Source organism: Vibrio sp. B183, from assembly GCF_000740665.1.
Taxonomy (GTDB): Bacteria; Pseudomonadota; Gammaproteobacteria; order Enterobacterales; family Vibrionaceae; genus Vibrio; species Vibrio coralliilyticus.
Genome location: NZ_JPQB01000005.1, coordinates 402,863 through 460,533, shown reverse-complemented (window position 1 = coordinate 460,533; position 57,671 = coordinate 402,863). Strand labels below are relative to the sequence as shown.

Here is a 57,671-nt window from a genome sequence, read left to right as displayed (position 1 = left end):
AGACTGTGTATTCCAGTTGTGCAGGACGTTTTTCAGCAGATAAATATCGTAGCCGGAGGGGATAGAATCGAAGAAATCGCCGCAGCAGACCTCAACTCTGTCGTGAATGTCGCTGGGCAGGTACTGCCAACTTTGCTCGCACACTTCTTCTCGGTCAAAGATACACCCAGACAGATGTTCGTAGCGATGGAGTAACTCTGCCGTAATCACGCCGCTTCCGCCGCCAATGTCCATCAAGCTACCTGCAAAACTGAACATATCTGGAAAAACTCTGGTGAGCTCTGCGCCCACTGGTCTTGAAAAGTCACGCATAGCAAGATCATACACGGGGGAACGAGAAGGTGTGGATTCCAAATACTGGTAAAGCGTCTGATCATAGATGTGTTTGAATCCGGAGTCTCCAGTTTTACAGGTATGGAGTAGTCCCTCATAGCCGCGATAATATTCTTCGCCGAACAGTCGGCAGAAATGCCGCATAGATTGGGGGTGGTCGGAAAGAAGCAGCATGGAATGCGTGTTATTGCTGATCATTCGATCATCTTCAACATTAAAAAAACCAAACAGCTCGACGACCTTAAGCGTATTTAGCAGGACCGTCTTATCCGCATTACAAGCTAAAGCGAGTGCGTCGATGTCGAGCGAGCCCTCTTTTAATAAGTCGGCAAGCCCCAGTTCTGCGGCCACATTGAGTGCTTTGGCTGCCAGAGGCAGCATCATGATTTCAGATATCTTTTTAGTGGACTCTACATTACTCATAAACGACCTCATTAAACCGTTATTTATTGCGTATTTAGCAAGCTAGCTTTGAAAACTTAATATTTAATTAAGATTGAATGAGTACAGAATATTATTGGCGGCGTAGGCTACTAATGAAGGTTTTATCATTATTACTTGATGATTATATTTGAGTTATTCCTTTATTTATAAAAAGAGAATAAATTTAATTCTAAAGTGTTTTTTATGTCTGTTTATAGTCGATTTAAAGTCAGTTTATAATTGATAATGTTGAATTTAAAGTAAGTTTTATCTCCATAAGTTGTTGTTATTTGGTTTTTATTTCCTCCCTATCTCTGCCTTGAAAACTTTGATGCTTAAAACCAATTTGTTTCCTTAATTAAATCCTAAGTTTTCATGTCTAACTTTTATTTGTAGAAACCGGTCAGCAAGAAAATATTCTCGCATGACTTCAGGAATACCTTAACCAGCGAGGTAAATATTGTGAAAAATAACAATCCTGTATTTGAAACTATTTCAATGCAATCGTCGATTTCCCCTGAGGCAATAGCGGTTATCTACAAAGACAAGTCGCTGACCTATTCTGAGCTTGAGCTGCAATCAAACCAATTAGCGAGCTACTTAGTTAATCAATATCCTGATGGCAATAAAGGCAAAGTGGCGGTTTACCTTGAACCTAGCCTGATGTTGCCTGTGGTGATACTGGGGGTAATGAAAGCTGGGTTCAGTTATGTGCCTCTCTCTTCGTTCCAGCCGACAAAACGCATTCAGCAAATTTTGGATGATTCCGGTGCATTCCTCATCATTACCGATGAGCTACTGAGCAAGAAACCGAGCATGGCTGAGTGCGATACAGAGAAGCTGAATGTTGCAGCGCTTGATCTAGCTGGCACTCTACACTGCCAATCATTGCCGAAGGTAAGCCATTCTGATTTGGCTTATACCCTTTACACATCAGGCTCGACGGGTGTGCCAAAAGGGGTAGAAGTTGAACATGGTAGCATGGCGTATTATCTCGATTGGTTTAATCACGATTTATGGCCTGAAACTCAGGCAACTCTTCCGCTCGCCTCCTCTCTAAGCTTTGCGGCTGCGGTGACTCAATTGTTTGCTCCGTTGCTACGTGGCGACACCCTTCATATTCTTCCTGAAGGTACTTTGAACAACCCGCAACGGCTCTTTGATTGGTACCAGAATCGAACCAACACGGCGATCTACTGTGTCCCTACAATATGGAATGAGCTACTCAATTACCGCTGCTCAGTCGATAGCGCGCTATCTCTGCCTGAAACCGTTTTTCTATCCGGAGAACCTATCGGTGAAGACATTAAGCAACGTACGTTCGACAGCATCGAGAATGTGCGTTTGTTTAACCTATATGGCCCGACTGAAACCGTTGCAAACTGTGCGTTTACTGAGTTAGAGCCAGACCAGCCCGTGACTATAGGCAAAGCGTTGGCAGGAAGTGAGTTGTTTCTGCTCGATGAAAAGGGCGCATTAGTGACAGACGGCAGCGTGGGTGAAATCTGTATATGCGGCCCGGGCGTGGCTCGCGGATACAGTCATCGACCTGAATTGAGCGCAGAGCGTTTCTTCTCTCATCGCGGCCATAGCGCGCATCGCACCGGAGATTTGGGTCAGTTCAACGCAAACGGAGACATGGTGTGCCTAGGTCGCAAAGATCGTCAGGTGAAAATTCACGGAGTGCGAGTTGAGTTGGGCGAAATAGAAGCCAATCTTCGTCAGCATAGTGAAGTAGCCGACGCTGCGGTGAAAATGGTCAATGGTGGGCTGGTGGCTTACTTGCTGACGGACAAAAAACCAAGTGCCTGGGATCTACGTGCTTTCCTTAGCGAGCGCTGCCCGAGCGCGATGATGCCCGCTCAATTTGTTTACCTTGAAAGCTTTCCAAAACTACCGAATGGAAAACTAGATAGCGCTCGTCTGCCCGAGCCAGCGCCAGTAAGGCCAGAACTGAATTATGATTGCAGCGTACCCGCCAATGACCTTGAACGGGACCTTGTGGACATCTGGCAAGAAGTGCTCGGTTTTAGTGGCCTAGGGGTTGATGATGACTTCTTTGACTTAGGCGGGAACTCCTTGCAAGCGATGCGTGCCAGAACCCTGATTCGACGCCGCCTCTACAGCGAGATAGATTTCAAGCTCTTTTTCAGCAATGCGACGCCGCGTAAATTGGCTGCGGTCGTACCTTATTACCTAGCGGATGACTTGGATGACGCGACATCCACTCCAAATGAGAAGAATCAAGAAGCGCAATTCGAACCGCTCACATCGCAACAGGCTTACTTCCTGACGTTAGAACAAACCAGCGCTAACCCGAAAGCCTACCAGCCTGCGTTCTGTATTTACCTTGAAGGAAAGGCAAGTACGGAGAGTGTGGAATGGTGCCTCAATCGGGTGTTGGCCAGCAACCCAATCCTGACTACTCAATTTGATCTCGATAACTTTACCGCTAAAGAAGGTGGCTATGGTGCAGGTAAAGTAGAGATTCCGCACCGCAAGGTTGAGCATGTGTCGGGCAAACTCAGTGAAATGTCGCATTGTGATTTGCTGGATATGGCAGACATGCCGGACATCGACATTGACAGAGAGCCGCCGATTCGCCTTGCGTTATTGAGCAATAGTGACGATGAGCATGTGATCGTTGTTCGTGTCCACCACGCTGTGTTTGACCATGATTCCATTGGCATATTCTTTGAGCAATTTGTTCAGGCTTATCGCGCTTATATGGCAGGAGATTATGGTTTTGCGCAGCATCACCAACACCACTTGAGCTTGAAACAGCATCGCGGTGCGATGGTGGATGAAGAGAGCCAGATGCAATTTTGGTTGTCGGCATTGAATCGCTATCTGACGAAAGGTGCGGATAGTTCGTTGTACCCAAAAGCAGATTACCCGTCACCACAAGGCTACGCTGTGGAACTTTCCCTGCCTTTCAGCCAAGCGATAAAAGACTTTGCCCACGCACACAATACAACGGCTTATGTCATGTTACTCACGCTGTTTAACCTCGTGTTAAACCACGAAACTCGTTATCACAACATAACGATTGGCCTGCCTGTCTCCAATAGAGCCCTTTGTCAGCACGATGGTCAGATCGGCTGTTTCGTCAACATGGTCACCTACCACGAACAGGTTGATCAGGTTGATAGCGTTGTGAGTTTGATTAAAGCCAGCAGCAAAGCGATCTACTCGTTGATAGAAAATCAGTCCGTGTCCTACCTAGAACTTGCTGATGAAATGCGAAGCAAAGGCTGGCTCGAGAAACTACGTTTCCCTGTCACGTTTAATTATTTGTCTGCGATGCCGGAAGCTACAGAGGTGCAAGGCTGCCGCATGAAAGTTCAACACATCGCTGAGAAATCCGCTCGATGCGATTTGACTCTAACTGTCGATGACGGCGAGCAGTTGACCCTCAATTTCGATTATGAAAGTACGGCGTTTACCAAACAGCAGATCACCTTGTTGGCAGAACAATACTTGGCTCTGATTTCAGACACATTATCTCTGTAATGCGGAGTGTCTCCGGCTCGCAGGGAGCCGGAGATGAATAACGATTAAATATGGGGAGATGAATACAATGTCAAAATTGATCCACCGTCAGTTTGCTCATCAGTGCGCCAAAACACCGGATAATATCGCTCTGCGAAGTGACAGCGAAAACATCACATACCGCCAACTGGAACTGCGCGCCAATAATATTGCTCAGTCATTAATCCGCTCTGGCATTACATCAGGCGATGTTGTCGGCATCTACATGAATCGCTGCAATAACCTTGTTGCGACCATATTGGGTATATTGAAATCAGGGGCTTGTTACTTACCGCTCGATCCTTATTACCCAAGCGATCGCCTTGCTTACATGGCAGAGCACTCGGAAGCCAAACTGGTGATCACTGACAATTTGAATAGCATGGATTGGCTTAGCAATGATCTTCCAACGTTGGATGTGAATAGCATAGATTTTTCCAGCGTGACAACCCCAGACTTACCGCAGGTAGACGAACAGAGCTTGTGTTACATCATGTACACTTCGGGCTCAACCGGTAAGCCTAAGGGCGTGATGATCGCGCATCATACGGTGGTGAATTACCTCAACTGGATGCAAGATGCCTTTCAACTGACGACAAACAGTCGGGTATTGAATCAGACTACATTCAGCTTTGATATTTCAGTCTGGGAAATGTTCTGGCCTCTGATGACTGGAGCAAGCTGCGCACTGATTGCTGAAGATGCTAAGTATGATCCCGTGCTGTTGGCTGACTTCGTTGAGCAGCATCAGGTCACTGTCGCTCAGTTTGTGCCAACCGCACTACGTATCATTGTTGATGCGGATGTACTGAAACAATGTACCTCGCTAGAGCACATCTTCTCTGGTGGAGAAGCGCTGCCGCAACGCTTGGTGGACGACTTGTCGGCGCAGTATCTGGGTCATATCCACAACCTCTACGGGCCGACAGAAGCCACCATTTTTGCTTGTCATTGGTACTGCCAGCCACAGTGTGCAGAAAAAGTCGTGCCGATTGGCCGCCCGATTCCGCACGCAGAAGTGCTTGTCCTTGATGAAGCTCTGCTGCCAGTAAAGCAAGGGCAGTGCGGTGAATTGTATTTAGCCGGAGATATTCTGGCGAAAGGTTACCTCAAACGTGCCGACCTCACCCTAGAGCGCTTTGTTGATCATCCCTTTGCTAAGCAGAGTGGAGAGAAAATGTATCGCACAGGCGATTTGGTGAGTACCAGAGAAGACGGTGCGTTACTGTTCCACGGCCGAACCGATTCACAAATTAAACTGCGCGGTCACCGAATTGAGCTGGCCGAAATTGAAGCTCAGCTACAAGCGATGCCCAGCATTTCTCACGCTGCAGTGATTGTGGATAGCAGCGATGACGGTAAGGCATCTTACCTGACTGCCTTTTATGTGCCCTCTCAGCAGTCCAACGCTGATGTGCAAGTGATCAAAGAACAATTGGCAAAAGTATTGCCTTATTACATGCAACCCTCCCGATATTACTCCGTTGATAGCTTACCCACGCTCCCTAATGGGAAAGTTAGCAAGTCAGCTTTAAACGCTCACTAATTAGAAGGTTCTAGCACTATGTCGAATAACAAACCCAATATGACACCTGAAATTGAAAACCGTGTTCTCTCAATCTGGCAATCGGTTTTAGACGTTAAAAAAATTGCCCGAGATGAGAACTTCTTTGATGCAGGAGGCAACTCATTATTAATGAGTAAAGTACACAGGGAAATAAAAAGACAGCTTGGAATTCCGATTAATATTATCGAGCTATTTCAATGCCCTACAGTGGATTCGCTAAGTAAGAATATATCTAAAAAATACCCTCAGGTGTTATTAGAAAAATCGAATTAAAACTTCGCTAAATAGTTTTACCTAGAAGACAAGTTCATTTTATTCGCTGATTGAAACACTCCTTTCTTTTCAAAGGAGAGGGGCCGTTTTTCCCGAAATAAGTACAAATAAATACGACATACAACCCGTGAGGTAGCATATGAAAGACCAAGCAACACTGCGCGATAAAGATATAGCTATTATTGGCATGTCAGGCCGATTCCCTGGTGCAGAAGACATCACGACGTTCTGGAAGAACCTCGCTGAAGGGCTGGAAACCATCACAACATTTAGCGAACAAGAGCTTCGCGAGTCGGGTGTCGATGAAGAATTGATTGCCTCACCCAACTACATTCCTCGCCGAGGTATTCTCGGCAACGCGCAACATTTCGATGCGCACTTCTTTGATATTACTCCTCGTGACGCGGAAATCATGGATCCTCAACACCGTGCGTTTCTGGAAAGCAGTTGGCATGCTTTTGAAGATGCGGGGTACGTGCCTTCGAGTTATCCGGGCAAAGTGGGTGTTTTTGGCGGTACAGGCACAGCGTGGCATTTGAACAAAGTCCATTCCCATCCGGGCGTTAGCCAGTTTGCCAGTGGCGCATCCGTTGTGACCAATAACGATAAAGACTATGTCACAACGCGAGTCTCCTACAAGCTGGACTTAAAAGGGCCAAGCGTGAATGTGCAGACGGCCTGTTCAACCGCAATGGTGGCCGTGGTAATGGGGATTAACAGTCTATTAAGCCGTGAAAGTGACCTCGTGGTTGCTGGTGGTGTATCCATCGATACACCGGAGCGCCGCGGCTACAAATATATGCAAGGTGGTATGGAGTCAGCGGATGGACGCTGTTACGCGTTTGATTCTCGTGCCAATGGCACTGTGTTTAGCCGCGGTGTTGGTGCTGTGCTGCTTAAGCGTGTTAAAGACGCAGTCAAAGATGGTGACCACATCTACGCGGTGATCAAAGGCGGGGCAATCAACAATGATGGCAGTCTCAAAGCTGGATTCACGGCGCCGGGTATTGAAGGGCAGGTTGAAGTCGCGAAGCAGGCGATTTCTAACGCCGATATTGATGTAGAAAACATCCGCTTTGTTGAAGCGCATGGTACGGCGACAGCGTTGGGCGACCCGATTGAATTTTCGTCATTGTCGCAAACCTTCCGCCACTTCACAGATAAAGAGCAGTTCTGTCGTTTAGGTTCAGTCAAAACTAACATCGGCCATACCGATGCTGCCTCGGGCGTTGCCAGTCTGATTAAAGCCTCAATGGCATTGGAATCCGGACAGCTTCCAGCTTCACTGCATTATGCTGAGCCGAATCCAAACATTGAGTTTGAAACTAGCCCGTTCGTGATGAATACCGAACTGACGGCATTTAAACAGCAGGACAAGCCAAACAATGCGTTGGTCAACTCCTTTGGTGTCGGAGGTACCAATGCTTGTGTGATCCTCGAAACGGCGCCAGAAACCCTACCGGGTGATGCGCATAACTCGCCACTCATGATCCCGTTCTCAGCCCGCAGTCGTAACGCATTGAATGAGATGAAACAGCGTCTGGCGAGTTACCTGACAGATAACCCAGATGCAGATGTTGCAGACGTGGCGTACACCATGCAGGTAGGCCGCAAACAGTTCGAATTTTCCACCTCGGTGGTTGGCAATGATCGTCAGGCCATCATTGAAGCGCTGGCTAAGCCTTCTCAGATTGTGTCTGGAAACAAATCAAAGCGACCAATGGTGTTTATGTTCCCGGGGCAAGGCAACCAATATCCGAACATGTCTCGCGATCTTTACCAGACGTATCCGGTGTTTAAGCAGGCGATGGATCAGTGCTGCGAGTATCTGATGCCAATTCTAGAACAGGATCTGCGTGAGATTATCTTCCCGCAAGATGAGCAAACCGCGGCTCGTATTAACGAAACTCAATTCACACAGCCTGCGTTGTTCGTTGTTGAGTACAGCCTTGCTCAGCTATGGATGTCATGGGGCATTCAGCCCGATGTGATGATTGGTCACAGTGTCGGTGAGTACGTGGCAGCATGTTTGTCAGGCGTGTTCTCGCTAGAAGATGCGCTCAAAGCTGTTGCGATTCGTGGCAAGCTGGTTCAGGCTCTGCCAGCGGGCGCAATGCTAGCCGTTCTGATGGAAGAAGCTGAGCTCACAGAGCGCTTATCAAACAGTGAACTGGATATCGCGGCGGTCAACTACCCAGAGCTCTGTGTGGTGGCGGGTGAGCTTGAAGCGATAAAAGCATTCCAATATGAGCTGGAAGAAGAAGGCATCTTCTGCAAGCACTTGGATACGTCACACGGTTTCCACTCAAGCATGATGGATCCTATGTTGCCAGCGTTCAAAGACGTGATCGATGGCATTGAGCTGAATGCGCCGCAGATTCCGTTCGTCTCTTCGGTAAATGGTGAATGGATCAGTGACGAATTAGCACAGGATAGCGACTACTGGGTGCGCCACGTCAGAAACCCTGTGCTGTTCTCGCATGCATTCAAAACCTTGATGGCCGATCATCAGGATGGTTTTGTGGCGTTAGAAGTGGGGCCGGGCCGTTCTCTGGAGTCTGCGGCAAAGCAACACTTCCGTGAAGAAGATGGTTCGAATGCCGATATCTTCTCCTCTTTGCCTACGGCCAAAGAAGTAGAGATTTCCGGTGAGTATTTCATCTCAATGCTTGGTGCTTTATGGGCGCACGGCGTCGAGATTGACTGGTCATCTTACTATGGTGATGAGCGCCGACGTCGCCTGCCTCTGCCGGGCTACCCGTTCGAGCGAAATGAATTCAAACTGCCTGAGCTGAAAACAGGTAATGCTGAAAGCCTATCAAGCAGCAGTGCGGAAGCCAGTTTAAAACGCAAGAAAACCGATGTTGGTGACTGGTTCTATATGCCTGCGTGGAAGCGAACCATTCCTGCTGACTTCATGCCGAGCAAACAAACTCAAGATGAAAATGATTGTTGGGTGGTTTTCGCTGACGAATATGGTGTGGCTGATCAGCTGCATACTCAGCTTCTGGCATCAGGCCAACAAGTGGTGACTGTGTTCAAAGGCGTCTGCTATCAGGAGAATGTCGTCACCAGCGACAGCGCGAAGAGTTTTGTCATTGACCCTACCTCTCGTGAAGACTACATCCGAGTGCTTAAGGCAATCAAAGCTCAAGAGATGAATCCGGTTCGTATTGTTGATCTGTGGAACCTCTCTCCTGAGCAAGGTGATGTCGACCTTGAACTGTGCCGTGAACACCAGTTGGATTCTTTCTACAGCCCGCTGTACCTGCAACAGGCGTTAGTGAATGAAAACTTGCTGGATAATCTTCACCTGTTGTTGGTGACCAATAATATCTTCAGTGTATCTGGGGAGCGAGTTTACGCACCTGAGAAAGCACTGTTGGTCGGGCCTGCGCGTGTGTTCTACCACGAGTACCCAGATGTTCAGTGTCATTTAGTCGATATCGACTGGCCTGCGGACTTAGCGAATGAATCCGGCCATTGGACGGCAGAGCAAGCAGCACGTTGCCTGATTGCAGAGAGCAGTATTAACACTGACGGCCAACTGGTGGCGTATCGAGGTGGTTGCCGCTGGGAGGAAGACTATCAGGCGGTTAACTTAAAACAGCAAGAACCAGGCTTACCGGCGCAATTCAAAGATGATGGCGTTTATCTCATCACTGGTGGATTAGGCGGCCTTGGCATGCTGGTGGCTGGTCACATCTCAGAAATGAGTAATGCAACGCTTGTTCTGACCTATCGTAGTCGTCTGCCTGAACGCGAGCAATGGAATGACTGGATTCAGAATCACCCAGTCGATGACCCAATGAGTGAAAAATTGGCGGGCATCCTGCGTCTTGAGGAGCAAGGTAACACCATTGATTTAGTCAATGTGGACGTCTGTGATTATGTGGCGATGTCGGAAGTGTTTGAACGTTATGATCGCTTTGATGGCATTTTCCACACGGCTGGTATTGCGGGGGGCGGCATCATTCCGCTCAAGTCAGATGAAGATTGTGCCAGTGTTCTGGAGCCGAAAATCCTCGGCAGCCTGATTCTCGATGACCTGACCAGAGACAGCCAGCCTGATTTCATGGTGCTGTTCTCTTCCATCAGCTCGATTGTCGGTGATGAAGCTCGAATTGATTACTGTTCCGGTAATGCCTTTATGGATGTGTTTGCCAGCTACCGTAATCAGAATCGAAACGGTCGCACCATCGCAATCAACTGGGGCAAATGGGGCGATGTCGGTATGGCGGTTCAGTGGGCTCGTGAGTTGGATGAGAAAAACAAAGCCAACGAAGCGCCCTTAGAACAAACAGGGCTGCTTACGCTGCTCGGCCGTAAAGGTATGGAAGAAGAATATCGAGTCAATCTGGATGTGCGGAGTGACTGGGTACTCAACGAGCATAGCTTGTCGAATCAACCGACCTTGGTTGGTACTACCATACTGTCGATGCTGCATACCCTGATGAATCACTTCAAGCCTCAGGAAGCGCTTCAGGTTAAGAACTTGCTGTTGACCAAACCGGCGATTTACCACAACGCATGGCCGCGTGAAATGCGCCTGTATGTACGCAGTGAAGGCGCGGGCTACAGCTTTAGCCTTCGTAGCCGCGGCGTCCGTGACATCGAGTGGGACGAACACGCGCTGGGCAACCTTGGCCGTGGTGTCGAGAGTGAAGAGAGCCTTGCCGCTGTAGATTCACTTGAAGCGATTCAGTCTCGCTGCATTAACAAACTGCCTGATGACTTAACCGGCAAAGATTACGTCAATGCTGTAACGGATGAAACCTTCCTGTCGCTCAGTGAGCGTTGGAATGGTCCTAAGTGTGCATGGCAAGGTGAGGATGAGTGGCTGATTCATAAAGATCTCGATGCTCAGTTCCAGAGTGATTTTGAGCAGTATCCGTATCACCCAGCACTGATTGATTCGGTATCCATTCGCTGTATCAACCTGATCACGACAGACAACTACCTGCCAATCAGCTACGGCAAGATCAGCTATCTGGCACCGCTTGACGGAGATTGCTACGCGCACATCAAGCTCAAACAGCCGTATCAGGCGGAAGGCAGCACCATCATCTTGGATGTGGTCTTCCTATCCGCTGATAGCAAGCCGTTGATGGTTTTGGAGAACTACACGCTAGTACGTATGAAAGCCGAGAATCAGGTTGCTGCTTCTGCGCCAACGTCTGCTGTAGCTCAGGTTAACGTCGATGTCTCCGACAAGGACATTCTGTTCTACGAAGGGCTGGATGCACTGAAACGACAGCTTGCACACCTAGAGTTTGAGCAACTCGTCGTGGTGACCAGTGATCTGGGCCAGCTTATCTACGAAGCGATTCCTGAACAGGAAGATGAACAGCTGGCAGAGCTGGAAGCGGAAGTCAGCCAAGGGCACGCCCGTCCAGAACTCTCTGTTGAGTATGTGGCACCTGAAAACGATATCGAAAAAGAGATCATTGCAGTCTGGCAGTCGATTCTAGGCATTTCAGGTATTGGTGTTGATGACAATTTCGTCGAGCTTGGTGGTAACTCGCTGTTGGCGGTACAAATTGTGTCAAAAGTGTCAGCCAAGTTTGAAGTCGATATTCGAGTGGATCTCTTCTATCAGGATCAAACCGTAAGAGGGCTGTCCGGCCTGATCATCGAAGCGTTTGAATCTGTTCTTCAGAGCGAATAGCGCCCATTTCCCGGGCATTAGCCCGGGAAGTTCATCACCTTCAGGCTGTCGCAACGGCAGCCAAATCTTCCAAATGGTAAAAGGGCACGGCTATGACAACGAAAACGAATCAGATTTTGAACTCTATGGGACTCGAAGAGCTGAAAAGGCTCGCCAGAGAGAAAAAACAGAAAAAAGCGCAGCTCATGGAAGAGAGCCGTTCGTCAACAACGGAACCAAAACGCAAAATATTCCCTCTCACCAATGCGCAAAAGAGCATTTGGACACTGGATCAGTTCCTCGAAGACAATAAAGCCTATAACAACCCATTGGCGATCACTTGTCACATTGATCACGAGTTCGAGCCAGACAGAGTCGAACGCGCTCTGACGAAAATGGTCAATAATCACGACATATTCCGCACCACGATCCGAGTGGTCGATGGCGAGCCTTGCCAGTGCATCGACAACCAGCCCAGTTTTGATTTTGGTTTTGATGACATTACCGCCATGCCAGAAGCGGATAAAAATCAGTGGGTCATGCGAGTCGCTCGTGAAGAAGGCAGAAAGAATTTTGACCTGACGAACGGACCACTGTTTCGCTGGAGAATGGCAAAAACTCAACCAGGTGAATACATCATCATGTCGACCTTCCATCATATTATTTCAGATGGTTGGACCGTTAGCTTGTGCTTCAAAGAATTCATGAGCACCTATTTTGGCCAGTGGGTAGATCATGCAGCGCAATTCACCGATTACGCCTTAAAGGAAAGCCGCTGGCTTGAAGACGGTGAATACGAAGAGGGGCTGAATTATTGGCGCGATAAGCTCAGTGGCGTTCAAGGTGTGCTGGACCTGGCAACCGATCACCCTCGTCCGGATACGCTCAATTTTGAGGGAAGTTATGTCAGCCATCCACTTGATGCGGACTTCTGTCATCAGCTTCAGTCTTGCGCAGCAAAACAGGGGGCCACTACCTTTCACCTGATGCTGGCGGCCTACCAGTTACTCCTACATAAATACAGTAGTCAGAACGATATTGTAATTGGTGTGCCTTTTGCCAATCGTAGTGACGCCCAGACGCAGGAAATGATGGGGCTGTTCATGAACACGCTACCATTGCGCTTTAATCTCAATGATGATTTGCCTCTTTCGGCTGTGATAGAAGCAGCGAAAACCGAGAGCGAAGAGGCGATTGCCTATCAGAACGTGCCGTTTAATCGCATTCTTGATGTTGTCTACTATTCGCGAGATGCACGTGTTAACCCGCTTTATCAGGCTGTGCTGACTTACCAGGTTTATCCGCACTCGCGAACCAATACCTTGTTTAGCTATTCGCCACTCAAAGTGGATTACGGTGTGTCTAAGTTGGATCTCAACCTATGGATTGAGGAAGACGGCGACGGTTTGCTGTGCACATTCAACTACAGTACAGCACTGTTTGAAAGCGCCACCGTGCAGCGAATGCTGCGTGATTTACACACCATATTGACCGCATTGGTTGAGCGCCCACAGCAGTCGATTCAAGCCTTGTCATTGGTGACTGAAGATGAGCGCCAGTCTCTGCTTAAAACGTGTTTGCCGACAGAGGCAAGTCAAGCGTTGCCAGTTCATCACCAATTTGAGCAACAGGCGCTAGCTTGCCCTGAAGATGTGGCAGTGCGTTGTGAAGGCCGTGAAATAAGTTATGCCGCTCTCAATGAGCGCGCCAATCAGTTGGCAGCGCAACTGGTCTCGCAAGGTGTGAGTCACGGTGAGCCTGTCGCGATACTGATGGAAAAAAGTGAGCATAGCGTGGTAGCGATATTAGCCATTCTGAAAGCGGGTGGTTGCTATCTTCCTATCGACATCAATCTGCCGGAATCCAAAATCGGCTTCATCTTAAACGATGCTAAAGTTAAGCGTGTTTTACTCGTAGGTGAAGTACCCATTGCTTTAAAAGCACTGGCTACACAATCTTCACTAAATTGGGTAGATATTCTGAAGACAGAAACGAGTAACACCTCATCAACACGCACTAATCCGCCAGATGATTTTGGTGATGGGCCAGCGTACATCATTTACACCTCTGGCAGCACAGGGGCTCCAAAAGGTGTGTGTGTTCACCATTCCCAACTTAGCCACTATTGCCGAGCGATTGCTCCGGTACTCGAACAAACTCACAGAGCGCGATATGGCTTAATGTCGTCCTTCTCCACGGATCTGGCTCATACCATGCTATTCCCAGCATTGGTCGGGCAAGGCGAGCTGGAGATAGTGACCAATGCCCTGCTGGAAAGCCCTGAACAACTCGCCAATTATCTAAAAGATAAGCCTCTTGATTGTATGAAGATCACGCCGACACATTTGTCTGCGTTATTGAATGCCCCGAACGCGCAGCATCTGCTTCCGGAGCAAACATTGGTACTTGGCGGTGAGCGTTTGCCTGTTTCTCTGGTTGAGAAAGTCAAAGCGCTCAAACCAAGCTGCCAGATAGTCAATCACTATGGGCCAACCGAGTGCACGGTGGGCGTGACGACATTGACGATTCCCGACAACATCGCGGATTTGAGTTATCAGGTTGCGCCTATTGGTCAGGCCCTCGATGGGAGTCATGTATTGGTTCTCGATGCTCATCAACAACTGCTTCCTGCGGGCGTACCTGGTGAAATTTGTATTGGAGGAGCACAGCTCGCCTCTGGATACCTTGGCCTCGATGAGCAAACGCAGCGTCAATTTGTTCCCCACCCGTATTTACCGGGTGAGCGTTTGTACCGTACTGGTGACAAAGGCCGCCTGCTAGCCGATGGCAACCTTGAATATCTTGGTCGCTTGGATCGTCAGGTCAAAGTGCGTGGCTATCGAGTTGAGTTGGCAGAGATTGAGCAGGCTTTAGGCCAGATTGCTAATGTTGAACGTGCGGCGGTTGTTCAGCAGCAAACCGCGGACACCAACCGTTTGGTCGCTTATGTCGTCGCTGGTGAAACTGGCGATCAGGAAGGGATTAAGGCGGAGCTGAGACAGCAATTACCCGCTTACATGCAGCCAGAAGTGTGGATGTGGCTCGATGCTATGCCAATCACAGCAAGCGGAAAAATCAATTATCAGGCGTTACCTGCGGTTAAACGGAATCTACAGACATCAGCTTCTGCCCTTCCGAACAATCAAATGCAAGCTTGTTTGCTGACGTTGTTTCAGCAAGCCTTGAACACTCAACAGGTCGGTATTGATGACGAGTTCTTCAATCTTGGGGGAAATTCCATCAGTGCATTGAAACTGCTGATTGAAGTGAATAAAGCGTTCTCTACTACATTGACCCTAGGCCAGATACTGGAAAACAGCAGTGTTGCTCGACTTGGCAAACTGATCGAACAGGTATCCGATAGCGCTGAATATGGGTCTTCGATTGTGATGCTCAATCAGGGGAATCCTCAGCAGAAGCCGACCGTACTGCTGATTCACCCTGCGGGTGGTAATGTGCTTTGTTACGACGAGTTAGTGAAGGGGCTAAGCAAAGAGTATCCGGTCTACGGTGTTCAGGTGGCTGATTTTCAGGGGTTAGCTGAGTACAACCGCCAAGTGTCGGCGTTAGCCGAGCACTACGTGAAGCAGCTCGGCGAACTGACAGAACGTTCTGATTTGATCATCGGTGGTTGGTCACTGGGAGGAACCATCGCTTTTGAGATGGCGTGTCAGGTTCAGACCTTGACCGGAAATAAGCCGAAGGTTTTGGTTTTTGACCAACCAGCCCCTCAAGTGAACGTCGATAACAGTGCCACTATGGCTGAGCATGAGCGTCTTGCTTACTTTGCTCACAAGGTAGAGCTGTTTACCGGAACGTCTTTTGATACCTCGGGCCCACAACTGGCGAAGATGTCACAAGCGGAAAGAACACAGGTATTTCTGACGGGCTTTCGTAAAGCGAACTTGGTGCCGGATAATATCAGCGCCGAGGACTTCCAACACTTTCTCGCCATTCTTCAGGCTCACATGAATGCGACAGATGAATATCAGGGACAGCGATATTCTGGCCCGATTGTCGTGGCAGAAGCAGAAGAGATTTTAGCTGGCCGTACGCAACTGAAAGAATCAGGGCTGGGTTGGCAGGCATTCAGCGAGCAGCCTCTGACCGTATTGCCTGCTATGGGCGATCACATCTCCATGATGAATGCGCCTCACATTGGTGACTTGGCGAGTCGTCTACAGGAGGGGCTGCTTTGAGTACGATCGCACTTTCAAAACCGGAAAGCGAAGTCGTCGTTTCAAGGAAGGAGTGGTGGGCAATCATTGGTGGCCTCATCGGTGGCTTTATGGCAATTCTGGACATCCAGATCACTAACTCCTCGATGAAAGTCATTCAGGGGGCGCTGTCTGCGTCCCTGGATGACGCCTCTTGGCTGATGACGTCGTACTTTACGGCTGAGATTGTTGCGATCCCACTTTGTGGCTGGCTATCAAAAGCGCTGGGAACGGGCCGTTACGCTTTATGGTGTATCGGCGGTTTTCTCGGCTCATCCTTGCTTTGTTCGATGGCGTGGAATCTGGACTCGATGATTGTCTTCCGCGCTTTGCAGGGCTTTTGTGGTGGCGCATTGATCCCGCTGTCTTTCCGTTTGATCATTGAAATCCTGCCGCTAGAAAAACGCCCTATGGGGATGTCGTTATTCAGTATTATCGCCACTTTCGCTCCAGCGATAGGTCCGGCGATCGGCGGTTGGCTCACTGAACACTTTTCATGGCACGCGATCTTTTACGTCAATGTTTTGCCGTCAGTCGTGGCATGGGTACTGATTCAACGTTCAATGAAGCATCCCATCATTAACTGGCAAATCATTCGTCAGGGCGACTTTGTTGGCGTTGTGTCGGTGATGATGTTTCTCGGTACGCTGGAAGTCATTCTGGAAAAAGGTGGCGATGAAAGCTGGTTCGATTCGCGCATGATTTGCGTACTGGCGGTGCTCTCTGCCATCAGCTTTGTGATTTTTATCTATGACCAGATCGTACATCGTAACCCGCTGATTAACATTCGCCTGTTTAAGGAATATCAGTACTCCTATGCTTTGCTCATCTTTGCCATGTTGGGTTCGGCTATCTACGGCACGCTGTTTCTAGTGCCGTATTATCTGACGATGATTCACGATTACAACGCGACGGAAATTGGTCATGTTGTTATCTGGATGGGGCTACCGCAGTTGGTGATTCTGCCGATGATCCCATTTCTTATTCGTCGCTATAACCCCAAGTATCTTATTTTCATCGGTTTCGTTGGTTTGGCCATCAGTGCCTTTATGGACTGCCATATGAATGCTGATTTTGCTGGGCCGCAGATGATCGCCTCGATGTTGGTTCGTGCGCTGGGCCAACCGTTTATCATGGTACCACTCTCCATGTTGGCGACCCAGAATATTAAAGCAGAGGATGCGGCCTCATCGGCAGTGTTAATCAACGTATTTCGCAGTCTGGGTGGCTCAATGGGTACCGCGGTACTGTCGACCTATTTCACTACTCGGATCGATTTCCATCTCGACTCCATCAAATCCACCTTACTGACAGGTAGCCAGCAATTTTATCACTATCTGGGTGAGGTAAAGAATCTGCTGGTCAATCAGGGATTGCCGTCTGATAGCACCAATGTTCAACAAACTGCGGTGAGCATTCTTGGCGAAAGGATGGCAATTCAATCACAAATCATGGCCTTTAACGACCTGTTTATGATCATGGGGATCATGATGCTCGCCACCGCCATCATGGTGTTGTGTTCAAACCGTGATTTCCAGCTTCAACTGAAAAAGAGGAAACAGCATGAGTGATAAAACATCAATGAGTGTCTGGAGCTATCTGCTGTCTTCAGAAGCAAGAATGACCATCATAGTGCCCATTCTGATTTACAACCTGACATTCTGGGGAGTAGGAGCAGGAGCGGCGTTGATTGTCACCGCGTGTTACTCCGCATTGCTGGAGTTGTTCAGCAAACGAAGTGGTTCTCTGTCCATTATCGCTTTGATTTTGGTTTCGGGCATCATTCATTACCTTTACCTGCATGGTTACACCCTGTTTGGAATTGACCAAGAAAGTGTCTTTCTTTCGGTAGGCGGATCACTGTCTGTCATCGTCGTGTTCGGCTTCTACTCCATGATTGGCCGCCCAGTGGTTCGTACTCAGGCGGAAAATGCGCTCCCTCGTTTGATGCAGTTGCCTGTCTATAGCTCGCCAAAATACGCCCAAGTATGGCAGGAGATTTCTCTGGTTTGGATTCTCGCTTACGCAGTGAAAGCGCTACTCGTGATTAAGTTCTCCCGTGATATGCCGGATTACGCTGACTACTTCGTTTTCTTTGGCGCCTGGCCACTGACGCTGGCGATGATTGCTTTCAGTTTTTACTGGCCCGGCTTTCGTTGGTCCTCGGAGGCAAGCGCATAAATCCCCAGCTACTTGGCGTCAAGTGACTTGGTATCGAATTACAACACTATAAACTCAATGAGGTGCTTTATGAATCAACTAGTTAACCCATCAATTGTGCTTGATAACCACCCCCAAGGTGCCGCGACAACGGGCAATTTTCGTATCGCCAACCAGCCAATTGGCGAGTTAAAGCCGGGTGAGTTTTTAATTGAAAACACTTGGCTTTCGATGGACCCATATACGCGACCGCGCCTCAATGAAAACACTGCGTATGTCGAGCCGATCAAACTGGGTGAGGTGATTCAGGGAGAAACCATTGGCAAGGTTGTCGAAAGTAACAGCCCTAAATATCAGGTCGGCGATAGGGTGTTCACTTTTTCAGGTTGGCAAAAATATTGTGTCGGTAACGATGCGGATTTCATGACTTATCGATTGCCAGATACGGAACTATCGCCAACGATCTTTCTCAGTGTGGCGGGAACTCCGGGTCGAGCGGCGTACTTTGGATTGAACAAAATTGCCAAACCTAAAGCGGGTGAAACCATGGTGGTGTCAGCCGCTTCAGGTGCTGTGGGGTCGGTTGCCGGTCAACTTGGCAAAATGGCGGGGTGCCGAGTGGTCGGTATCGCGGGCAGTGAGGAAAAATGTCGTTATGTGGTCGATGAACTGGGTTTCGATACCTGCGTCAATTACAAGTCTGACAATTTGGGTGAGGAGATTGAAGCCGCCTGTCCGAACGGCGTGGACATCTATTTTGAAAATGTCGGAGGACGTATTTCTTCCTTGGTTGCACGTCATTTAAACGAAGGCGCCAGAGTGCCAATCTGTGGTAGCGCAGCATTATACAACAAGGGTAAAGATGTGGATGCCTCGACGTTATCCCGTTTCTACTCCTCATTGCCTAGTGCACCGGAAAATCGATTCTTTCTGGTGACCGAGTGGGTCAATGATTATGCCAGCTCTATCAGTTGGCTGACCGCCGCAGCGGAAAGTGGTCAGCTCAAATTTCGTGAAACGGTGACCGAAGGATTGGAAAACGCACCGCAGGCCTTTGTCGATCTATTGGAAGGGAAGCACTTCGGTAAACAACTGGTTCGAGTTTAATACTGTTCGCCTTTTTTGATTGGTTGGTCGTGCTATGAAAAAAATAATAAAGATTTTGATTCCACTGATGTTGTTAGTCCTGGCTGGCGGTGCCTATTGGTATTACTACGGGCGCTTTTTCCAGACCACCGACAATGCTTACGTTCAAACGGACATTACTAACGTCAGTTCGCGCATCAATGCGGAAGTGGTAAAAATTAATATTAAGGACAATCAGAAGGTCAAAAAAGGCGATTTACTGGCGCAGTTGGATGACCGCGAATTCGTGATTAAAGAGCAGCTCGCTGAAGCGACCTTGGCGCAAAGTCAGGCGGAACAGTCGAACGCGGACGCGGCGTACAAGATGCAGAAAAGTGCTATCGAAGAGTACCAGAGCAAAGTGACGTCGGCGAAGGCCAAATATCAATACTCACTTCAGCAATACAAGCGCTTGCAGGCTTTAGAGAAACAAAACTATGTGTCCAAAGGTGAACGTGACAATGGCGCCTCTGCCTATAAAGTTGATGAAGCGGCGTATCTTGAGGCTAAGGCCAGCCTGAAAACCCAGCAAGACAAGCTATCGGTACTGGAAAGTGAAATAGAGCAGGCTGACGCTATGGTCAAGCAAGCCACAGCCAGTTTGTCACAGGCGAAGCTTGAATTGGGATACACCCGAATTGTGGCGCCAATAGATGGCGTGATCAGCAATCGTAACCTGCAAGTCGGTATGATGGTGCAACCGGGGCAATCTGTGGTGAGCATAGTGTCTGATCGTACACCGTGGATTCTGGCGAACTTTAAAGAAACGCAAAAGTCTCGCATGCACAAAGGGCAGTCTGTTGATGTCACCATTGATGCCTATCCAGGGAAAACCTTCTCGGCACGAATCGACAGCGTATCGCCAGCTACAGGCGCCACCTTTGCTTTGCTACCACCAGATAACGCGACGGGCAACTTTACTAAAGTGGTGCAACGTGTACCGGTTAAGATTGTGTTCAATGATTCGGTTCAGGTCGACAATGGGTTATCTGCGGTTGTTACTGTGGATACGAGGCAGTAATTATGGCGACATTATTTCCTGACATTGACGTCATAATGGGAGCGCGTGATTTATCTGGACAAACAAGCGGTCGGTTTATCAACAAGGAGCAAAGGTTTCTAATCAATGGCGCGAGTGTCTTTGTGTGCCAGTTTAACCAAAGCCTTTATCACGATGCCTTATTCAAGCAGTTCAGGATTCGATGTCCTGATGGACTTGGCCGCGCGGTAAGCTCAAGACGAGCTGAGTTTCTAGCGGGTCGTTATGCGGCCAGACAGGCGATATCTGCTTGCGGTGGATTGGTTGCCAGCGGAGTCCAGATCGGGGTCGGGGCAAATCGCTGTCCAACATGGCCAGACGGAATTTTAGGTACCATTACCCATTGCGATGATATCGCTGCATGTGCAGTGCTTCCTGCTATTCAGAACATCAGGCGCTACATCGGAATGGATATTGAGAAAGTGCTAGCGACCAAAGTGGTGCGTGAGATATCCAGCTCCGTTTGTTCTGTATGGGAGTGGCAGCGTCTGGCGTCACTGCCATTTAGTAACGATATCATCACCACAATCATCTTCTCCGCCAAAGAGAGTCTGTTTAAAGCGCTTTATCCCTACATTGGTGAGTATTTCGGCTTTGAATGTGCTCAGGTTAAATGTGTTGACCCATACAAACAGCGCATATGGCTGGACTTATCGCCTTTGCTGGTGGCTAAGACGGGTTTTCGAGAGGTGGAGTGCCATTACTCCTTGCAGTCAAACTACCTCATTACTTTTCTCTCTCAATAGTCGGTCTCTGCGGTGAAATGGAACTATATGCATAAACTGATGTACTTAGCATGTTCAACAAGATTAATATAATCGGAGCCTTTCGAATGCCAAGCTAGCACTGGTAAGGCCAAAAATTGAAATGTTTTGCAGTTTATTAAATGTTTTTTAAGTCTGGCTTGCTAATTTGAACGAATTCTATGTTTGGCTTCTGCGCTCTCCAAAGCTCAAAAGGCCGACACAGATGGATTGAAAGCAGTGAGACTCAGTAAATAAAACCATCGCTTGTGACCTTCCTTTTATCACTGCTGAATGGGTCACGATACAGAACAGAGATAGATAACATGCGCGTATTATTAGTTGAAGATGACCCTATGCTTGGCAATGCGATTACCGCTTCCCTTGCCAGACATCACTATACCGCAGACTGGGTAACATCGGGTGAAAGTGCCCTTCATGCACTGCAAACTGACAGTTTCCTGCTGGTCATTCTTGATATTTCATTACCAGGTATTAGTGGTTTGAAAGTACTCAAAGAGCTCAGGAGCAAAGGAGACAAGACGCCCGTTTTGATTCTCAGCGCTCGAGATGAACTCAATGACCGTGTTTATGGGCTCAATCATGGCGCAGATGATTATCTGGTTAAGCCGTTCCAACTGGAAGAGCTGCTGGCGCGTATGGGCGCGTTGATTCGCCGATCGGCGGGTATGGCAGATGACACCATTGTGGTGGGAGATGTCTCTGTGTCGGTCAACTCACATAAAGTCGCGGTTGCTGGTGAGTGCATTAATCTGACGCCGAATGAATTTAAAATTCTCCTCTATCTGGTGACGAATGCTGGTAGGGTTCTAAGCAAAACTCAGATATTGCAAAACATGCACGGTTGGGATGAAAGTGCCGGACTTAATTCGATTGAAGTACACATCCATAATCTGCGCAAAAAGATGCCGAAAGGTACCATAGAAAACATTCGAGGAGTCGGATACATCATCCAACACTAGTATGAGACTGAATTCTGTTAAACGTCGTGTCGCATTGGCGAGCGTGCTACTTTGTCTCGCGGTTATTACTGCGTCTACCATCTGGGTCTATCTTGATACTCGTCAAGCTATTACGGACGTTGATGATGCACGGCTTCAGGATCTCAGTGAGAGTTTCTTGAAGGTGTTGTTATTGACCGACCCCTCTGTGATTGGCGAAGACCGAAACTCAGACCCAGAAACCGTTTTCGCTAACATCACCAGTAAAACGTCTCCCAAAGACAACCTAGAAAAATGGTCACGAGCCAAGCTGCTTGAAGATAATTTTGCCTACTTATTGCTCGATTCAAAGGGCGCTGTATTGGCAAGCTCTCCGAATGCGCCACCTGTTGACTTAAAGATGATGCGTCATCCTGGCCTGAACGACATTCATGATCAGCAGCAATCCAACATGTGGCGTGGCGTAACCATGCTATTAACGCAACCGAAAACGGGTGAGCCAATGTGGCTCTGGCTGGGTGAAGACAAGCACCTGCGCAGCGAAGTCGAAAACAAAATTGCGATCCCAGCTATTGTCCCCATGCTGGTGGCAACACCATTCCTATGCCTGCTATTGGTGCTGTTTACCTATCATTTGTTTGCACCAATAAGCCGTCTGGAAAAGGAAGTGTCGGAGAAGTCGATTGATAACCTCTCACCACTTAATATTACTGATGTCCCAACGGAGCTGGATAGCTTAGTAAAACGCTTAAACTACCTGTTTGATCAAGTCGATGCCGCTTGGCAAAGAGAAAAACGATTTAACCAAGATGCTGCCCATGAACTGCGCACACCTCTGGCCGTCATCAAGCTTAATGCGCAGAATGCTCTTGAAACGCAGAATGCTGAGGAAAAAGACCATGACCTCAAACAGATTGAAAAGAGCATCACGCGCTCAGAGCGGACTATTGAGCAGCTGCTGACATTGGCAAAAGTCGAGAGTGGACTGGTTGTGGATTTAAGCCAAACCGTCGATGTCGCTCAGATACTACGCAATGTGATTGCCGAGCTGGTGCCTCTTGCATTGAAGCAACAGCAAAAAATCACATTAGAAGCCGATGAGGAAACCTATGCGATTCAAGGCAATGAGATTTTCCTTAACTGTCTGTTTCGAAATCTGATGGATAATGCTATTCGCTACTCTGGAGAGGGAACTCGAATTTGGGCTGAAGTGACTGAGCATGAAGAACATGTACAGATCGTGATTGCCGATAGCGGTCGAGGAATGAGTCAAATTGATATTGACCGGATCTTTGAGCGCTTTTTCCGTGGTAAAGAAACTCAAAACAAAGCTCAAGGAGCAGGTTTAGGGATGGCGATAGTTGAGCGTGTTATTGCTCTTCATCAGGGAAAAATTGATGTGAGATCTCAAGAGCCGGGTTTGGCGTTCATCATCACCTTGCCAAAGTTCCGTTTAATTTAGCTTCAAATTAGGATGTGGATGTAAGCTCACAAAAACAGAATTCCTGTTAAATGATTTGTTTTAGGCAAAAAAGAGGCGCAAACAAGGAAGTGTCTAGCTTAACGCTCTGCTAATCTGCAACCCATGCTTAATGGGGCGCTTTGACAGTCTGAGATCCTTTTCTACGCTTAGAGTCGTGTATACGTAAGATGAAAAGGAGAAGAGAAAATGGCGACATTTAAACAGGACATTCCACATCGCGTTACTGTCTACCACGATGACATTGATCAGGAAAACGCGTTGAAAAATGCCATGCTGCCTGAAAAACCAAGATATTTTAACGGCTCACCCACCTATCAGGCTGACAGTATTGAAGAGTTCAAAACTCGAATTGGTCAGGTAGGAATGTCGCTCGAATGAAGATTTGAGTCAGTAGAAAAAGTTATTCAACATCAGCCCGCACTATCGCGGGCTTTTTGATTCCTGTACTTTAATCTGATTACGCCCACTTTCTTTCGCCAGATACAGGTGTTTATCTGCACTAGATAGTGCTTTGGCAAAGTCATCATCCAACCATTCCACCACACCGATGCTGACAGTTACTTTGGAGCAGACGACCGATCTCAAACTGGCGACCAGTTGAAGTTCTACTCGGCTGCGAATCCTCTCCGCTAAACTAGCGGCATCTTCCAGCTGAGTTTCCGGCAAGATTAACGCAAACTCTTCGCCACCCAGTCGACCAAAGATATCGGTATCACGAATCTCACTCGTAACAAGAGTACAAAAGGTTTTCAGCACCGAGTCACCAATCGCATGGCCGTAGTTATCGTTAATCTGTTTGAAGTGATCTAGGTCCATCATACATATGCATGAACTGGCGTTGAGCCGTCGAATGTCCTCGGCATGATTAACTAATGCTCGACGGTTGAGAATGCCTGTTAATGGGTCTTCGCGCACCAGCTTGACCAGTTGAGATTCTTTAGTCTTGATACTGTAAGCCATGTCAGAAAAGGCACTAAAGAGCTGGCCAATTTCATCATCTCTGACAGAGAAGTCGGTTTTAGCTCGGCCTGTCTTTGAGAGCACTGAGATTCGTCGACGCAGATCGACAATCGGTGAGGCGATGTAGTGGGAAAGATAAAGAGTCAAAGATGCAAATAAGAACAGAGCAATACATAGGTAGAGGAACACCTCGCGCATTAGTAGTAAGTTGCTCGATTTGAGTTCCTCCATTGATACATACACCACCAAGTTTATGCCTTTTTGATTATCGGGAATGGATGGGTGGGTGTTGTCCACAGAGATAAGATGATTTTGAATATTCAACTCTATAGGTTGATTGATCAGCATTCCGTTTAGATCGTCTCTCATCTGTGGCTTATTAGTCTTATTAAGGCCTGCTTTTGAGAGTTCATGCAGCGATAAATGATTGGCTGCGGACAATGAGTGAAGACCTTGGTTTCGTACCATTAAAACATCTACGTGTTGGAGGTTACTCTGAATCAAGGTGTTTTTTATTTGGTAAAGGTGGTCTTCAACAATGGTGCGATCCAATACGGCCGTGTAAAAGCCGACTATTTGCTTATCGCATCCAATAAGAGGTCGCGAATATAGATAAGTTTCGGTGTCGAATATCAGGCCTAGCTTTGAAATAGTTTCTGCGCTGGCAAGGCTGATGACTTGGCGAGGGAGTCGTCTCCCCTCACGAATCTTGACCAGTAAGTTACTCAAATCTCTACTCGCTTGAGAGTTCACCTCGCCACGCTGGTTAAGTTCGAGTAACTGACGGAGGGTTTCTTGTTCTAACCGTAGATTCTCGGGATAAGTGGTTTGCCACTCTTGGTATGAAGTGTGTAGTAGGGCAAGAACGTGTTCAGGCAGAAGAATAAGGCCCTTAATGTTTTTACGAAGTACGTACCGATTACTCTTATTCGAAGACAAACTAAATGCAGTGACCTGTCCGGATAAGTCCGAAATCGCGAGCGCGGAGAAACCGCTGGTGAAACTCAAGGCGTCTGCAGAAGAGATAGATAATGAGCTCTCTCCTTCTTTGCAGGTTGTTATCTCACTACTAAGGCGATCAAATTCGGTAAATCGTCCTTCTACATAGTGACTAATTTCATTAGCACCTAGAGACGAAGAAAGTTGAATAGACTGGAAAATGTGGTCGATGGTGAGCTTTTCTCGAGCTTTGTAATAGGCGTAGCTGAAGATCAGTAATGACACTGCTAAGGGTAGAAGTATGATAAAAATCTTTACGCTAAGCTTATTCATTTCCTACTGGTCTTTGATCCTCTGGTTTGATAGTCCCTAACTGTTCGATAACGTTTAGCTTACCTCTGGTAAATTGGCCCAAGTACATGGGCAATTCAAAGTGATGGTCATCTCTGAGTTTAATCGCCAACTCTCTTTCATATAGAGTTAGCCCAGGGAGTTGGTTGATGACAACTTCTTTATCAACCGAACCTGCTTTTTCTATCGCTGCTTTGAGCAAGTAAATCAGATCGTAATGAGCCTTACTCGAATAGGTCACCACCGACTCAGAGCCGTGATAGTTTTTATAATCGTTGACGAATTCCTGTAATACAGGTGCATCGTTCTGACTAAAAAAGTGAAGAGCAGTGAGTACGCCTTCTAAAGCGTCATCACCAAGATTGGACAAATAGGTTTCATCGGCGGCAAAAGCTACGATTTGAAGAGGTCGGCCAAAGTTAAACGACTTCAACTGGGATAAAAAAGTAAAGCCATCAACACCGGGTAAAATGAGCATTAGTGTTTCAGCGCCAGAGGTTTTAATGCGCTCGAATACAGAAGTGAAGTCTTTTACACCAAATGGGGTAAACTCTATATCAACGACGCTACCTTGGTGTTCATTGACGGAGTTTACAATACTTTCAGCCATCCGGTGTGGCCAGATATAGTCATAGCCGAAGATATAAAAATCTTTCCCCACGTTGTCGATCAGGTAAGGAACGATAGGTTCAATGTAATGCTCTGGAATGGCGCTGTAGCAAAACAGGTAGCGATTAAAATGTTGGCCTTCATAATCGATACCGTAAAACAAAGGGGTTTGAAATGTTTCCGCGACTTCCGCCATGGCATAACGAGCCGCACTACTAACAGGGCCAAACAGAGCAAATACTTGGCTTTGCTGTACTAATTCACGGCTGTATTTTACGGTTTTTGCCGGATCAGTCTGGTTATCACGGATGATGAGTTCAAGTTGTCTGTCAAGAACCCCACCATTTGCATTGATCTGGTCGACGGCAAGCTGGGCGCCTTTCAGTGCTTGCTGACCATATATAGCAAAGGTCCCTGTCAAAGGTAGGACAACACCGAGTTTGATATTGGGCTGCTGCGGAAGGCAACTGGTCGTGAGCAGCAAAACTGATGCCGCGAATACATATTTCACGATACGTCCAACCGATGCCACCATAAGCTACCTTGAGAATCCATTCTCACATTCTATTAATAAAAGTTTAAAAAGCGCATTTAGTAAAGCGCATTGGGGGCTTGCTTGTGATGCAGACTAAGTCACGCCATAGTAAAGTCGGCTCAGGTCTCGTTAACCTGGGCGGGTTTACGGCCTCTAGATGTTGATCTTCGCCTCTTCATCAGATACATGTTTTTATCGGCACGGGTAATTGCTGAAAATAACTCGCCTTTAGCACTACCCGATATACCATAGCTAAACTCAATTTCAGAGTTTGCCACGTATCCTAGCAACCGTTCAATGAAGTCACCGCTACGCCCGGGTTGGACATAAGCAATAAATTCATCTCCACCATATCGAACCAAATATTCATTCTTGAGAATGCAATGAGACAAATATCGAGCAAATAATACGAGTAAAGCATCACCGTAATCATGGCCAAGCGTATCGTTGATAGATTTAAAGTTATCAATATCCAGATAGATGACGTCGTAATCCTTTTCTGGGATCTTGCGCATGAATTTTCGATTATTAAGTTGGGTAAGATGATCTTTTTCTGATTCTTCTTTGAGTTTAAAATATAACGAAGATACGCCAGATAGCATCAAAATATGAGCAATTAGCAGCGTTGTCGACGAAATTAACAAAACTTCATCTTTATGATCAGAACTAATAGCAGGCCATGACAACTGACAATAGTTGATGAATAGCTCAATGATCATCGAAATCATTGCTAATAAACATCCATACAGTATTTTATTGCTCACCTGATGGCGCAATAAAAGATAGGATATATAGAGAAGAATTATTATTTTTGTCAGTTGTATGGCGAGGTCGAGTTCAGAAATCATTGTCGTGTCTATCCAAAACAGCAAAGATGCTAACTTATTGTTTTTGAATTCCTTCTAGTATTTTTAGAATATCAAGCTTTGTTGTTTCACTGTGGCTGGAGGCTTCTATTATGATATTTGCTAACGTATCGTCATCACAGTAGAAGTAAGCGACGGTTATCTCTAGCGCCGCAGATATGCGTTTTACGGTCGTGTAATCAGGAGCATGTTTACCAGTTTCGTACTGACTAATTCTAGCGCTTGCGCTTCCTGACTCCATCCCTAGTTTTTGCCCCAGCTCTTCCTGAGTGATACCTCTTTTCTTTCTTATGTCTCTTAGCCTTCTAGGTAATGGGCTGGTCATGCAGTGAGTACCTCCACTATCAAAGCAGAGTCATTTTAACCTTATAGTATTAGATATATTACTAAGGAATTTTTAGATTCTAAGTTTTTGGGTATATCTATTAAATAAGCAATGACTTTTTCACTGTTATCGACAGCTGTTTTATGAACTTTAGAACAATATTTTGTTAATTCATGATGCGATTTAAGTGAGGGGCTATTATCGATATATTTGTGATTATTTTTTCTAGCACTTTATTACTAGTTTGATCTAGTTAATAGGAACTATTTTGATCAATAAGTAAACAGAAGCCCCCGAATAAACAGTTCATATTTAATTCGGGGTTATAAAATTGGAAGGAATATATTATTTTTGATGATTGTTTAAACCTAAAGTTCCAGATTGATAAATTAAGCCATCAGGGATATCCGTGCCAAGTAGCACTGGCCCGTCCAAGTCAACAATCTCTGCTCGGGTTGCGATAGGTAAAGCAGCCTTCATTGCTAACGAGGTACCGAGCATGCAGCCCACCATAATAGAAAACCCTTTCGCTCTGGCTTCTTGTTCCAACGCCAGTGCTTCTGTTAGGCCGCCCGATTTATCTAGCTTAATATTGATCATCTCGTAACATCCCTCTAAGCGGGAGAGGTCGCTACGCACATGGCAACTCTCATCAGCACATATAGGAATCGGATGTGAGATCCCCTTTAATAAACCATCTTGACCTTTGGGAACGGGTTGCTCGATCATAGTGATATTAAGCTGTTCTAATGCTGAAAATAGCTCGCTGAGATCTTCATTCTGCCAGGCTTCGTTGGCATCAAGGATAATTTTGCATTCTGGCGCTGCACGTCTAACGGCAGTGACTCGCGGTACAATGTCTTTGTCGTCCAGTTTGACCTTGAGCAGAGTGGCGCCCTGCTCGATATAATCACTGGCTTGTTGCGCCATTTTTTCTGGTATATCGATCGAGACCGTCATCGCTGTCTCGATTTGTGAGCGGATATCAAAGTAGGGAGATGGAAAGTGTAATCCGTCCGTCTTTGCAATCAAATCCCATAATGCACAGTCGAGCGCGTTTCTTGCGGCTCCAGCCGGCATTTTCTGCAGCGCGACTTTTGCTTCAGCAGCGGAAAGCGTTTTCAACGTAGGAATAATTTGATGAATTTGCGTCAATACTGATTCAACGCTTTCGCCATACCTCGGGTAAGGTGTACATTCTCCCATCGCAACATGAGATAGATGGTGGATCTCCACTCGAACTACATCACAATGCGTTCTTACTCCTCGCGAGATGGCAAAAGGACGAGCTAGAGGAATTGATTCACTGAATGCTGTAATGTCCATGTTTAGCCTCACAGAGTTTTAACATGTGCTGCAATTGCATCGATGCCGAATCTGACTGGGTCGGTGACCGGAACCTGATGTTGCTCTTGCCAATCGGCACAAAGCGCCATGGCATCTTCTTCACTAATAGCAGAGGTATTCAGACTGATACCTGCCAGTTGAGCATTAGGATTCGTCAGTTGTGCAGCTGCGAGGTTAGCGCTTATTGTTGCTTCAATTGTCGGTAATTGACAATGCGGTAGATGACGAATATGAGGGCGGCCAATTTCGTGGCATAGCACCAAAGCATCTGCCTGCGCGCCGTGTAGTAAGCCGAGACTCACGCCTGCAAAAGAGGGATTGAACAGTGAGCCTTGGCCTTCGATGATATCCCATTCGTGATCGGTAAATTCAGGGCTGATTTTCTCTACAGCGCCTGAAATGAAATCCGCAACAACCGCATCAATCGATATGCCTTGTCCGTCAATTAAGATGCCCGTTTGACCTGTGGCTTTAAATTGTGCTGAGACATCAATATTGTGCAGTGCTTTTTCTAGTGCCAATGCTGTAAACATTTTACCGACAGAGCAATCCGTACCGACAGTTAAGATACGTTTACCTTTACGTGGGATACCATTGCCTACTTCCAGATTTTGGTCAAAATGACGAACATCGTGCAGTTTAGTGATGCCTTGTTGTTCCAGCTCGGCCAGTTCAGGGATATCTTTTAGCCGTTGATGCATGCCGGAGGCAATTTCAAAGCCTAGCTCCGCCGCTTGAATTAAGCACTCTTGCCAGCTCTCAGGTATGAAGCCACCAGCATTGGCTGTACCAATGACGAGTGTCTTTGCTCCCTCGTTTTTTGCTTCTGCTAGCGTTAGATTGAGCAAACCTAGAGTGACAGTGTCACTCGTTAGGCGTAACTCACCAACACATTGTTCAGGTCGCCAAAGTGCAATACCTCGTGCCGTTTTCGCTGAAATCGGGTCGGTAACGTCGCCAAGAAAGAGTAAGTAAGGTTGAGCAATAGACATAAAGCATCCTTGATTAACAGAGTAAGCAGATGCATACACTCTATTGAACTCACTGCTCGATGCCGAATACCTATTTGTTGCTAGGGTATAACCTTAAGCTATACGCTTTGTCGCGCGGCTTCTTGGAGACGTTCAGCGAACCACTTGGCTGAAACAGAAAGCGGGTAATGCTGGCAGTAAATTAGAGAGACATTTACTGGTATCGCCGGCATCAATGAAGCACATTGGATCTGCGGATACGATTGATAATGCTTGGCGGTCCAAGGATCGATAATGGCGTTTGCCGCACCTTGCACGACCATTTCCGCGGCAACATTATAACTTCTAACGCTGACTTTCGGGTGAAAGTTGGGGGCGACGGTATGAATCGATTGGTGCAGCTGAAACCCAAGTGGATCTCGCGTGTCGAGTCCAACTAATGGCAGCGAACTCTCTAGTAGTTCCTGAAGCGTGACCGAGTGCTGAGCGGTCGTCTCTGCGGGGATCAGCACCTTCATTTCAGTATTGAGTAAAGTGTCTTGAACAATGGAAGAAGCGCTCTCTTCGCCAAAGCAAACGGCAAGATCTAACTCGTTTTTGACTAGGCCATCAATCAGTTCATCTCGATTTGCAGTGCACACTTCTAAGGTATAGTCCGTGTTATTACATACCTGCGCTATGACCGGTGCGAGGAAACCAGAGGCAAGTATTGGCGGTGAACCAATGCGGAGGTGATGCTGACCATGCTTGAGTTTGCTGGTTAAACTTCGAAATTGGCCAAGCTGTTGGTAGATCTTTTCCGCTTCCGTAATCAGAGACTGGGCTTCCTGAGTTGGAACCAGCCGACCTTTTATTCGATCAAACAGCGTGAAACCCAATTGCTGCTCAGTATGAGCCAGTACTCGGGTGATATTGGGCTGTGAAACATGAAGCTGCTTGGCTGCCCCTGACACTGTGCCTGCCTGCATGACGGCATAAAACACTTCTATCTGGCGTAGATTCACTTCCTTGCTTCCCTAAGTACATGAACGGATAGCGGCCACTTTAAAACAAATGGATGAAGTTAAAAAGAATTAACCTAACTGGGTTGACCTGTCTATAAGTGTAGGCTTTACTGTGCGGCCCGATTTTTGGTAGATGATAAAGAGGTGATTGATGGCGATTGGATTCGATTATGGAACGGCTAATTGTTCGGTAGCGGAATTGGTCAATGATGAGATCAGGCAGATCCCTCTAGTTGGAGATAGCTACTATATTCCATCTACTTTATGTGCGCCAACAGCGGAAGTTGTCTCTGAATATTTGTTTCGCTGTCTAGACATTGAGCCGGGTAGTGAAATCAGTGAAAGCGTACTGCGTCGAGCAATTAAGCTTAATCGCGAAGAAGGGCTGGAAGTACGCTCTGACGATATTCGATTTGGTCAACAAGCCTTAGAGCTCTATCTGGAAGGTCCCAAGGATGTTTATTACGTAAAATCCCCCAAATCGTTCCTTGGGGTGACAGGCCTGCGTGATATGCAGTTGGCCTTCTTTGAGGACTTGGTCTGCGCAATGATGGCCAATATCAAAACTCAGGCAGAATGCTCACTTCAAAAAGAGATTTCACAGACGGTCATTGGTCGCCCAGTGAACTTCCTTGGTCGGGGTGGAAATGATTCTAACCTACAGGCAGAAGGTATTTTGCGCCGCGCTGCCCGCCGAGCAGGCTTTAAAGATATCGAGTTTCAGTTTGAGCCTCTGGCGGCGGGTTTAGATTATGAAGCGAGCCTTGAACAGAATAAAAATGTGCTGGTTGTTGATATTGGTGGTGGTACAACAGATTGCTCATTTGTTCAGATGGGCCCAAGTTGGTGCGGAAAACAGGACAGAAGTGGGTCTTTGATTGCTCACTCTGGGCAACGAATTGGCGGTAATGACCTAGATATTTTCACTGCCTTTAAATGCTTTATGCAGGAGTTTGGTATAGGGTCAACTAGCCAGTCTGGCCTAGATATCCCAACCACTCAATTTTGGAACCCCATTGCAATCAACGATGTTCAGGCCCAGCGCAAGTTCTACGCACATGAAAACCTCAAGCAGCTACGACTATTGCTAAAGGAAGCTCGTGAACCTGAAAAACTGGCTAGACTAGTGCAATTGCATCAAGAAACCCTTGGTTACTCGGTGATTCGAGAAGCAGAGCAAACTAAGATAGCGTTGGCTGACGCGGCGGCTTACAACGCAAATCTGGATCTACTTTCTGAAGTGGTTTCACTATCTGTAACACGCCAACAAATGGAAGAAGCCATTGTCAATCCAACTGAGAAAATCAAAGCGCTGGTTATCGAAGCTATTAAGCAAAGTAGTATCAAGCCTGATGTGATTTACATGACAGGGGGCTCAGCCCGTTCACCTATCCTCACTGGGGCAGTGAAATCCGTACTTCCTGACACACCTGTGATAAGCGGGAACTATTTTGGTTCGGTAACGGCAGGGCTTGCTCGCTGGGCAAATACGATCTTCAGATAGCGGATGTAGAGTAACCAACTAGGTTGTTCCACCATTGCACTTTGCCTAATTACTATCCTGTTAATTTGACTGGATTTAGCTTTAAAAGCCCTCTATTGATAGAGGGCTTTTTGCTTTTTTCAAAAAAGTTCCGTTTAAATTTCAAAAAGTGTGAACTTGATCGAGAGGTAAGAAAAGGCCTCTTCTCTCACTAAAAACTTTAATACTTTCATGTGGTTAAAAATTGTTCACATTTTTGTTATTTGAGCAATTTCTAATAAATCTTCAAGCTAAGCACTTGGTTGCACTTCATTTTTAAATATTTCGTACTACGTTTTAATTGTTCGTGATGCTTTGGCCCTACAGGCCAGACACGGACAGAAGTTACAAACCTAAACGGACGTTAAGTTATGAAAATTAAATTATTAGCCGCTGCGATTGCGGCAACAGCATGTGGTACTAACGCTTTCGCTGCAGAAATCTACAATAGCGAAGGTTCAACAATTTCTATCGGTGGCTACGTAGATGTAGGCATCGGTGAGTATGACTCGGCAGATGAAGTGGAGGTGCATGATGTGTCTCCTCGAATCAACATCGCCGGAACACAAGATGTGGGCAATGGTGTTACTGTTGATGCGAAAGGTGAATGGGCTCTGAACTACCTAGATGGTGGTGACACCTCTTTCACTACTCGTTTGGGTTACATTGGTGCGACTCATGAGCAGTTCGGTCGATTTGTAGTCGGTACTCAGTGGTCTCCATACTACGATATCGCTGGTGTTGCGGATCTACCGATCGCGTTTGCGAATGACTTCCTATATGAAGATCACAACAATCTCGGTACGGCTCGTGGTGAAGACATGGTCAGTTACCGTAAAGCAATTGAACTGGGTGATTTAGGTAGTTTAAACCTTGGACTTGCGTGGCAAGGAGAGCACACAGATTCTGCAAATAGTAAGCTTTATGATGCTCGTGGACAGATCGCACTTTCAATGAATGTCTATGGCTTTAACCTTGGCTACTCATACAACGGTGGTGATGTTGCCAATGTTGACAGCCACTCCCATGTATTCGCGTTTAGCTCTGGTTCATACGGAGACGGCTTGTACTCAGCAGTTGTTTACGCAATGAACGAAAACATGAACCCTGGTAGCTCTCCTTTGGAAGAAAGCGATCAATATGAAATTCTTTTGGCTTACGCTCTAGGAAACGGTTGGAACTTAAGCGCAAACTATGAAGCTGTTGTTGATGACAAAGCAAGTAAAACTCAATACAGCCAGTCCGCATTGCAAGCTGAATATACCTTCACACCTAAGTTTATGGGCTTTGCAGGGTATCAGTTTGACCTAGGCAATGACATCAACGTGAAAGAGGAAGATAAGTGGACCATTGGTGCTCGTTACTTCCTATAAATCAATAAGATCTACTGCCTCAACACGTAATTGTGTTAGCGCCTATCCAGTGTTGGATAGGCGTTTTTCTATTTTCTGGGCAGGGTGTATCAATTATGGGGATTGGATCTTAGTTTCGAAACACGATGGGTTAATTCATTAATTTGTTGAATTAATATTGGCGTTCGGAGTAGAACGATCAGGGAAGTAGTATGAATTCGGTAAAACTTGGCGATAAAAGTATCTATCCTAGCAAAGTGGTTTGCGTGGGACGCAATTATCTTGAGCACATCAAAGAGCTAAATAATGCAATACCGGATGAAATGGTTGTGTTCAACAAACCGTCTTCTTCTATCTCTTCGCAGTTAATATCGCACCACGGTGAAACGCTACACTACGAGGGCGAAATCTGCTTTATCGTAAGTGGAGGTCAATTGAGTGCGGTTGGGCTCGGATTGGACCTAACCAAACGCGAGTTGCAATCCAAACTTAAGAATAAAGGGTTACCGTGGGAGCGCGCGAAAGCTTTCGACGGTTCAGCTGTATTTAGCCGTTTTATTTCTTTAGATGGTATTGCAATTGAATCTCTGGAAATTGAGCTGTTTGTTAACTGTGTTCGTGTTCAAAAGGGGGCCGTCACCCAAATGATGTATCCGCCCCAAACCATTCTTGAAGAGCTTAGAACGTACACCACTTTAAATGATGGCGATATCGTAATGACTGGCACCCCGCAAGGTGTTGGTGAAGTTCATACTGGTGATGTGTTCCTTGGACGATTAAAAGTTGAAGGTAAAACGCTGATCGAAATTGAATGGTCAGCGCAATAACTCTTTACCTTTCCCTTAGGGAAAGGAGTAACCTCTGAATTCTGGTTAACTCAGAGGTCGTTATTATGGGATGTTGTAATCAAGCTCCAAAAGGTGGTACTACTCAGCTAGGTGTACTGGTCAAGTGGGTCACGATACTAGGATGTGGTGTTTTGTTATTGGCTTTGATATTCGGCTAAAGCAGCTTTAGGCCAACAAACACCAGCATACTGGCTAAGGTCGTCAGTAACACATTTTTAGTTTTCCAAGCCAATATTGCCGCCAATATTGCAGAAAGTAGGTATGGGTTGTCTGGCGTAAGCCAGAGCTGCTTCTCAGGCATAAATACAATAGGAGCCCAGATTGCGGTCAGGACTGCCGGGCTTGAATAGCTGAGCAGGCGATGCGTTTTTGGGCTTAATCGCAATGGTAGCCTAGGCTCAAGAAATACATAACGGCTCAGGAAAACCAATGCTGTCATCGCTAAAATAGAAAGCATAATCATTATTTTGCCCCTCTTACTGTCTCGCAAACATAGCCCGCCACCATTCCGCATACGCTAGCAATCATTAGCCCTGACTCAATTTTCAAATAGCTGCATACCACCGAGACGAGAAGCGAAGTTAATACCGCCATTAATATAGGCAAGCTTTTGATGTTTGGGGTAACAATGGCAATGAATGTCGCGGCGACCGCAAATTCCAATCCGAGCTCATTCATTGCTGGGATCTTGCTACCAGCAATGATGCCTGCCAAGGTGGCGAGGTTCCAGCAAAGGTAAAAGCTGAGTCCAGCACCGAGTGCATACCAGCGATTGAACTGCTGTTCTGATTGTTGGCCACACAATGCAAACAACTCATCAGTGAGCAGAAAACCCAACCCTAATCGCCATTTGAGTGGCAACGAGCTGACTTTACTGCGCATAGACACACTGTATAAAAAGTGGCGTGAAGTAATAAAGAAGGTTGCCAGCAGCATAGTGGCGAGTCCAGCTCCGGCTTTTAACATACCTGTTGCCACCAACTGAGCTGAACCTGCAAAAAGAATCGCCGACAAAGCTTGGCTTTCTATCACAGTAAGACCGGCATCAATGGCAAAAGATCCTGCAAGCAGCCCCCAAGGAACAACGGCAAGGCTGAGAGGCATCATAGCGAATGCTCCTTGCATGAATAATCGTTGTTTACTTGGTGTGTATGGAGAATTCAATGTCGTACTACTCATAAAAATTTGATTGGTTGTTAGACTTGTAATTATTAATACACACGTAAAACCACGTGCCTTGTATAAAATTGCGCAGCTAAATGCTGTTGGCGTATTGCTTTGGGGTGACCCCCATAGCTCGTTTGAAGTGGCGATGAAAGTGGCTTTGATCGTGGAATCCGGATTCTTGAGCAACATCGGATATTTTCATGCCTTGACGCATCAGGCGCTTTGCGAATCTAAGTCGTGATTGGATTTGGTAGGAGTGTGGTGGCAACCCATACGCTTTCTGAAAGCTTCTCACAAGATGAAATGGGCTTAATCCTGCGAGTTTGGCCAGATCTTCCAACGATACATTCGCTTGTGGAAAGTCATCGAGAAACTCCTTAACGATACCAATTTGTTTAGAGCCAGACGTTATCAAATCGCTTGATTGTCGGCTTTTGCTATGGCGAGCGATGAGTTTAACCAGTGTGCCGTAAACCAACGTTTCTCTAAGTAGTTTATTGTCTGACTTTTCTAGTACATCAAAGACCAGCCTTAACTGTTGTGCCATTTCAGGGTCGTATACGACTGGCTCTGGGAAGTAAGGGGCAGATAATGTAGGGGTTAAACCTGAAGTTATCTGAGAGAACTGTTCAGGAAGAGGGTACATGGCTTTGTATTCCCATCCTCCTTCAGTCGCCGTCTGGCCGTTATGCACTTCATCCGCATTGACTAAAATAATGCTGTCTTGAGGCGCAATATGATTGCCTCCGGTTCGATAGAACTTTTGCGCGCCTTTCTCTATAACACCAACGGTATAGCCTTCGTGGCTATGGCGTGAAAAGTTTTGATGAGTATATTTCGCATCGAGTAACTCTAGCCCGCCAAGCTCAGAAGCAAATTGAAAACGTGCCGACTCCTTCTTTTTGATATCAGCCATTCCTAGAAACTCCACACTTAAAACTCTCACCAGTCTAGCTTATAAGTTTCGCTTATTTTTGTACAAAATTGCTTTCCTTTTAAGAAAAAGTTAATGGTCTGTGATGGTTTTATGTGTTGCTTTTTTGCTTTTTAATTGAGTTTTGTACCTAGTTATTGATCTTATTTTGATATAAAATCCCGCGTTTTATTGATTGTCTAATATAATAATTATGATTGATATGTCTGTGCTTCCAGTTTATTTAACTGCAGTGGTGGCACTTTTATTGTTGCCTGGCCCGGATATGCTTCTGATCGCCAGTTCAAGTATGAGTTATGGCCGTCGAGTAGGTGTTTTTGCCAGTTTGGGTAACGCGACATCAGGTGTGATCTTAACGCTGCTTGCTGCCGCGGGCGTCTCAGCCTTGGTGGCGATGAGCCCTCTAGCGCTTAAGGCGCTTCATCTTCTAGGTGGCGCTTACTTGTTAAAAATGGGCTGGGATTGTCTACGAGCGAGCGACAGTGGGAATCCTGATTTGGACCCGTCAAGTAAAGTGGCTGGGACTTTCTATCAGCGAGCATTAGTCAGTAACTTGCTTAACCCTAAAGCTTTAGTCTTCTTTGTCATGTTCTTACCTCAGTTTGTTTCGGTAAACATAGAGGCTTCATCTGGAGAACAAATGTTGGCATTGGGGTTACTGCTCAATGTGCTAGGGCTCGCTTTCAACTTCCTGTTGGTTGCATTGGTGGGTACTTTAGGTAAACCACTGCTTGAAAATGCCAAGTTCCGAACATACCAACATAAGTTCATGGGGCTGATTTTTGCCATTCTGGCATTTTGGATGCTAAGCTCGTTTATCGCAGAGTTGTAATGTAAGGCCAGCAATTGCTGGCCTTATTTGTTAAGAGGAAAGGACGCCTATGCACATCAGTTTCATGTTGAACCCGCCAAAGAACATTAAAGATGCTATCTACAATGGGCTGAAATCATTTAACCTCAAGCATTTTCCTGATGAAGACATTGTGTCGTTGGCGTGCATTGCTGAAAATGAACAAGGTGATTTTGTTGGCGGATTAACGGGTGAGATTTTTACAAATACACTTTTTGTTGAATTTTTATGGGTAGATGAAGTCAAACGCTCTGCTGGCACTGGTTCTAGCTTAATGGCTAGAGTCGAGCGAGAAGCTAAAGCCCATGGCGTAACGGATATTTACTTGGATACCTATTCGTTTCAGGCTGCGGAATTTTACCTCAAGCTTGGTTTTAAAGAAGTTGGGCGCTACGAAGGTTTCCCAACGGCAGGCGTTGATAAGATTTTTTTACAAAAGAAAATTGTATAGTGAAGTTCTGACACTACACTAACATTCACTTTAGCCGCATACCCATAATGGGGCGGTTTTAATCCTCGGGTTTTACAGAGTTAATGATCAAGCGTTTGAAATCTGCAGTGATGGCGAGAATTACCTTACTTTTGGTTGGGTGGGTTTTTGCTATCTGCTTTATGCAGAATACCAGCATCATTAGCATGTGCTCGTTTAAGCAGTCTGCTCTTACCGACACAATTCAGCTCACCGAGAACGGTGATGGCATTCAAAAACAGTGTGACCTGACAGAAAAGTTGCTCAGCAGTGCGAAGGTTAATCTTGATAACATGATGGTACCGATGTTTTTGTTCATCGTGGTCATCGTTGCCTGGCTGGTTCGGAGTCGACCAGAAGCCCCATCCTTTACCGAACCTATCGTCCCAAAATCTAGGGTTCACCTCACCTTGTGTGTTTTCAGAGAATAAATTCAGTCATGTGTTTCTGACTTCGGTCAGAGGATTTAATACGTCTGTTATATCAACCATTTACGAAAATGGTGACTATTTTGGAAATACACATGAGAAGTTTATTAAAAGACATGGTCATGAGTGCAATCTCTCTGTTGTTTGCACTGAGTACCTTGCTATTCACCACCCAAGCCTTTGCAGAAGTCGATACCGGCTGGATGACCAAGCAGGAGCATCCGCCGCTCAAAACTCGCTTTGTTCTTACGGGTCAGGCTGACGCTGCGAGTAAAACCGTAGAAGGCTTTCTAGAAGTTGAACTGGATGACGACTGGAAGACCTACTGGCGCAGCCCGGGAGAAGGTGGTGTTGCTCCTTCTATTGATTGGGGAGAGTCGACCAATCTTGAAAACGTAGAGTGGCACTGGCCTTACCCGGAACAGTTCAGTTTGCTTGGCATTAATACACTGGGCTATAAAGATAAAACCGTGATTCCTATGACGTTAGCAGTCAAGGATTTTGCTCAACCCGTTGTATTGGATGCCAAGCTAACGATGTCGTCCTGTACCACGATTTGTGTGCTTACGGATTACCCATTTTCACTCACTTTCACCCCAAGTGAGCTGATTATCAATCAAGACGCACTTTATACGCATGCCCAAGCCATCAGCCAGGTACCTAAGTCTTCGCCTTTGTTGTCGAATGCAAAAGCGACCTGGGATGCGAATGCCAATGTTCTTCAAGTTCAGATGACCAAAGCGCTTGGTTGGCAGGACCCAGACTTTATTGTCGATGGGCATTCGGATGATGCAAAGGAGTACAGCTACAAACTGACTGGCTATAGTGTTGATGGAGATACAGTTACGGCAACGTTTGATGTGTCGAGTTGGCTAGGCGACATCAGCTTTATTGAGCAGAGTATTTTTGTCACGGTTCAAGACAACAACTTTCTGGCTGAGCAGGACGTCACCGTCTCAAATGGGGTAGTGACCAAGACCGATATCTCTCTATTGCAGATGATTGGCTTTGCTCTGTTCGGCGGTTTGATTCTTAACGTCATGCCGTGTGTTCTACCTGTCTTGGGTATGAAGCTCAGCAGTATTGTGGCAGTTCAAGGTGTTGAACGACGCCAGATCCGCTGGCAGTTTCTCGCGTCTTCGGCTGGTATTCTTACCTCATTCTGGTTGCTGGCTGGGTTTCTGTTGATACTTAAGCTAACCGGAAATGCAGTGGGTTGGGGGATTCAGTTCCAAAGCGGTTGGTTTATCGCCATTATGGTGCTGGTCACCAGTCTGTTTGGTGCCAATATGTTGGGGTTGTTCGAGATCCGCCTGTCTTCAAAAACCAATACTTGGGCTGCATCAAAAGGCGATAATTCCTATGCCGGACACTTTACCCAAGGTATGTTTGCTACCTTGCTTGCCACTCCGTGTTCTGCCCCGTTCTTAGGAACAGCGGTAGCTTTTGCATTAGCCGCTAGCTCACTGGAGCTATTTACGATCTTTACTGCCTTAGCCGTAGGGATGGCGCTTCCTTGGATTGGTGTTGCGCTTTTCCCAGGTATTGCAAAACTGCTGCCGAAACCAGGCGCATGGATGAATAAGCTCAAACTCTTGTTCGGCGTCATGATGCTGGCGACCAGTATTTGGCTACTCACACTACTCAATAACCATATACCTCCGTTCTGGACGCTGCTTATTGCCTTGGTGGCATTTGTAGTTGTACTGATTCGCGTGAAAAAGGTGTATGGCGACAAAGCCATGGCGATTTCAGGTGGTGGTGCTGTGCTCTTGATAGCAGGCGGTTTTGTTCTAGCGAGCATGACTACTGATCATTGGGCAACACCCTTGCCTGATGATTTGGTTTGGGAGCGTTTATCGAATGAGCGGATAGAACAAGCCGTGAGTCAAGGCCAAACCGTATTTGTCAACGTGACGGCAGATTGGTGTGTTACCTGTAAAGCGAACAAAATTGGCGTCATTCTCCAGGATCCAGTCTATTCGGCACTGAAGCACCCATCGGTCACTTTGATTGAAGGGGACTGGACGCATCCAGATGGCTTAGTGACGGATTACCTGCGTGCCAATGGCCGATTTGGTGTGCCGTTTAACATTGTCTATGGGCCAAGTGCTCCCGAAGGTATCCCATTGCCTGTCATCTTATCAAGTGAGGCTATCATGGAAGCTATTGCAACCGCTGGGGGAGGGAACAGTTAGTGAAACGTTCTCTGCGTTACTGGCTTAAAGAGATTTTGATTCTGGTGGTATTGGCTATTGCGATTTCTGCGGCAATGGACTGGTTCCGTAGCCAGAGCCTACCGACTGAATCGGCGCCGCCGATCACGGGTGTCACTCTGGATGGAGAGTCAGTCGATGTGATTGCCATGAGCCATGAGCAGCCAGTGATGGTCTATTTCTGGGCGACTTGGTGTCCTGCGTGTAAGTTTGTCAGCCCAACGGTTGACTGGTTGAGTAAGTACTATCCGGTTATCGGTGTCGCTGGTTCGTCAGGAACCTCCGCTCGAGTTCGTCAGTTTATGCAGGCTCAAGAGTATCAATTTAGCAATATTAATGATGAAAGAGGGGAGATATTCAATCGTTGGAATATCTCCGTAACCCCAACCGTTTTCATAATCAAAGATGGCAAGGTGGAAAGCATTACAACAGGCATCATTACACCACCGGATATGTTAGCCAGACTTTGGTTAAATCAATAGGAACAATAAAGTGATTAAGAAATTAACAATAGCACTGGCGATGGGCGTTATGGCGCTATCGCCTCTGGCTCAAGCTCAAAATCAGGACGAGAAAATCAACGAAATTGTCGAGATGCTCAAAGCCAATCCAAGTGTCGTCGACGGGCTTCATGAGAGTCTGGGCATGTACGTTAAACAGCAGCAACAATTTGATCAGTTGCTATCGAGCAGCCAAGCGTACATCAATGACCCTAAGCACACCTCTATAGGGGCAGAAAATGCGGTGTTAACCTTGGTTAACGTGACAGATTACAGCTGCCCTTATTGTAAGAAGCTAGATCTTGAATTGCAGAAGCTGGTAGAGGACTACCCGCAGATCAAAGTCGTTAACTTGTATGTTCCGTTGAAAGAAGGTTCTTCGAGTGTTAACTCGGCGGGTTATGCTTTGAATGTGTGGCAAAACGCACGTGACAAGTATCCTCAAGTTCACGAGTTGCTAGTGGCGAAACCAGGTACTCACGATGCAATTTCTCTGGCTAAAATCGCCAAGAAAACAGGTACAGAGCAATACCTGAACAACCCTGAAGACATTGAAAAGCAGTTGGAAAACAATTACGTGTTGTTCAATGGCTTCGGTTTGCGTGGAACGCCTGCTTTGATTGTCGGCGAGAGCGTGATACCAGGTTATGTGCCTTACGATAAACTGGAAGAAATCGTAGAGAAGCAATTGTAATGAAAAAGGAACACTCCCTCATTGCGAGGGAGTGTTCGCTTACTCGCTAGTCATCTGAGCGTTTACGTTTTACGGCAGGGATGGCAAAAACCCAGTGAGCGATGAGTAGACAAAGTAAGAAATAGATAGTCGTTGCTGGTGCTTGCAGTGGGAAATCAACACTCATGTGGATCAGCATCCCTAATATAGCCATAAAAGCCCCAAGCCCTGCCCCTTTCATCTGACGGCTACGTCGATTTCGAAAAGCTTGCATCGACTTAAGCAGAGCGGCGACAACACCCACTGCCAGTATTGATGTACCAATCAGACCATACTCGAAGACAAACTGGATATAGTCGTTGTGGGCGTGATCGTAAAAGAGCTGAATCTTTCCGTTGTTGTAGGCCTGAAACGACGAGTAAAAACTGCCTCCCCCCAAGCCAAGCAGAGGTTGATGTTGAATTGCCTCCAATGCGGCGTAAACCACGTCGTCACGCGATTCGTTGCTCAGGCTGGTTTCCACCAAACGTTGTTTGACTTTTTCTAGGCCAAACCAAGTGCTGACGATGACCGTATCGATCACAAACAGGCTGGCAATCAAAACGTACATACTTTTAGGCTTGTTCTTATACAGGAGCAACAGAAGCAAACTGCCTGTGGTTAAGGCGATGAAAAATGCCACGTTCCCCATTCTTGAACGCGTCAGCACTAAGGCAATCACCATGATAATCAAACCCAGGCGGATAAAAGCCTTATCGGACAGGAATACAGCGAAGAAGCGCTGTGCCGATAGGGTGATGCTTTGCTTTTGACTGTCTTGCAATTGGGAGATCAGCAATCCAAAACCAATGCATAGGTTAATCATCAGAAAGTTGGCTAAATGATTGTGATAAACGAAGCTACCAGACGCTCGATGTCCATTGGGTAAATCAAAAACGGGTGATAAGGGAAGATCAACCAACTGAATGACACCGGCATAAAAACCCTGACACACACCGCTGCTAACCATGACAAGAATAAGCGCTTTTAGCCGCGGCATATTGGTGATAACGACGGAAGCGATCAGGCAGATCTGCAAATAATGGAGTGTTTTTACTGAGGAAACGAGTGCTAGGCCGGTGTCCTCAAACGAACCAAAGGGAAGAACGGGTTGAATAAAAGCCCAAAGGGTAAATATTGCAAGTGGGATCAATACCCACCGAGTTCGTTTTAATTGATGTAGCCAGTGGTCAGTGGAAAAACACAGAATGCAAAACAGTAGTAATCCCGCTACGAAGAATTCATTGATCGACCACGCCCAAGGTCTGTTTCCTCCGAGAGGGATCGGTAGCCAAAATACAAATAAAAGAAACAGTGGGTAGATCAGACGTTCAAGGTAATTGGTCATAAAAACAGCACAAAAAAGAGGCAGGCTCATGGCCTGCCTTGAATAGACATATCAAAACTCAATTTGGCGAGGCAGTACCACCACCGCTACCATTGCCAGTACCCAATGCAGTAGTTGCGCCTGGGTTAACCGCTAAAGGTGGAGCGGTTGCAATACCCGCAGCGGTTGGTTCACTGATTAACGCCGGGTCAGCGCCGCCTGAAATCGCGGCAATCAGAATGTCTGTTGGGTCGAGCAAATTGAGCTCGGCGACAGCGTCGACGATATCCTGAGCATAGTCAGGAGCAGAGAACACCGCTTGTTGGATAAGCTGTTCGTACGCATCTGGATTGGCGTGGCTAACCACAATCGCTGTTGCTTTGGCGATTTGTTCAGGTGCCAGAGATTGTGTTGCCGCTTCGAGTACAGCCAGACTGTCATCGGAATGGCTTTGAGCAGCAAGAGAGAGAATATCGGTTGTTTGGTCAGGACAGCTGGTTAACAAACTGGCGAGAGTAGAAGTCAAGTCTGTCGCACTATCTAAGGACGCTTGGATTGCGTCGAGATCGGAACAGGCCACATTTGGTGTTTCTTCTGCCATTGTTTGTGCTGAAAACGCAAGGCTGGCAATCAACATCCATATTCTGTTTTTCATGGTGATAAGTCCTGAATACTCAATGTGAGCGGTAATAAGGCCAGTATATGGTCTTACACTGATTAATCGACAATTATTGATTTAACATTCTGTTTTTCTTAAAAATGATTCGCTCGTATGTTCAATTATGAAACACTCATACTTTGAGATAGCGGCACGAACCAATCGACGCATAGTCCACATCCTGCATCTGTTTCATCACGATACAAGCAAAGCGAAACTTGTTACTTTGCGTTAGGTAATCGCGAAATGTCTGGCGAACGTCTTTGTGTTTGATAGCTCGATAAATGTGTGGCATCGCTAGCTTCCTTTCCTTAGGTGTGAATGTCTGCCAGTTGGAGAGTGCCAGCGTTGCAATTTTTAGGTTCACTTCAGGAATAAAGGGGCCGTGAGTATCTGCTTGGATCAGGTATTGGCTTCGATTAGCCCCGCTGAGCTGAGTTTCTAAAGCCGCTAGGTTCGCCCAGGTGTTAGGCCAGTTCGGTCTAAGCTCTGCGCTATTGATGTATGCTTGCTTAGCCAAACTCAGATATTTGCCTTTCTCTGATTCGTCGCTGATGTACGCCTTCCATTCGTACACTTTTCCTTGTAAGTCAAAGTAGTGTGGGTGAGAAGAATGGTGATTAAGACTGGCGTCTATCAACTTTTCAGCGCTTTCTATTTCGCCTAGCTGCGGCTTCTCTTCTGACGCGTTCCAGTGCTCTATTTTATTTGAAACCGCTTTGGCGTAGAGCGAGGCCACACCAAAGTGATACGAAAGAAACAGAATGAACATGGCTGAGGCAGCTAGCCCCAGCTTAAACAACAAAGCGGAAACCTTGCCTTTCATTACGCGTTTTCGACTCCGTAATAAGACTGATACTGTTTGTAGCCGCTGTAAGCGGACGCTTTTTTAACGTTCAGTTTGTTAAGGATCACACCGTCAATCCTTGTGCCTTGCTGAGCGAGCTTGCCAACTACATCACGTACTGTTTTAGTTCGGGTATGCGAAGCATTGATGACGATGACCGCTGAATCAACATATCGCGATAGCATGAAGGCATCACTGACAGCCAGACAAGGTGGTGTGTCGATGATGATGCGATCATATTTGGTTCTCAGTTGCTCAACGAAATCGCCGAAGCCTGTTGAAGAGATAAGCTCAAGTGGGTTGTTGGTGTATGTCCCAGCGGCGAGAATATCCAGCTCAGACTCTTCATCGTGATAAATACAATCTTCGATAGCATGAGTTTTGGTTAGGATGTTCGTTACGCCTGGCTGAGCAGAAGGCAGACCAAAACGTCGGGCGACAGTCGGCTTTCTCAAATCGCAGTCGATCAGCAAGGTCTTTTCCATTTGCGCTAATGAAAGCGCTAGGTTGAGGGCTGACGTGGTTTTCCCTTCATCGGGCTGTGAAGACGTCACCATGACAACAGAATTTGACTTGTTTGAGTTCGCTAGCAAATATCCTGTGCGCACTGTTCGAACGGCTTCTGTCAACTGACGGTTACGCTCGTCGAAGTAGGCTTTGCCATCCAGTGGGCGTTTGGTTTTAAGTGCTGGAACGATTCCCAGAATTTCGAGTGACAACTGTTTTGATACCTGTTTGATATCGGTAAAGGTGTCATTCACTGCATCAGCAACGAATGCCATTACGCAGCCAAAACTCAAAGAAGCTAGGAATGCTAAGATGACGATCATCTTACGGTTTGGTTTACTTGGCGCAAGCGGAGGGCTCGCATAGTCGGTAAAACGTGCAATATTGGCGTTGAAATCGCTAGACGCATTGGTCTCTTTCTGGCGACTAAGGAACAGGTCAAACAGCTCACGGTTTGTTTGTACTTCGCGCTTCAACTCAGAGTATCTGGCGTTCTTGACGGTCAAAGCCTGAAACTCAACTTTGCGTTTTTCTAGTTCGCCACGAATGGTTTGCTCGGCTTGCCTGGCGGCTTTAAGCTCGTTATTGATACCATTGAGTAGTTGGTTTAACTCTGAGCGCAGGTTCTTCTTAACGGATTCTAACTCTGCAATTGCGGCCTTGAGCTTAGGGTGCTTAGGGCCGTAACGCTTAGAGAGTTCCGAAACTTTTCGTTCAGCCTGAACTTCTGCAACTTTGACATCACGAATGGTTGGATGGTTAGAAATCTCTGGTACCGAAGCAAGCGCTGACAACTGGTTTGAGTCAGATTTGTAGTTTCTGGCTACCTGGTACAGTGTTTCAGCTGCAACACGACGATCACGAGCTTTGTTTAACTGAGAGGTGAGTTCAGCCAACTCTTGTGAGGCGAGACTTTCCACCCCTTGAATATCAACTAGACCTTCTTGTTGTAAGAACGCTTGTAGCTGAGCTTCCGATTGACGCAGTTTTTCGCGCAAATCTCCAATACGCTCATTTAACCAGCTCGACGCCTGTTGAGTGACCTCAATTTTCGCTTCAATATTGCTGTCCATGAAAACGCGTCCGATTTCATTAGCAATTTGCGCGGATAGCTCTGGGTCTCTGCTGGTATAAGAGATCTGTACAAGCTGTGTCTTACGGATCGGGTTGATCGCTAATCCGCGTTTGAACTTGTAAAGTACTAGCTTGTTTCTTGCGTAGTCTGACTGCTCAAGCTCTTCATTGGGTAGAGACTTTCTAAAAGCTTGAAGGACAGGAAACCATTCCATCAAGCGATCTTTCAAAGAAACGTTGGATTCTTCCTGTGCTCGCGGATCAAACTCAGGGTGACTGGTCAGATTGAGACGACGAATCACTTCTTCGGAGACTCGGTCTGATTTCAAAATCTCTATTTGAGTGAGATAGTATTCCTGACTCTTGGTGTCTAAGCCGTAAAACTCTTCAATAGAGATGATGTTGGCTTGCTTAGATTCAATCAGAAGTGTTGCTCTAGCTGTGTACTTTGAAGGCAGTGAAAGTACCACCAATATCGCCAGAGCAGTGACCAGTATTGAGAAAATAATGATGCGCCACTTATAGTTAAGCAACACTTTAAAGTATTGGCGGATATCAATGAGCTCTTCTTTGCTCACCGGAGAATTCTGGGTATTTTCCATAATATTCAATTAAAAGAAGCTTTCTTCAACGGTGATAATGTCACCAGGTTGGATTCGGTGAAGTAGGGAGACACGAGTTGGTTTTGAATCTGGTTCGTCGCTGGACGAAACGAAGATTTTTGACTTTGAAGCTCGCTCAGTAAATCCACCCGCAATAGTGATGGCCTTATTCACGGTTAGCCCGGGATGAAACGGGTAACCGCCAGACGTGATGACTTCGCCGTTGATAAAGTAAGGACGATATTCCACGACACTGACGTAGACGTTCGGGTTGACCAGATAGCCGTCAAGCAATCCATCATGAATGGACTGCTTGACTTCTCTTAGAGTGCGGCCTTTGAGAGCGACGCTGCCAAGGAAAGGGTAATCGATAGAGCCACTATCGCTAACGCGGGTTTCTAGTGACAGTTCAGGTTCGTCATAAACCTGCACCTTAATCAGATCGCCAACGCCAAGACGATAAAGCTCATCGCTAGCAAAGACTTGAAACGAAACACATAGCAGCAGAATTGAAAATAGAGACTTCATGATCTTACATCACACCTTCTACTGCTACGTAGTAGACAGACTGGTCATAGCTAAAGTTGCTTAGATTAGAATCACGAGATTCGTAAGACACCCCGCCTTTGAACGTCAACCAACGACGAAAATCGTAATCAAGATAAACACTCGCTTTGGAAGTATCATCTTTGCGACTACTGTCAGTGTAATCTTCAGACAGATAAGAAAGCTCAGTATGCGTAGAGATAATTTCTGACCAGTTGTGTGACCAATTAGCGTTGTAGACTGAGGTATCAATTGCACCACCCAAACCATTAGGGTCAGTGGACTTACGGCTAGATTTCAGTTCGAGTGCTGAGTAGCTTCTCAGCATGTATGCAACGTCAACGTCCCATGAAAATGAGTCAAAATCCTCTCGCTGTGATGCGTCGAACTCTTTGTTCTGATAACCAATTTTAACACTGCCGCGTAGCTTACCGGTGGCATCCCATGAGGTGCCTAGGTAAACAAAATGGTGCAAGCTATCACGCTCGCTGGAACCCGGAGCGACTTCGTTGTAGCTACGGTCATTGACGATGTACTGCGCTAACAGCGATGTTTTAGGAAATGCTTTGTAGAAGAAAGCGGTACTGAATCTGCCTTCGTCCCAATCTTGATATCGAGTCACATTTCGGTTGTTCTTGTACGACAAATCACCCCAACCAACATTCGCTTCTATTTGACCTTTTGCTTCGGTGCTGCCATAGCGATAGCCAAGGTTGAACGAATTAGAGACATATTTGTTGTAGTCGAGGTTGGAGGTTGTATCGTTGTCACCACGGTTTTCATGCGTTTTGGCTAAGCTGTAGCGTAGATCAAGCGCATTTCTTGAGTTCGCTTCCCAGTAACTGGTCAGGTCAAGAAAGTGATCGGTATAGTTGTCGCGTTGTGAGCTAAAAAACTCACCGCGCTGGATGCGATAGCCAAGATTGTGCTTTTGTTTGTCACTTTCCAGCTCAAACCCGACACCGGGTTCATAGACAGCGAACCAAGAGCTGGTTTCATCAAACTCTTCTTTCGCCACGTTACTGTTATAGCCACTGTAGAGGTTCAGGTAAGGCACTATTGCGATACCCGATTCTGTTTCAATTGGCACAGGTGTTGGCGCCGCATAGACCGAATGAGAAACCGCAAGAGTCAGAAACCCGCTTGTGATTGATGTGAGTTTGTTGAATCTATTCATAATAAACATCATGTCCATGACTTAATAGGCATTTTTGCCAACAAAACCTTTGAAAACGGTAAGGAAAACAATCTTAATATCGAACCATAGAGACCATCTGTGGATGTAATCTAAGTCGAATTGCACGCGCTTTTCCATCTTGTCGATGGTGTTGGTTTCGCCGCGCCATCCGTTAACCTGAGCCCAACCTGTAATGCCTGGTTTCACTTTGTGGCGCAACATGTAACGGTTCACAATAGTGCGATACTCTTCGTTGTGCGCGACAGCGTGAGGACGTGGGCCAACAATAGACATGCGACCTTGCAGTACGTTGATAAACTGAGGGAGCTCGTCCAATGAAGTACGACGGATGAAAGCTCCGAACTTAGTCACACGCGGGTCGTTCTTTGTTGCCTGAGCGACCTTAGCGCCATTATCCATTACCTTCATGCTACGGAATTTCCACACTTTGATCGGCTTACCATCCAGGCCGTATCGAAGCTGCTTGAAAATGATTGGGCCCGGAGAAGAAATTTTTACACCGATCGCGACGGCAAGAAGTACTGGGCTAATCAACACAAGAATTAAGCTGCTCAAAACCAAATCTTCTAAACGTTTCAACCAAGTCGATAACCCATTAAACGGTGTGTCGAATATGCTGAATGCGTTGACTTCACCTATGGTGTACCAACGGGAATGCAATAGATTAAACGTGAAGAAATCGGGCACGACATACGTATTTACGGTACTGTCAGAAAAGGCCTCCAAAATATCTGAAATACGTTTTTGTGCCTGCATTGGCAAAGCAATATAGATATTTTGCACTTCGCCATTCTTTGCTAACGATAATGCATCTTTTATTGTGCCTAATATAGGTAAATCACTGGTTAGTCGCTTCGGCTCTCGGTCATCATAGAAACCCGTGAGTTTAATTCCTAATTCTGGATGATTACGCAAGTTGTTTGATAGTTCTAATCCTTGCGGAGTTAAACCTATAATGGCTGCTTTTTTTGTATGAACGCCCCGCTGATGGAGGTAATAAAGTGCCATGAAAGCGAACATGCGCCAAATAAGTAGAGCTGCAAAAGTGAGTACAATCCAATAACCAATAATTAGACGGGAAAAGTCTGGGCCAGTTTTTGAAAAATAGCTAAGTAACGTGAGTCCACCAACGGTAGAGACCCAACAAAAAGAAGTATAAAGCGCCAGAGAACGAAGTTTAGCAGTACGCCAATGGCTGTATATATCCAGACTTTCAGCGATGAAAGAGTAGATGATAACACCCAACAGACCTGCAGAGATGTAGCCTAAGGTAACAATGTGCGCATTTGCTTTGATAGCAATATACAACGCACAGAGTATTACCAAGCAGTCAATAAGACGATAAAAGACTTTACCGTGATAATTGGTAATACGTATCCTTCCTCGTTCACTCATTGTGAGCTCCTGAAATACATGTAATCCCTGTAAGGTTTTAACAAATAAAAATAGCAAGGCGCATTTTTATAACATCTTTATATAGGTTGCAATGATATAAGGTGGCTCAATATTAAGACTGATGGTGTATTGTTTTAGATTGAGGGTGATAGATTAAATTATTTACTAATAAATAGTGGGTTAGATAATTATTAGATGTTTTACTCAATAATTTGAGAGTGTGTTTTTTATTTATTTTATTTTCTAAGTTGGATGAGAATAATTGAATTTTCTCAAAATGGATACAATTATAGATGTCTGGGATTCTTATTTATAAGAATGGTCGTTATTGGCTATTTACAACAGGTATTTACTTTGAGTTTGGACTTTTTATTTAGTTATTTCTAATTAAACAGATGGTTAGAAGAGAGAGGCAAGAACTTGACTTGGTATTCTTGCCCAGAGAGACGTTATTTCGTCTGATAACGTGCAACGAAGGTGTGAGTTGCACATTCTACTGCGCTTTTTAGTAGCTCACAGTTTGCCGGAGGTTGATGCCCAAGTAGTTGAGGCCAAAAAACGACGGCTTTAATACTTCCGATAAATTGTTCAACAGCCATGGAGATGTCATCGACTTCAAGCACTCCAGCCTCAATGCCTTGTTTTACCCACTGATTAAGACCGTAAGAATCTTCGATAGCCTCAAAACGTTTCATCAGTAACTGAGAAGTGTGAGGGCATCGGATACATTCCGCCATGACTAAGCGTGCGGTCATCTGAAAATCGTCAGTATTGATGTAACACATCTGCTTGAGTGTGATATCGATAAGTTGCGCTGCCACTGACACAGAAGGTTCAAATTTCAGCTCACATTGTTCATCAAAGCGACATATTAGCTTATCTACAATGACCTCAAATAGAGCATCTTTGTTTGGGTAGTATTTGTATAACGTGCGTTTTGAAACCTCAGCATGTTTCGAAATACCTTCCATACTGGCCTGCTCAAAGCCTTTTTGAGAGAAAACTTCAATGGCGGATCTGATGATATCTTCTTGTTTTATATCGCTTCGTTTAATCATGCACTCATCTCAAGATACTTAAAGTAAACGATGGTGTTTACTTTTAATGTTGCAGTGTCTAAAGTATACACCATCGTTTACTTTCTTGGGTAGCCACTAGGTCATGAAAATGAGCAATAGGATCAAAGCATCGGTAAATTCAGCACTAGGTGTAATGGGATTCAGCCAGCTTCTTAACACCGAAAGCAGTGTTGAGCGTCAACAGAGCGAGCGGCTGAGAGCTAAAAGAATCGTCAACTCAAAGCAATTTAAAAATGGCAAAGTAGTGGCTAGAATGCCCAGCGTGCCTAGCCCTGAGAGTATGTCTGCAGTGATGTGGAAATTCTTTTTCCAACGAGGTTCCCTCAAGCCTCAAACCATGTTGCCCCATGTTCCCGTCAATATGGTCAAACTGGCACAACGTAGTGATGATATGCGTGTTACTTGGTTAGGACACTCAAGTCTATTTATCGATATAGACCGAACACGAATCCTTATTGACCCTGTGTTTGAGCATGCATCACCTTGGGTGGCGAAGAAGTTTTTTTCTCGAAATGTAAAAGCGCCGGTGAAACGTGATGAATTACCTCTACCAGACGCTATTGTCATTTCACATGATCACTATGACCATTTAGAAGAGTCGACGATTCGTTACTACGCTGATAAAGACGTCGTATTTATGGTGCCATTAGCGGTAGGGCGCCATTTAGAAAAGTGGGGCGTAAGCCCTGCTAAGATCCAAGAATTAGATTGGTGGGAGTCGACCACCATCAATGGCGTTAAGCTGATTGCAGCCCCAGCAAACCATAATTCTGGCCGTACTGGTTTTGATTCCAATAGCACGCTTTGGGCTTCTTGGGCCATCTATGGCAAATCTGGCTCATTGTTTTACAGCGGTGATTCAGCGTACGACACACATTTTAAAGAGATCGGAAAACAACTCGGACCGTTTGATATGGCATTCATTGAAGTGGCCGCCAATGTGAAAGAGGGCAAGGGTTTCCCTGTCGAAAACTGGGGGCATATGCAAGCGCGACATACGATGCAGGCATTTATGGATCTGGGCGCAGAGCGATTGTTCCCAGTTCATTGGTCCACTTTCGAGCTGTTTGCTCACAAGTGGGATGAACCCATGACCGATCTCATCGAAGAAGCCAAAGTTACGGACGCGAAATTAGTGACACCTATGGTTGGAGAAATACTTGAGCTCAATGATGAGATAAATACGTCATTCTGGTGGAAAAACCAGAGTGAAAAGTGGGTAAAAGGCGATTTAAGCTTTCAGAATTAGATACTATAACTCTATAGAAAATAAGCGATATTTTGACTAGGCCTGCGTATTGCGGGCCTTTTTATTGGAATTATAAATAACGCTATCTTTTACATTGAAAACTCATATACTCTAAGTTAACACTTATGCAACAAGCTGGTTAATGAAGGAGTAAGCCAATGGATAAAGAACAAAGTCTTTTTCAATGGGAAAGGGTGAAACGTTTTAACTTTTCCGTTTGGACAGTTCTGATTGGCGTACTCATTGCCCGGACTAGTTATTTCATGGCTTGGCCGTTTTTGATTGTCTTCCTCTATCAGGATTATGGTACCTCTGCTATCGAGGTTGGTTCGATGCTTGCAGCGTCTGCCTTGATAGGTTCAGTCGCTGGGCTCTATTCGGGTTATCTATCTGACAAGTTCGGCAGAAAGTGGCTGATGTCGGCCGGCTGTATCATCGCTTTTTTTGCGTATAACGGCATCGCTTCGGCGAGTGAAGTTTGGCATTTCTACATTCTCATTCTCTTTACTGGCTTGATGCATCCTCTCATTGATGGGCCAGCTAAGGCGGTGTTAGGAGACTCGCTTGATGATCTGAAAGACCGAGAGCTGGCACTTAACACACGTTACTTTTTGCTTAATATTGGTGGGGCAATAGGGCCTCTTATTGGGGTAACGCTGGCGTTATCGGATCCTCAAAGCCTGTTTATGGTGACTGGGTTTACTCACTTAGCGTATTGCTTTTGGATTCTTTTTGGGATTGAGCGTAAAGGCAAGTTTAAGCAACCTGATCGTTCACAATTACCCAATTTCCGCCAGACGTTGAAAGTCATCAGTAAAGACCGAATCTTCGTCTTGTTGATGTTGGCTAACCTGATGTTGATGTTCGTTTATGCGCAGCTCGAATCATCAGTTCCTCAGGTTATTGTGCGAAGTGGCATTGAAGAGTCTGCCACATTGATTGCGATGTTGCTGTTTATCAACACAGCGACCATTGTTCTATTCCAGTTCCCATTACTTAAACTGATGGAAAAGCTTCCGCTTTTTACCCGCACTCGCATAGGGATTATCCTGATTGCTATTGGGCAACTGGCATTCATTCTTTCACCAAAAGATGCCGCGATAGGCTGGGCGATAGCCAGCTTTATTATCAGCCTCGGAGAGGTGGTGACTTTCCCTACCATTAACGTTCAAATTGACCGACTCGCGCCTGCCCATTTGAGGGGCTCTTACTTCGGTGCGACGGCGCTCTATACGTTGGGCTTTGCAATTGGTCCATTGCTTGGGGGAATGATGATTGAGTGGTTAGGCGCCAACTGGTTATTTGGTTTCTGCTTTATCGTCTGTCTATCAATGATCTGGCTCTACTGGTATGCCGAACACGCCGAAGACCCAGTGGAGAGAGAACCTGTAACTCAAACATAAATAGAAGCCCTCGAATGAGGGCTTTATTATTAGAGTTCGTTTTGCGTCTGTTCGTCTGAAAATTGCGGCTCAAACTTCAAGGTTTGAGTTGGGTACGCGATATCTGCGCCATGCTTGTGAATGATAGACATGATTTTTAACAGAACATCTTCTTTGACTTCATGATAGCGAATCCAGTTAACGGTTTTGGTAAAGGTATACACCATCATTTGTAGTGATGATGGGCCAAACGCATTGAAGTTGACGATAAGAGTCTGCTTGGTATCAATATCAGGATGGTTTTTCAACATTGTCTTAATGTCTTTTACGATTTGAGCAACCTTCTCACCATCATCGTAGCGAACGCCGATGGTCTCTTTGATTCTTCGGTTGAGCATTCGTGATGGGTTTTCCACCACTATGTTGCTGAATACTGAGTTAGGAACATAAAGAGGTCGTTTGTCGAAAGTGCGGATAATTGTCATTCGCCACCCGATGCGTTCTACGGTGCCTTCGATCTGGCGATCCGGAGAGCGGATCCAGTCTCCGACTTTAAACGGACGATCGAAATAAATCATCATACCGCCAAAGAAGTTGGAGAGGAGATCTTTGGCTGCTAAACCCACAACCAAGCCACCGACACCACCAAAGGTTAGTAAACCGGACAAGCTTAGGCCAAATGCCTGCATGATGGTCAGCATACCAATGGTAATGAAGAACAGCCTCGACACCTTGGCTATCGCTTGGACTGTCGTCTCGTCCCTAGACTTCTGCTTTAAAACATATTCTTCGACATTGTTAATCAACCGCATGGTGATCCAGATAAAGACAGCGATCACCAGTAGAAGTTTTAAAGTACTTAGCCAGTTCAGCTTAGACCCCATGTAGTCTTGCAGAATGAATCCAAGTGAAATTGTCGCGGGCCAACACCAAATCAGTGTGCTGACGGGCGTTTTGAGTGCGTGTAGAGTAAGGTCATCCCAGTGGAATTTGGTTTTGCCGACAAGAATCTCTAGTCTACCGTAGATGATGCGCCATGCGATCCAAGCAAAGAAACTTGCGGCAGTGATGAACAGAACGTTGGTATCCCAGCTTTGCAGCATAGTCACAAGGTTCTGAGGCAATAAAGCAACTAACTCATTCATTTAAGGGGTCTTATTGTTGAAGTTATGAGGACAAGTATAAGGGGTTGTCAGTAGGCACACTACCGACATTTTTCCGACAGGTCTTATTCGCCTTCATTTCTGATGACGGTAAATCAATAAACTGAGCAACGCTCTGTTTATTTCTTACTGCTGAAGTGTTCAGATAAAGCGGCACGGCGATTTTTAGCCGAGCCACCACCACCCATATCTACGGTATCTTCATAACCGGCTTTGATAAACCGTTGAGTCGGGCTGTTGGGTTCTAAACGACGGAGCTGAGGGGATTTGAATGTGCCCGCAATTTGATAAATTGAAATACCGCCACCCGTCGTGACCGTCACTATTTTTCCATCAAAGCCGAAATTAGTGGTGATTAATCGGTCGTTGCGGTAAACGCCCCTCTCATTGAAGGTCAGAATCTCAGTATTATATTCAGGTGTACCAATTTCGATCCAACGACCGTAGACATGCTTGGGGTGTGTGTAATCTTTGTAGCTGACAAAAAGCAGGACCGCAAAAGCTACCGCCAATGTGACAAATAGCGTAGCAAAAGATAATTTTATAAAAGCTTCTTTTTCCATGTAAGAGCGCTTTTTCAATCTGGGTGCATTGGTCGTTTTATTTAACGCCACATTAAACTGCTCTGATCAGCGAAACTAACTCGAAAGTTTACCTTTAATTCAATCGCCGTGGTGCAAGAGTTTTCTTATTGACATTGATTATCAATGATAAGTTTGATCTTCAGTCCAAAAAATGCACATTTTATTTTAGTCAATATAAGGTGCCACCAACGCCTTAACATTGACTTTTGCTTTCAATCTTGCTGCTAATAAGTATAGCCCTCCTATCTTACGATGGAGAAATAGTGCATCTGCTGGAGGTGTGTGCCAGTAGTTTTTTTCCATACTTAGTACTGTCCCTGCTTCTCTCAATCTCACGGACAAATCACTGGCGCCAAAATCGTACTCCCCATCATAAAGCATGGGCTCGCAGGCCTGTTCGACCAAATTTAAAATGGCTGCTTTCTGTTGGCTTTCAATATCTTGACTAAAGAAACCTATCTGAGAGAGTGCGCTATCTAATGCATGACTATCATTTTTAGTCACCGCTTTAAACGCTCGTTGATAACCTTGACTGATTTTGTCGCTGTATGTTCTGGTCGCCCCGAAATCCAACAGAACGATTTTCTTACTCTCATGATTAAACAGATAGTTGGCAAAGTTGGGGTCTGTTTGCACAAGTTGATACTTAAACAGTTCTCTGAAAAGAAGGGATAGCAACGCGGTCATCACTTTATCACGAGTGATTTGGTCGCAATTACTGATTGTTTCAATAGGCTGCCCTTCGAGATAAGACATAGTTAGCACAGTTTCAGAGCTCACCGCAGGGTAAACTCTTGGAACTTCAAATTCAGTATCATTAATCAAATGCTTTCGATACGTTTCGAGAAATTCGGCTTCTTTTTTATAGTTGGCTTCGTCATGAAGTTGTTCTTTCGCTTGTTGAAGAAGGCCATTGATGTCGACATTCTTGGGAGTTAAGCCTACCAGGTTAAGAAGTGTCGCCACATTGTCCACATCACTGTCGATGCTTTTTCTGATACCTGGATATTGAACTTTGACTGCTATGGGATCACCGGCATCAGTATGAGCAAAGTGCACTTGTCCGATTGACGCACTGGCTATTGGCTTAAAGTTAAACGACAAGAATTGAGACTTCCAATCGTCGCCTAAGCCGCTCGACATGACTTGTGTGAGCTGCTTGGCCAACATGGGGTTGGCGTCAGAACGTAAACGAGCCAGAATATCGGCCAGCTCAGGGGAAAGAAGATCGCCCGCATCCATAGAGAGCATTTGGCCTATTTTCATTGCTGCACCGCGTAGGTGTGCTAATTGATCGGCCAGGCGTTTGATATTGGTAGGAGTAAGCAATAACTCTTGTTTACTCGGTTTATTGCCTTTCATCCATTGCTTTGTTCCTTCCGCAACGACATTAGAGCCTATTTTGGTCGCCAATGATGCCATCTGACCAAAACGAGATAATCTATTGGTTGGGATCTTGGATTCTTCCTTAGACATCGAACATTCTCCTATCTTTTGGGTGTTTATACGGCAACCCACTGTTTTTATATCACTTTGTAAATGCACCGCCTAGCGTGCGGTTGAAATACTTACTTGCTAGGTGTCAATGATTCCGATAAAAACTAGCTCTGATGCTTAGTTTCTATCGAATAATTTCAAGGAGGATACATGAT

47 protein-coding genes (2 of these 47 running past the window's edge) are annotated in these 57,671 nt (G+C 46.1%); 25 read left to right on the top strand and 22 right to left on the bottom strand.

The features are described 5' to 3' along the window. Positions 1–756: the 5' portion of a methyltransferase gene (locus tag IX95_RS07750; protein ID WP_038158415.1), read on the bottom strand. It extends 258 nt beyond the left edge of the window; the window shows 756 of its 1,014 coding nt (coding positions 1–756); it begins with the start codon at positions 754–756; its stop codon lies off the left edge, out of view. Between the two features lie 462 nt (positions 757–1,218). Between IX95_RS07750 and IX95_RS07745 the strand changes: the two genes are divergently transcribed. The 13 genes from IX95_RS07745 to IX95_RS07685 all read left to right on the top strand — a co-directional run bounded on the left by IX95_RS07745 (position 1,219) and on the right by IX95_RS07685 (position 23,881). Continuing rightward, positions 1,219–4,269: a non-ribosomal peptide synthetase gene (locus IX95_RS07745; protein ID WP_038158413.1), complete on the top strand. Its 3,051-nt coding sequence runs from the start codon at positions 1,219–1,221 to the stop codon at positions 4,267–4,269. A gap of 67 nt (positions 4,270–4,336) precedes the next feature. Further along, positions 4,337–5,833 (top strand): non-ribosomal peptide synthetase, encoded by a 1,497-nt coding sequence (locus tag IX95_RS07740; protein WP_038158412.1) that lies wholly within the window; start codon positions 4,337–4,339, stop codon positions 5,831–5,833. Between the two features lie 18 nt (positions 5,834–5,851). Continuing rightward, the gene (locus IX95_RS07735; RefSeq protein ID WP_019276642.1) at positions 5,852–6,127 is read left to right on the top strand and encodes an acyl carrier protein; all 276 of its coding nucleotides are present in this window, start codon (positions 5,852–5,854) and stop codon (positions 6,125–6,127) included. A 139-nt stretch (positions 6,128–6,266) separates the two neighbouring features. Beyond that, positions 6,267–11,795, top strand: a complete 5,529-nt coding sequence (locus IX95_RS07730; RefSeq protein WP_038158410.1) for a type I polyketide synthase — start codon at positions 6,267–6,269, stop codon at positions 11,793–11,795. Positions 11,796–11,887: 92 nt separating this feature from the next. Beyond that, complete coding sequence (locus IX95_RS07725) at positions 11,888–15,973, top strand: non-ribosomal peptide synthetase (protein WP_038158409.1); 4,086 nt, start codon at positions 11,888–11,890, stop codon at positions 15,971–15,973. After that, positions 15,970–17,562 (top strand): MDR family MFS transporter, encoded by a 1,593-nt coding sequence (locus IX95_RS07720; RefSeq protein ID WP_051912498.1) that lies wholly within the window; start codon positions 15,970–15,972, stop codon positions 17,560–17,562. Before IX95_RS07725 ends, IX95_RS07720 begins: the two co-directional genes overlap by 4 nt. After that, positions 17,555–18,172 carry a hypothetical protein gene (locus tag IX95_RS07715; protein WP_038158407.1) on the top strand — a complete coding sequence of 206 codons (618 nt, stop codon included), beginning with the start codon at positions 17,555–17,557 and terminating at the stop codon, positions 18,170–18,172. The genes IX95_RS07720 and IX95_RS07715 overlap by 8 nt, the downstream gene beginning before the upstream one ends. Positions 18,173–18,241: 69 nt before the next feature. Continuing rightward, positions 18,242–19,258, top strand: coding sequence for an NADP-dependent oxidoreductase (locus tag IX95_RS07710; protein ID WP_038158405.1), 1,017 nt, complete (start codon positions 18,242–18,244; stop codon positions 19,256–19,258). Positions 19,259–19,292: 34 nt separating this feature from the next. Continuing rightward, positions 19,293–20,297 carry an HlyD family secretion protein gene (locus tag IX95_RS07705; protein ID WP_038158403.1) on the top strand — a complete coding sequence of 335 codons (1,005 nt, stop codon included), beginning with the start codon at positions 19,293–19,295 and terminating at the stop codon, positions 20,295–20,297. Between the two features lie 2 nt (positions 20,298–20,299). Further along, positions 20,300–21,061, top strand: a complete 762-nt coding sequence (locus IX95_RS07700) for a 4'-phosphopantetheinyl transferase family protein (RefSeq protein WP_038158401.1) — start codon at positions 20,300–20,302, stop codon at positions 21,059–21,061. A gap of 323 nt (positions 21,062–21,384) precedes the next feature. Then, positions 21,385–22,041, top strand: coding sequence for a response regulator transcription factor (locus tag IX95_RS07695; protein ID WP_006960491.1), 657 nt, complete (start codon positions 21,385–21,387; stop codon positions 22,039–22,041). 1 nt (position 22,042) lies between these two features. Continuing rightward, the gene (locus tag IX95_RS07690; RefSeq protein ID WP_038158399.1) at positions 22,043–23,482 is read left to right on the top strand and encodes a sensor histidine kinase; all 1,440 of its coding nucleotides are present in this window, start codon (positions 22,043–22,045) and stop codon (positions 23,480–23,482) included. Positions 23,483–23,689: 207 nt separating this feature from the next. Next, the gene (locus tag IX95_RS07685) at positions 23,690–23,881 is read left to right on the top strand and encodes a hypothetical protein (protein ID WP_006960494.1); all 192 of its coding nucleotides are present in this window, start codon (positions 23,690–23,692) and stop codon (positions 23,879–23,881) included. A gap of 42 nt (positions 23,882–23,923) precedes the next feature. Here the strand turns inward: IX95_RS07685 and IX95_RS07680 are convergent, their stop codons facing one another. The 7 genes from IX95_RS07680 to IX95_RS07650 all read right to left on the bottom strand — a co-directional run bounded on the left by IX95_RS07680 (position 23,924) and on the right by IX95_RS07650 (position 31,410). After that, complete coding sequence (locus IX95_RS07680) at positions 23,924–25,735, bottom strand: GGDEF domain-containing protein (protein WP_038158397.1); 1,812 nt, start codon at positions 25,733–25,735, stop codon at positions 23,924–23,926. Next, positions 25,728–26,897, bottom strand: coding sequence for a substrate-binding protein (locus IX95_RS07675; RefSeq protein ID WP_038158395.1), 1,170 nt, complete (start codon positions 26,895–26,897; stop codon positions 25,728–25,730). Before IX95_RS07675 ends, IX95_RS07680 begins: the two co-directional genes overlap by 8 nt. A gap of 119 nt (positions 26,898–27,016) precedes the next feature. Then, a complete protein-coding gene (locus IX95_RS07670; protein WP_006960499.1) occupies positions 27,017–27,745 on the bottom strand; it encodes a GGDEF domain-containing protein in 729 nt (242 codons plus the stop codon). 34 nt (positions 27,746–27,779) lie between these two features. Next, entirely contained in the window at positions 27,780–28,088 is a 309-nt protein-coding gene (locus IX95_RS07665; RefSeq protein WP_019276654.1) for a helix-turn-helix domain-containing protein, read from the bottom strand. Between the two features lie 345 nt (positions 28,089–28,433). Further along, complete coding sequence (dgcA, locus tag IX95_RS07660) at positions 28,434–29,414, bottom strand: N-acetyl-D-Glu racemase DgcA (RefSeq protein ID WP_038158393.1); 981 nt, start codon at positions 29,412–29,414, stop codon at positions 28,434–28,436. Positions 29,415–29,422: 8 nt separating this feature from the next. Further along, a complete protein-coding gene (dgcN, locus tag IX95_RS07655) occupies positions 29,423–30,427 on the bottom strand; it encodes an N-acetyltransferase DgcN (protein ID WP_038158391.1) in 1,005 nt (334 codons plus the stop codon). Positions 30,428–30,525: 98 nt separating this feature from the next. Further along, a complete protein-coding gene (locus tag IX95_RS07650) occupies positions 30,526–31,410 on the bottom strand; it encodes a LysR family transcriptional regulator (RefSeq protein WP_038158389.1) in 885 nt (294 codons plus the stop codon). Positions 31,411–31,561: 151 nt separating this feature from the next. On the opposite strand from IX95_RS07650, the gene yegD reads away from it, so the two are divergent. The 3 genes from yegD to IX95_RS07635 all read left to right on the top strand — a co-directional run bounded on the left by yegD (position 31,562) and on the right by IX95_RS07635 (position 35,111). Continuing rightward, positions 31,562–32,914 (top strand): molecular chaperone, encoded by a 1,353-nt coding sequence (gene yegD, locus IX95_RS07645; protein ID WP_038158386.1) that lies wholly within the window; start codon positions 31,562–31,564, stop codon positions 32,912–32,914. Between the two features lie 389 nt (positions 32,915–33,303). Further along, entirely contained in the window at positions 33,304–34,305 is a 1,002-nt protein-coding gene (locus IX95_RS07640) for a porin (RefSeq protein ID WP_019276659.1), read from the top strand. A gap of 191 nt (positions 34,306–34,496) precedes the next feature. Then, the gene (locus IX95_RS07635; protein ID WP_038158384.1) at positions 34,497–35,111 is read left to right on the top strand and encodes a fumarylacetoacetate hydrolase family protein; all 615 of its coding nucleotides are present in this window, start codon (positions 34,497–34,499) and stop codon (positions 35,109–35,111) included. Positions 35,112–35,286: 175 nt separating this feature from the next. Here the strand turns inward: IX95_RS07635 and IX95_RS07630 are convergent, their stop codons facing one another. The 3 genes from IX95_RS07630 to IX95_RS07620 form a co-directional block, all read right to left on the bottom strand. Next, a complete protein-coding gene (locus IX95_RS07630; protein WP_006960515.1) occupies positions 35,287–35,595 on the bottom strand; it encodes an AzlD domain-containing protein in 309 nt (102 codons plus the stop codon). Then, positions 35,595–36,311 carry an AzlC family ABC transporter permease gene (locus IX95_RS07625; protein ID WP_171354518.1) on the bottom strand — a complete coding sequence of 239 codons (717 nt, stop codon included), beginning with the start codon at positions 36,309–36,311 and terminating at the stop codon, positions 35,595–35,597. Before IX95_RS07625 ends, IX95_RS07630 begins: the two co-directional genes overlap by 1 nt. A gap of 76 nt (positions 36,312–36,387) precedes the next feature. Next, positions 36,388–37,215 (bottom strand): AraC family transcriptional regulator, encoded by an 828-nt coding sequence (locus IX95_RS07620; protein WP_038158380.1) that lies wholly within the window; start codon positions 37,213–37,215, stop codon positions 36,388–36,390. A gap of 211 nt (positions 37,216–37,426) precedes the next feature. Here IX95_RS07620 and IX95_RS07615 point away from each other — a divergent pair, with 211 nt between their 5' ends. From IX95_RS07615 to IX95_RS07590, 6 genes are all read left to right on the top strand, one after another. Next, complete coding sequence (locus tag IX95_RS07615) at positions 37,427–38,065, top strand: LysE family translocator (protein ID WP_038158378.1); 639 nt, start codon at positions 37,427–37,429, stop codon at positions 38,063–38,065. 49 nt (positions 38,066–38,114) lie between these two features. Further along, on the top strand, positions 38,115–38,534 hold the full coding sequence (locus tag IX95_RS07610; RefSeq protein ID WP_021457600.1) for a GNAT family N-acetyltransferase: 420 nt from the start codon (positions 38,115–38,117) through the stop codon (positions 38,532–38,534). Positions 38,535–38,617: 83 nt separating this feature from the next. Further along, on the top strand, positions 38,618–38,983 hold the full coding sequence (locus tag IX95_RS07605; protein WP_038158375.1) for a hypothetical protein: 366 nt from the start codon (positions 38,618–38,620) through the stop codon (positions 38,981–38,983). Between the two features lie 92 nt (positions 38,984–39,075). Further along, positions 39,076–41,178, top strand: coding sequence for a protein-disulfide reductase DsbD family protein (locus IX95_RS07600; RefSeq protein ID WP_038158373.1), 2,103 nt, complete (start codon positions 39,076–39,078; stop codon positions 41,176–41,178). Continuing rightward, positions 41,178–41,678, top strand: a complete 501-nt coding sequence (locus IX95_RS07595) for a protein disulfide oxidoreductase (protein ID WP_038158371.1) — start codon at positions 41,178–41,180, stop codon at positions 41,676–41,678. Before IX95_RS07600 ends, IX95_RS07595 begins: the two co-directional genes overlap by 1 nt. A gap of 10 nt (positions 41,679–41,688) precedes the next feature. Further along, positions 41,689–42,390 (top strand): DsbA family protein, encoded by a 702-nt coding sequence (locus IX95_RS07590; protein WP_038158369.1) that lies wholly within the window; start codon positions 41,689–41,691, stop codon positions 42,388–42,390. Between the two features lie 46 nt (positions 42,391–42,436). Here the strand turns inward: IX95_RS07590 and IX95_RS07585 are convergent, their stop codons facing one another. The 8 genes from IX95_RS07585 to IX95_RS07550 form a co-directional block, all read right to left on the bottom strand. After that, complete coding sequence (locus tag IX95_RS07585) at positions 42,437–43,786, bottom strand: O-antigen ligase family protein (protein ID WP_081885412.1); 1,350 nt, start codon at positions 43,784–43,786, stop codon at positions 42,437–42,439. A 28-nt stretch (positions 43,787–43,814) separates the two neighbouring features. Next, on the bottom strand, positions 43,815–44,372 hold the full coding sequence (locus IX95_RS07580; protein ID WP_051912495.1) for a hypothetical protein: 558 nt from the start codon (positions 44,370–44,372) through the stop codon (positions 43,815–43,817). Positions 44,373–44,526: 154 nt separating this feature from the next. Beyond that, positions 44,527–45,219, bottom strand: coding sequence for a VpsP family polysaccharide biosynthesis protein (locus tag IX95_RS07575; RefSeq protein WP_038158365.1), 693 nt, complete (start codon positions 45,217–45,219; stop codon positions 44,527–44,529). Then, positions 45,219–47,423: an exopolysaccharide regulatory tyrosine autokinase VpsO gene (gene vpsO, locus IX95_RS07570; RefSeq protein WP_006960542.1), complete on the bottom strand. Its 2,205-nt coding sequence runs from the start codon at positions 47,421–47,423 to the stop codon at positions 45,219–45,221. The genes IX95_RS07575 and vpsO overlap by 1 nt, the downstream gene beginning before the upstream one ends. A gap of 9 nt (positions 47,424–47,432) precedes the next feature. Beyond that, positions 47,433–47,951: an exopolysaccharide export protein VpsN gene (gene vpsN / locus IX95_RS07565; RefSeq protein WP_038158363.1), complete on the bottom strand. Its 519-nt coding sequence runs from the start codon at positions 47,949–47,951 to the stop codon at positions 47,433–47,435. A 4-nt stretch (positions 47,952–47,955) separates the two neighbouring features. Next, positions 47,956–49,155 (bottom strand): outer membrane beta-barrel protein, encoded by a 1,200-nt coding sequence (locus tag IX95_RS07560; protein WP_006960547.1) that lies wholly within the window; start codon positions 49,153–49,155, stop codon positions 47,956–47,958. A gap of 12 nt (positions 49,156–49,167) precedes the next feature. Further along, positions 49,168–50,562, bottom strand: a complete 1,395-nt coding sequence (vpsL, locus tag IX95_RS07555; protein ID WP_038158361.1) for an exopolysaccharide biosynthesis glycosyltransferase VpsL — start codon at positions 50,560–50,562, stop codon at positions 49,168–49,170. A 449-nt stretch (positions 50,563–51,011) separates the two neighbouring features. Further along, a complete protein-coding gene (locus IX95_RS07550) occupies positions 51,012–51,620 on the bottom strand; it encodes a TetR/AcrR family transcriptional regulator (protein WP_038158359.1) in 609 nt (202 codons plus the stop codon). Between the two features lie 109 nt (positions 51,621–51,729). On the opposite strand from IX95_RS07550, the gene IX95_RS07545 reads away from it, so the two are divergent. Beyond that, positions 51,730–52,890, top strand: a complete 1,161-nt coding sequence (locus IX95_RS07545) for an MBL fold metallo-hydrolase (protein ID WP_038158357.1) — start codon at positions 51,730–51,732, stop codon at positions 52,888–52,890. A 158-nt stretch (positions 52,891–53,048) separates the two neighbouring features. Further along, a complete protein-coding gene (locus IX95_RS07540; protein WP_038158355.1) occupies positions 53,049–54,293 on the top strand; it encodes an MDR family MFS transporter in 1,245 nt (414 codons plus the stop codon). Positions 54,294–54,322: 29 nt separating this feature from the next. Here IX95_RS07540 and IX95_RS07535 read toward each other — a convergent pair whose 3' ends face one another. From IX95_RS07535 to IX95_RS07525, 3 genes are all read right to left on the bottom strand, one after another. Continuing rightward, the gene (locus IX95_RS07535; protein WP_038158353.1) at positions 54,323–55,417 is read right to left on the bottom strand and encodes a mechanosensitive ion channel family protein; all 1,095 of its coding nucleotides are present in this window, start codon (positions 55,415–55,417) and stop codon (positions 54,323–54,325) included. A gap of 137 nt (positions 55,418–55,554) precedes the next feature. Beyond that, positions 55,555–55,998, bottom strand: coding sequence for a DUF2850 domain-containing protein (locus tag IX95_RS07530; protein ID WP_019274227.1), 444 nt, complete (start codon positions 55,996–55,998; stop codon positions 55,555–55,557). A 186-nt stretch (positions 55,999–56,184) separates the two neighbouring features. Next, positions 56,185–57,495, bottom strand: coding sequence for an ABC1 kinase family protein (locus tag IX95_RS07525; protein WP_038158352.1), 1,311 nt, complete (start codon positions 57,493–57,495; stop codon positions 56,185–56,187). Positions 57,496–57,666: 171 nt separating this feature from the next. On the opposite strand from IX95_RS07525, the gene ppnP reads away from it, so the two are divergent. Continuing rightward, positions 57,667–57,671, top strand: the 5' end (the start) of a protein-coding gene (gene ppnP / locus IX95_RS07520; protein WP_038158351.1) for a pyrimidine/purine nucleoside phosphorylase. It continues 277 nt past the right edge of the window; only the first 5 of its 282 coding nucleotides appear in the window; the start codon lies at positions 57,667–57,669; the stop codon falls past the right edge of the window.

What these genes read in the sequence shown, in the direction of transcription:
- IX95_RS07740 (WP_038158412.1), top strand. Translation starts at nt 4,337, where the DNA reads ATGTCAAAATTGATCCACCGTCAGTTTGCTCATCAGTGCGCCAAAACA.
- IX95_RS07735 (WP_019276642.1), top strand. Translation starts at nt 5,852, where the DNA reads ATGTCGAATAACAAACCCAATATGACACCTGAAATTGAAAACCGTGTT.
- IX95_RS07730 (WP_038158410.1), top strand. Translation starts at nt 6,267, where the DNA reads ATGAAAGACCAAGCAACACTGCGCGATAAAGATATAGCTATTATTGGC.
- IX95_RS07725 (WP_038158409.1), top strand. Translation starts at nt 11,888, where the DNA reads ATGACAACGAAAACGAATCAGATTTTGAACTCTATGGGACTCGAAGAG.
- IX95_RS07715 (WP_038158407.1), top strand. Translation starts at nt 17,555, where the DNA reads ATGAGTGATAAAACATCAATGAGTGTCTGGAGCTATCTGCTGTCTTCA.
- IX95_RS07710 (WP_038158405.1), top strand. Translation starts at nt 18,242, where the DNA reads ATGAATCAACTAGTTAACCCATCAATTGTGCTTGATAACCACCCCCAA.
- IX95_RS07705 (WP_038158403.1), top strand. Translation starts at nt 19,293, where the DNA reads ATGAAAAAAATAATAAAGATTTTGATTCCACTGATGTTGTTAGTCCTG.
- IX95_RS07700 (WP_038158401.1), top strand. Translation starts at nt 20,300, where the DNA reads ATGGCGACATTATTTCCTGACATTGACGTCATAATGGGAGCGCGTGAT.
- IX95_RS07695 (WP_006960491.1), top strand. Translation starts at nt 21,385, where the DNA reads ATGCGCGTATTATTAGTTGAAGATGACCCTATGCTTGGCAATGCGATT.
- IX95_RS07690 (WP_038158399.1), top strand. Translation starts at nt 22,043, where the DNA reads ATGAGACTGAATTCTGTTAAACGTCGTGTCGCATTGGCGAGCGTGCTA.
- IX95_RS07685 (WP_006960494.1), top strand. Translation starts at nt 23,690, where the DNA reads ATGGCGACATTTAAACAGGACATTCCACATCGCGTTACTGTCTACCAC.
- IX95_RS07680 (WP_038158397.1), bottom strand. Translation starts at nt 25,735, where the DNA reads ATGAATAAGCTTAGCGTAAAGATTTTTATCATACTTCTACCCTTAGCA.
- IX95_RS07675 (WP_038158395.1), bottom strand. Translation starts at nt 26,897, where the DNA reads ATGGTGGCATCGGTTGGACGTATCGTGAAATATGTATTCGCGGCATCA.
- IX95_RS07670 (WP_006960499.1), bottom strand. Translation starts at nt 27,745, where the DNA reads ATGATTTCTGAACTCGACCTCGCCATACAACTGACAAAAATAATAATT.
- IX95_RS07665 (WP_019276654.1), bottom strand. Translation starts at nt 28,088, where the DNA reads ATGACCAGCCCATTACCTAGAAGGCTAAGAGACATAAGAAAGAAAAGA.
- dgcA (WP_038158393.1), bottom strand. Translation starts at nt 29,414, where the DNA reads ATGGACATTACAGCATTCAGTGAATCAATTCCTCTAGCTCGTCCTTTT.
- dgcN (WP_038158391.1), bottom strand. Translation starts at nt 30,427, where the DNA reads ATGTCTATTGCTCAACCTTACTTACTCTTTCTTGGCGACGTTACCGAC.
- yegD (WP_038158386.1), top strand. Translation starts at nt 31,562, where the DNA reads ATGGCGATTGGATTCGATTATGGAACGGCTAATTGTTCGGTAGCGGAA.
- IX95_RS07640 (WP_019276659.1), top strand. Translation starts at nt 33,304, where the DNA reads ATGAAAATTAAATTATTAGCCGCTGCGATTGCGGCAACAGCATGTGGT.
- IX95_RS07635 (WP_038158384.1), top strand. Translation starts at nt 34,497, where the DNA reads ATGAATTCGGTAAAACTTGGCGATAAAAGTATCTATCCTAGCAAAGTG.
- IX95_RS07630 (WP_006960515.1), bottom strand. Translation starts at nt 35,595, where the DNA reads ATGATTATGCTTTCTATTTTAGCGATGACAGCATTGGTTTTCCTGAGC.
- IX95_RS07625 (WP_171354518.1), bottom strand. Translation starts at nt 36,311, where the DNA reads ATGAGTAGTACGACATTGAATTCTCCATACACACCAAGTAAACAACGA.
- IX95_RS07620 (WP_038158380.1), bottom strand. Translation starts at nt 37,215, where the DNA reads ATGGCTGATATCAAAAAGAAGGAGTCGGCACGTTTTCAATTTGCTTCT.
- IX95_RS07615 (WP_038158378.1), top strand. Translation starts at nt 37,427, where the DNA reads ATGATTGATATGTCTGTGCTTCCAGTTTATTTAACTGCAGTGGTGGCA.
- IX95_RS07610 (WP_021457600.1), top strand. Translation starts at nt 38,115, where the DNA reads ATGCACATCAGTTTCATGTTGAACCCGCCAAAGAACATTAAAGATGCT.
- IX95_RS07605 (WP_038158375.1), top strand. Translation starts at nt 38,618, where the DNA reads ATGATCAAGCGTTTGAAATCTGCAGTGATGGCGAGAATTACCTTACTT.
- IX95_RS07600 (WP_038158373.1), top strand. Translation starts at nt 39,076, where the DNA reads ATGAGAAGTTTATTAAAAGACATGGTCATGAGTGCAATCTCTCTGTTG.
- IX95_RS07585 (WP_081885412.1), bottom strand. Translation starts at nt 43,786, where the DNA reads ATGAGCCTGCCTCTTTTTTGTGCTGTTTTTATGACCAATTACCTTGAA.
- IX95_RS07580 (WP_051912495.1), bottom strand. Translation starts at nt 44,372, where the DNA reads ATGTTGATTGCCAGCCTTGCGTTTTCAGCACAAACAATGGCAGAAGAA.
- IX95_RS07575 (WP_038158365.1), bottom strand. Translation starts at nt 45,219, where the DNA reads ATGAAAGGCAAGGTTTCCGCTTTGTTGTTTAAGCTGGGGCTAGCTGCC.
- vpsO (WP_006960542.1), bottom strand. Translation starts at nt 47,423, where the DNA reads ATGGAAAATACCCAGAATTCTCCGGTGAGCAAAGAAGAGCTCATTGAT.
- vpsN (WP_038158363.1), bottom strand. Translation starts at nt 47,951, where the DNA reads ATGAAGTCTCTATTTTCAATTCTGCTGCTATGTGTTTCGTTTCAAGTC.
- IX95_RS07560 (WP_006960547.1), bottom strand. Translation starts at nt 49,155, where the DNA reads ATGTTTATTATGAATAGATTCAACAAACTCACATCAATCACAAGCGGG.
- vpsL (WP_038158361.1), bottom strand. Translation starts at nt 50,562, where the DNA reads ATGAGTGAACGAGGAAGGATACGTATTACCAATTATCACGGTAAAGTC.
- IX95_RS07550 (WP_038158359.1), bottom strand. Translation starts at nt 51,620, where the DNA reads ATGATTAAACGAAGCGATATAAAACAAGAAGATATCATCAGATCCGCC.
- IX95_RS07545 (WP_038158357.1), top strand. Translation starts at nt 51,730, where the DNA reads ATGAGCAATAGGATCAAAGCATCGGTAAATTCAGCACTAGGTGTAATG.
- IX95_RS07540 (WP_038158355.1), top strand. Translation starts at nt 53,049, where the DNA reads ATGGATAAAGAACAAAGTCTTTTTCAATGGGAAAGGGTGAAACGTTTT.
- IX95_RS07535 (WP_038158353.1), bottom strand. Translation starts at nt 55,417, where the DNA reads ATGAATGAGTTAGTTGCTTTATTGCCTCAGAACCTTGTGACTATGCTG.
- IX95_RS07530 (WP_019274227.1), bottom strand. Translation starts at nt 55,998, where the DNA reads ATGGAAAAAGAAGCTTTTATAAAATTATCTTTTGCTACGCTATTTGTC.
- IX95_RS07525 (WP_038158352.1), bottom strand. Translation starts at nt 57,495, where the DNA reads ATGTCTAAGGAAGAATCCAAGATCCCAACCAATAGATTATCTCGTTTT.